Origin of the sequence: Mycobacterium sherrisii (assembly GCF_002102355.1) — a bacterium.
GTDB classification, from domain to species: domain Bacteria; phylum Actinomycetota; class Actinomycetes; order Mycobacteriales; family Mycobacteriaceae; genus Mycobacterium; species Mycobacterium sherrisii.
Window position 1 is genome coordinate 57,672 of sequence record NZ_LQPT01000101.1, and the last position, 57,671, is coordinate 115,342.

Consider the following 57,671-nt stretch of genomic DNA (forward strand, 5'->3'; position numbering starts at 1 on the left):
TCCGGCGCACTCCAGGCCCAAAATCGGTGAGGACCCAGCCGGTACCGGGTAGGCGCCTTTCCGTTGCAGCAGATCTGCGTTGTTGACACCCGCCGCCGCGACGGCGATCACGACCTCGTCGCGGCCCGGCTTCAGCGGGTCGACCTGGGTCCATTCGAGCACGCTCGCAGGCCCCGGTTTGTCGAAAAGTATTGCTCCAGGCATGTTTTCGCCTCTCTAACCGTTCGAACGGTCGCGGTTGGCATATGCCGCGCGGGCGATGCTCTCGGCAAAAAGCGGAGTCTCGATTCGGCAGTGCCGGCCCGATGCTTCTTGCCGGGCGGCCGCGGCGTCGGGGAATGTCTGTCCCTGCTCGGAAATGAAGTTCAGGAAGTCCTCGGTGGGGTGAGAGGTCACCGTGTTGGTGTAGCGAAGACGGTCACCGTCGATCTGCTCCATCGACAGATCCCAGATCACCTGGACGGTCGTCCATCCGTGCGGGGTCAAGGTATCCGAGATCGAGACCATGTGGCAGTGATGGGGTTCGGCGAGTTCATACCGGTATTTCTGGACGACCAGGCCGGATCCGATCATCTCGACGTTGATGGACATCGGGGTGCCGTCGTCGTCAACCGTGTAGCCCGCTGCCTTGTGGTCTCCCGGTGCGCATCGCTGATACTCGTGCGTGGGTAAGGTCTTCAACCACTGCTCGATGTCAACGTGGTCGTAGGGGGCGGCTACGTCGGCGGTCACCGAGAGATGGGACAAGACGAGATCGCCGCGAACGATTCCAGTCATGACTGATCACTCCAATCAACAGTATTGCCAAAGATTTTCGTTAGAGACCAGCTGGTTCGGCAGTACGGTGCGGCGTGCGCCTGCACCGCTGGTCTCCGTCTGCTCACGATCAGCACATCACGGCGGGATCCGGAAGTCCTGAGTCATTCGACTCGAAGGGACGGCAACGCATTGCCCAAGGCTTCCGCGCCGCGATCAGGGTTGCCGACCGGTGGCGGCGATCTCGGACAGGCCGTCGACCCACTGTTGGTGCATCCGCCGCATGGCGGGCAGGATCACCGGCCACAGCAGGCGGGGCACCGCGCCGTGCTGTGTCTCCTGGGTATAGATCTCGGTCCCACCGTCCTCGCACGACGTCAGCAGCCAAACATGATGCGCACGCAGTCCGCGCCCCTGCGCCGACCACGCCAGGCGCCCGAAGGGCTCACAGTCGGTGACCTCCGTCGTGACCGGAACGTTGAAGGTAGTCCAGGAAAACCGCGAGCCCAGTGCCAGCTCGGGCCACGGGCCACCGAGGTGACGGACCCGACGGACGTTGCGATAGTAGGCCTCCCACCGATCCGGTCGCGCCAACCACACCCACACCGCCCGCGGACCGGCCGTACTGCGCGCCGTGTTGACCTGGTTGACAGCGGCACTGGCAGGTTCGTGGCCCGGCGGCCAGTACACGGCGCTCACCGGCCGGGCTCCCCGACACCGTGGCCAGCACGTGGCCGGCCGGATAGATGTGCGACTGCTGTTGGTGCGCAACGCTTCACGAGTCACCGTGCCCCTGTAATTCCTGGCGTACAACGCCGGCGACCTTGTCGCCCAGTAATTCCACCGCTTGGATGACGTCGGCAATCGGCATGTTTCCGCGTCCGAGCTCGAGCAGAATCCGTTGCGGCTGGAAGATCGAGTAGAGATGCAGCAGTTGTTCGATCACCTCGGCGGGGTTGCCGACGATCATCGGACCTCCCCTGAGCAAACCATCGGCGGGCGACGGCTCCGCGTGCGTCGCCCCGTAGCACCGCGCCGCCTGCTTGGTGGCGCGTTCGCTGGAGGCGGCGATGTGGGCCGGGACAAGAAGAGTGACATGGCGGCGTGACTTACCGGCCGGCCGGGCGGCGAACCGCTGTCGGTATCGCTGCACGTACGGCACATACGACTGCCAATGTCCGGTCCGCACAAGGATAGTCAGCGGTACGGCGAATCGGGCGGCAAGGTCGACCGAACCCGGGTTACGGCCCGCCGTGACTCCGATCGGCAGGCCGGGGCTGGGCCTCGGGGTGATCGATGCCTCACGCAGGGCGGCCCTCCATTTTCCGGTCCAAGTGACCTTCGCGGGCCGCTGCAGGAGCAGGATCAAGCGCAGCTTCTCCTCCAGCAGATCGTCGTCGTCGGCGAGCCGGTGTCCGAAGAGGGTGAACGCTTCGGGGAAGGCATCGCGGCCGACATGCAGTTCGGCGCGCCCTCCCGACAGCGCGTCTAGGGTCGCGAACTGTTCGAGGACCCGAACCGGATCATCCGAAGCGAGCACGGTCAACACACTGGCCAACCGGATCCTGGTCGTGTGTTCGGCTAGGGCGGCCAGCAGGACGGGGGGCGCCGAAATGGCGAACTCTTTGCGATGGTGCTCGCCGACACCGAAGACGTCGAGACCCACGGCCTCCGTCGTCTTGGCCAGCTCCTTGAATTCGGCCAGCTTCTGTGCCGAGCTGGCAAAGCCGACCGAGGCATCCGAGTAACTGGTGAGCTCGCCAAATCCGCACATTCCCAGCTGGATTCCCACGCGTGTCTCCACCTCTTGTACATCGGCAGCGCGGCCTGGATCGGCACCCGGTGCCAACTGCTCAACACCAGGTGCCCGGTGTGTTCAGTTGTTTACCTTTTGTCTACCGGTGCACCCCCAACGGCCTCCCGGTAAGCAGAACATTGCAACCCCCACACTTTATTGAGTCATTTGACTCATCCCGCCTACCGAGTTGCCGGCGCGCTGTGCTGCGCCACACCCCCGTCGGGGCAGGGCGTGTTCGGGCGCGCGGAGCGCCGGGGTCAAATGACTCAGGACACGAGCGCGTCGGTCTGATCTGCTGGACACCACGAACGGGCAACAGAGAGACCAGATCCATGAACCATCGCGCGGCGACCCTGCACCCGGTGCACGGGCACAACACATCCGGAACATCGGCAGGGACCGGTTGCCGTAACGGGCCCCGGCGGTCTGGCCACATTTGCCCGGTGTCGCAAAGCAAATAGTTATGGCCTTTCGTCAACTCGAGTACCTCGTCGCGGTGGCACAGGAACGTCATTTCGCCCGCGCCGCCGAGAAGTGCTACGTTTCCCAACCCGCACTTTCGGCAGCAATTGCCAAGCTGGAGCGCGAATTCGACGCCGCGTTGATCAGCCGCGGACGCGCCTACGAGGGATTGACCCCGCAGGGAGAACGCTTGGTGGGTTGGGCACGAAGAATGCTCGCCGAATACGGGGCGCTCAAGGCCGAGATGCGCGCCACCGGAACCGATATCACGGGCACGCTACGGCTTGGTGTCGTACCGATCGCAACAACTGTCACGTCGACGATGGTGTCCGGGTTTTGCACGGAATACCCGTCGGTCAACGTGGAAGTCCGTTCGGCGCTCACCACGGTCGAACTGTACCGTCGGCTGCGCCAGTACGAGATCGACGCGGCAATCGTGTCCGACGACGACACGGATGATCGGGACCTAGAGCTACTACAACTATGTGCCGACCGCTACGTCCTGGTTTCGGCGGGCGACATGCTTTCGGCTGGCGCGTCAGTGGCGCGCTGGCCGGACGCCGCTCGCCTTCCGCTGGCCTTACTGACCACTGACACACGGCCCAGAAGTGCCATCGACGAGGCCTTCGCGAAGCACGGCATCATCGTGACTCCCCGGATCGAAGCAGACTCGGTGGCCTCCTTGCTGGGCCAGGTCGGCACCGGTGAATGGGCCAGCATCATTCCACGCAGTTGGTTGCCGGCGTCGTTGGAACGCAACGACATCCGCGCGATACCCCTCGTCGATCCCACACTGGACATTAACTGTGTGCTGGCAACCAACCGTGCCGGACCGGCATCGCCGCTGGCACGCGCATTCCTTGCATACGCGCGACCTCGCCGGCTGCGCAGTGCTGACCGCGGGCAGCGCCCCGCGCCGCTGCGGGGTATCCCGTTGGCCGGTAACTCCTTTGGAAACGCCGCTTTGCGCATCCCTGGCTGACTCCGCTCTCCGCGACACGACCGGCTGCTGCCGCGGGTAGTGATCGGTTCTCTGTATGACGTAAGTGCTGCTCTATCTTGGACTTTCGATTTGACGGTGCCAACACTGGAATTTGCCATTCAAGGAAACCCGAAGGAGGAGTGATGGCTAAGTGTGTGATGGTGTTGTATCCCGACCCGCTGGGTGGATATCCGCCCAAATATGCGCGCGACAGCATCCCAGTTATCGACAGCTATCCCGATGGCAGTTCGTTGCCTACCCCGTCCAAGATCGACTTCACACCGGGCGAGCTGCTCGGCTGCGTGTCCGGCGCGCTGGGGCTACGGAAATTCTTCGAAGAGAACGGCCACGAGTTGGTCGTGACTTCCGACAAGGACGGCCCGGATTCGGAATTCGAGCGCGAACTGCACGACGCGGACATTGTCATCTCACAGCCATTCTGGCCGGCATACATCACCAAGGAGCGCTTCGCCAAGGCGCCGAACCTGAAGCTGGCATTGACGGCCGGCATCGGATCCGACCATGTCGATCTTGACGAGGCGCGGGCCCGGGGGGTGACGGTCGCCGAGGAGACGTGGAGCAACAGCGTCAGCGTCGCCGAGCACGCGGTGATGCAAATCCTGGCACTGGTGCGCAATTTCGTTCCGTCCCACCAATGGATAACCGATGGCGGATGGAACATTGCGGACTGTGCCGAGCGGGCCTACGACCTGGAAGGCATGGATGTGGGTGTGATCGCGGCCGGCCGGATCGGGCGGGCGGTGCTCGAACGCCTCCAATCCTGGGGGGTTCATCTGCACTACTTCGACATCCACCGATTGTCGCCGGAGTTGGAAAAGCAGCTGGGAGTCACCTACCACCCCGACGTCGAATCTCTGGCGAGGTCCGTCGATGTGGTGTCGATCCATTCGCCATTGATCTCCCAGACGCACGGCATGTTCAACGAAAAGCTGTTGAAGTCGATGCGACGCGGCTCCTACATCGTCAACACCGCGCGCGCCGAAGAGACCGATCAAAAGGCCATTGTCGCGGCGTTGGAAAGCGGTCAATTGGCCGGTTACGCCGGCGATGTCTGGTTCCCGCAGCCACCTCCCAAGGACCACCCGTGGCGGACGATGCCCAACAACGCGATGACGCCGCACGTGTCCGGCACCACGTTGTCGGCTCAGGCCCGGTATGCGGCCGGTACCCGCGAGATTCTCGAGGACTGGTTCGCCGGCAAGCCAATTCGCTCGGAGTACCTGATCGTCCAAGGCGGCAAGTACGCCGGCACCGGAGCGGCGTCCTACGCGCAGTAGACGCCGCCGGAGTCGGCGGCGCGGCTTCCGTATACCGCCCGCCGACTCCGGGTGCCCGGCCCGCCGCCGACAGGCGTCGGCGGCTCATCGCACCGCAGTGAGGAGAGCCCGATATGACTATTCACCACACCACGACTGACGCGGGAGCGCCGGCTCCCAGCGACGAGCATTCACTGACGCTGGGGCCCGACGGCCCACTGCTGATGCAAGACGCCTACCTCATCGAGGTGATGGCGAACTTCAACCGGGAACGTGTTCCGGAACGGCAGCCGCATGCCAAGGGCGCCGGTGCCTACGGCCGTTTCGAGGTGACCAACGACGTCAGCGCCTACACGCGTGCCGCGGTGTTTCGGCCCGGCGCCGTCACCGATGTCTTTGCCCGGCTGGCGGGAAACGTCGGCGAACGGGGCAGCGCCGACACCCTGCGTGACACCCGCGGCTTTTCGGTCAAGTTCTACACCGACGAGGGGAACCTGGACATCGTCGGAAACAACGTCCCCGTCTTCTTCATCCGCGATCCGCTGAAATTTCCCAGCCTGATCCGCGCCGCCAAGCGCCGCGCCGACAACGAACTGCACGACAACAACATGCTGTGGGACTTTTGGACGCTTTCACCCGAGTCGGCCCACCTGGTGGCGCTGGTCATGGGCGACCGTGGCATCCCCCGAACGTTTCGACACATGAACGGCTACGGCCTGCATGCGTTCAGCTGGATCAACAGCGCCGGGGAGATCCACTGGGTCAAGTACCACTTCAAGTCAAACCAAGGCGTCGAATGGTTATCGCAGCAAGAAGGCCAGCACATGGCGGGCACCGACCCGGATTGCTGTCTGCGGGACCTGTACGAATCGATCGCCGCCGGTGACTACCCGAGCTGGTCACTGAAGGTGCAAATCATGCCCTTCGAGGACGCGAAGACCTACCGCTTCAACCCGTTTGACGTCACGAAGGTGTGGCCGCACTCCGACTATCCTCTCATCGACGTCGGTGTTCTGACCTTGAACCGCAACGTGACCGATCACCACAGTGAAGTGGAGCAGGCGGCTTTCGCGCCCAGCAATCTGGTGCCCGGCACGGGGCTCAGTCTGGATCGACTCCTGCTCGGCAGAAGCTTCGCCTACGCCGACGCCCATCGAAACCGTATCGGCGTCAACCACAACCAGTTGCCGGTGAACGCGCCGAGGGTCGCGGTGCATTCGTACTCCAAAGACGGCCGAATGCGGTTCGTGCCTGCCACCGACCCCGTCTACGCACCGAACTCGATGGGTGGTCCCCGCGCCGATGCCTACCGGGCCGCCGAAGTGCGTTGGCGTGCCGACGGGGAGATGGTGCGCGCGGCAATCACGCGCCACGCCGAGGACGATGACTGGGTTCAAGCCCGCACCCTGGTGCGCGACGTGATGGATGCCGGCGCTCGAAACAGGCTGGTAAACAACGTTATTCAGCACGTCAGCCAAGGTGTGCAAGAACCGGTGCTGTCGCGGGTGTTCGACTACTGGAAAGCCATCGACCTCGAGACCGGCCAGCAGATCGAAGCAGGCGTGCTTGCCAACCTCCACCCGTCAGCGACGCCCGCACCGAGAATGGAGAACGCACGATGACCACACCACCGAGGCAGAAGACATCCGTGGTGATCGTCGGTAGTGGCTTCGTGGGTTTCGGGTGTGCCCGCCGCCTAGCGCGACGGCTCCGCAAGCTCAAAGCCGACGTCGAGGTGACCATCGTGTCGCCGGTGGACTACCTGCTTTACACACCACTTCTCCCCGATGTGGCCGGCGGCCTGGCCGACGCGCGCTCAGCCACCATCCCCCTGGCGGGCATGCTTCCCGGGGTGCGCCATGTCCGTGGACATGTCGAAACCGTCGACTTCGAAGACCGCACTTTGACCTACACCGGTCTGGACCAGAGTCGTTCGAAACTGTCTTGGGATCGGCTGGTGCTAGCGCCCGGATCCGTCACCCGGCTCTTCGATATTCCGGGATTATCCACCTACGCCCGGGGTTTCAAGTCCACCGCCGAAGTACTGTACCTGCGCGACCACGTCCTCGAACAGGTGGAACTGGCCAATCTCGAAGACGACCCCGAGGCCGCACAGGCACGCCGCACGATCGTGGTGGTCGGGGCATCGGCCACCGGGACCGTGCTGGCCGGAACGCTGCGCGCGGTGGCCGACGCCGCCGCTGGACAGCTGGGCTTCGATCCGGCCGACATCAAGATCCTGCTGATCGACCTCGCCGCACAGGTCATGGTCGGGTGGCCGGACAAGCTCAGCACCAAAGCGCGCCAATGCCTGGAAGATCGCGGCATCGATATCCGACTAGGCACCAGCCTCAAAGAAGTAGCGGCCGACTCGGTGCAATTGACCGATGGGACGCGTCTCGGCACGCACACCGTGGTGTGGGTCGCCGGGGTGACAGCGGCACCCCTCGTCGACAAGCTGGGCCTACCAACCGAACACGGCCGACTTACGGTGCGCGCCGACTTGACCGTGCCGGGCCTTACACACGTATTCGCCGCCGGCGACGCGGCAGCCGTGCCCGACCTGACCCGGCCCGGCAAGGTGGCGGCACCGACCGCCCAGCACGCGATTCGTCAAGCCAAAGTACTGGCCGACAACGTGCTGGCAAGCCTGGGGCACGGCACGACAAGGAATTACCGGCACCACGACATGGGAATGGTGTCCGACCTGGGCCCGTCGCACGCCGTCGCCAACCCCTTTGGCGTGCAGCTGGCGGGACGCCCGGCCAAGGTGCTGACCCGGCTGCAACGCCTGTGCTCCATCCCCAGGGCATTTAACCGACTGCAAGCGGCGTTCGCCTACACCGTGGGCGCCGCCTCGCCACGAACACTGGTTTCGTTAGGCCTGGCGACCCAGGGGGACGCGAATTTTGCCACGGCCGAAGGCATTCCGCTGCCCACGAGGACCTGAGCACCGCACGACCGAGCCGCTCACGGGGCCCGCGGCACCGGGCCGACACGTGCACGCCCGAGTGGCACAGCACGAACCACAGCACCATCCAATCCTTTTCGCGTCGCAACGTTTGGAGTTTCGGTGACCGACAACGTCCCGCACCAGACCACCGCCACCACGGTGGTACGCCCGCTAGGTGCATTGGAGCGGCTCTTTTACCGCTACAGCGAACGCAATCCGTCGCATTTTGCGATCGTGGCCGAGTTCGACGAAGTGCTAACCGAGGATCGGTTGCGCGCCGGGTTGGCCGCCGCCCAGCGGCGCCACCCGTTGTTATCGGTCCAGGTCGAGGACCGGCCCCGGCTTCGGCTGTGTTTCGTACGGACCACGTCCGCGGCACCCATCCCGCTGACCGTCACCCGGGGCACGGCATGGCGGGCGGCCGCGGCCGACGAACTCACCAGACCGATCGACCGGGCACACGCACCGCTGATACGAGCGCGGCTGCTGCAGGGCGACTCGAGCAGCACCTTGATCCTGACCTTCGACCACACCATCGCCGACGGCATCTCCTCGGTGTTGGTGCTCAACGACGTCGTCACCGCGCTCAATGGCGGCGCGCTGGCGGACCTGTCCACGCCGGCCCCCGCCGGGCAGTTGATCGCTCGCGCGGTGGCCAACGCCGCACCGCCGGACACCGGCGCACCGCCGATTGACCCACGGATGGCGACGCCCGGCCTCATCCGGCCCTTCGACGGCGCCCTGCCCAGGGTAGATACCGCGGACCTCGCGGATCCCGACACCGCCCGCCTGGTCCAACAGTGCCGGTCCGAACACACCACGATGCACGCGGCGGTTGTGGTCGCGATGTGCCGTGTACGTGCCGCGGAGCGCGACACCGACTTTGTGCGAGTGCTGAACCCGATCAGTTTCCGCGCGCTGATCGAAGCCTGGCACGACTGCGCGCTTTACATGGTCACCATCCCGGCGGGGCTCGCGGTGCGGGCCGGGACATCGTTTTGGGACCAGTCGCGCACGGTATCGGCACAACTGCGAGTGGCCCGGTCCGCGGCGGGGATCGGCATGGCATCGGCCGCCATCGAACAAGCAATAACCCTCGACGCCGGAGCCGACGACGCCGAGAACCTCGTCGTTCAAATGTGCCCGGCAGAGATGACCGCAACGAATCTCGGCGTGCAGAACCTCGAGGGCGTCGGCCCGCTACGACCAGCGGCGGTATGGGGACCGGTAGTCCTGAGCCAAACCGACGACGAGTATGTCACCGGCATCACCACTTACGAAGGTCGCTTACGGATGGTTACCTGTGGCTACGGGGTGCCGAGCGCGTTCTCGAGTCGCGTCGCGGAGGTGTTGGTGGCCGCGGGCAGGGGACGTCTGGATGGGTAGTGCACCGGCCCGGCCCGGAGGGGCCGCCTGCCGATCCTCTCCTCGCGCGGGCGACCGACGGTCGCCGGGCGGCGCCGGCCTCACCTGAGCCGCTGCTCTCGAGCGCGCGCCGACGCAACGCGAGGTATATTCGTGCGCATCAGCTGCCACGTCCCGCGGGTAGCGCACCTTCCTTCGCAGGTCAAGAAACAGGACATGGATTCCGTGGCAGAGCATGTCGGCGCGGAGCAGCCCATCATCGGCCGCGAGTCGGAGCTCGCCGCCATCACAGAGTTTCTGGCCGCCTCGTCGGAACGCGGTGGTGCGCAGCTGTTGGTGGGGCCCGCCGGAGTCGGCAAGAGCAGACTGCTGGAGGAGGCCAGTCGCATTGCCGCGGCATCTGGATCGCGGGTGATCGCGACCACGGGCGTGGAGTTTGAGGTCGGTCTGGGCTACGCGGGATTGAACCGTCTGCTCGCCCCGCTGCGAGCGGAGTTTGATTCGCTCGATCCGCCGCACCGGCAGGCACTCGAGGTTGCGCTGGGGTATGCCTCCGGCCCGCCGCCGCTGCCATTGCTGGTATACGGGGCCACTCTGACACTGCTCGAACATATTTCACGCCGGCAACCGGTCGTCGTCATCGTCGACGACCTCGCATGGCTGGACGAGGCCAGCGCGAAAGCGCTCGTCTTCGTGGCACAACGGGTAACGGGAACGCGAATTGCCTTTCTCGGCGCAACGCGTGACATCCTGCAACCGTCGATGCGTAGCCATGCCATTGCCAACCTGATCGTGCAGCCACTGAACGACGACCAGTCCGAACTGCTGATCGACCGCAGCGACCCACGACTCGCTCACGCCGCACGACACCGCATCTTGCAACAGGCGCAAGGCAATCCGCTGGCGATCCTGGAACTCAGCAGGGTGGTGCGCCAGTTGCCCGCGGGCGTCAGCGGGGCGTCACACCACATTCCGTTGAGCGACCGTCTGAAAGAGTCGTTTTCGTTCCGGATGTCGGATTTCGCGGAGGTGACCAAAAGAGACCTTTTACTGCTCGCCCTGGACGGGCGCGAGGACCTGGGAGTCCTCAAGCAACTCCAGGTCGCCTTCGACGAGCTGCTGCCGGCCGAGCGCGCCGGTCTTATCGTCATCAACCAGGAACAGTTGTCGATCAAGTTCTCCCATCCGCTCATCCGAGCGGCGGTGATCGAAGAGTCCAGCGCTGAAGAACGCAGATCCGCCCACCTCGCGATAGCCGAGGTGCTGATCGACGAACCCTTCAGACGTGCTTGGCATCTCGCCGACGCAGCGGTCGATGTCGACGAGACCACGGCCGACCTGCTGGAGCGATCCGCTCACGAGGCGCTGCGACGGGGCGACGCATATGGCTGCGCGCGGGCCTTCGTGCGCGCCGCCGGCCTGAGCCCGAATCTGACCGATCGCCGACGCCGACTCGCCCAGGCCGCCTATCTCGAGGCCGAAGTGATCGGTGAGCCCATCGATGCATCCGACCGTCTCGAAGATTTCCGCAATCTTCCTGGACGCGAGGCTGGTTCGTTGCACGCCGCGGTCGCGACGGCGGTCGTCTACGCCGACAATGGCGGCGACTGCGGCTCGGCACACCGCCTGATCGAGACCGCTATCAACGAGGGCTCGCATGGGTGGAGCGTGGCAGACCCAGAACTGGTCGAGGCGTTCTTCACCTGGTTCATCATCTGTTGGCAGGCCGGGATGCCAGCCTATTGGGACAGCTACTTCGCAGCGCTGGACAGACTCGAACCCAGTTGTCCCCCGGTGCTTTCCGTACTGTCACGCGCCTTCGCCGATCCGGTGCGGCTGGGGCACGGTGTCCGCGACGAACTCCAGGCTTTGATGGGCACAGAGCTTGACGACGCCGACCCGATGACGATCGTACGGTTGACCACCGCGGCCGTATACGTCGATCTGCTCGCCGCCGGCCGCCGACCAACCTGGCGTCTGATCGAAGACGGCCGACACGGGCAAGCGCTGAGAACCTACTTCCGAGCGCTGATGGTGCAGTGTCTGGACGACTTCGCATCGGGACACTGGACGCGCGGACAGGAACTCGCCGATGAAGGCCTGACCGCCAGCAGAAACACGGCCCTGACATCGAGCTGGTATTTCGTCTATGCCGAAGCGCTCTTTGCTGCGGTGCGAGGCGATGTAACCGAGGCAGGCAGGTGGGCGGCGGAGCTCGAGCAAACCACGCTGTCGCGTGAAGCGTTCGGTATTCACCGCCTCGCCCATCACGCACGCACACTCGTGGCGGAGGCGCAGCAAGACTGGGAGAGTGCGTATCGGCACGCGGTGGCGTTGAGTCCACCCGGAACATTCCAGCGCTACTCGGCCGACGCGTTGTGGGTTGCCTATGATCTCGTGGAATCGGCCGTCCGAACCGGACGGCATGCGGAAGCGGCCGCACACGTGCGGGCACTCCAACAGCTCAAGATCGCTGACCTATCTCCCAGGCTGGCCTTACTGGCTCACGGGGCTGCCGCTCTCGTCGACGAAACATCCAGCAGCTTGCCAACTTTCGAGAAGGCGCTGGGCAGTACCGACAGTGCTGCATGGCCTTTCGACTACGCGCGGGTACAACTCGCATACGGCAGCCGCTTGCGTCGGGAACTGCGCCTCAAGCAGGCCCGAGCCGTTCTGCACTCGGCGCTGGCCACCTTTGAGACCATCGGCGCGCGTCCCTGGGCGTTGCGCGCGCGAAACGAGCTGCGCGCCGCCCGCGAAAAGGTCGGAAGTCCTGAGGTTTTGCCGTCCCTTACGCCGCAAGAGTGGGCCATCGCCGAACTCGCGGCCGGCGGGCTGTCGAACAGGGAAATCGGTGCCCAACTGTACCTGTCGCCGCGAACGGTCGGCGGTCACCTCTACCGGATCTACCCCAAGCTCGGCATCACCAGCCGCGCCGCGCTGCGCGACGCGATCTCGGCGCTGCGCGACATGCCCGAACCCAACACACTTGAGTGCTAACACGGGTGGCGCTTTCAGCGCCTACTGGACGTCATTGCCGCTCGATGAGATAGGGCGCGAGGGTGGAGAGCTTCTCGCAGGTTTCCTCGAATTCGCGGTCAGCGCTTGACTCTTCGATGATCCCCGCTCCCGCACGCAGCCACGTCCTGTCGCCCGACTCGTAGGCGGCCCGCAACGTCAGCGCCGCGTCCAGTGCACCGTCGGCCGAAACCGACACCACCGCACCGGAATACAGCCCCCGAGGTGTCTCATCCAGACGCAGGATTGCCTCGACACCGGCGCACTTCGGAATGCCCGACGCGGTGACCGCCGGGAACAGCGCTTCCAGCGCGTCCATCCGGTCGCTGGACGGGCCCAACCGACCGCTCACCGTGGAGCCCAGGTGCTGCACGCTGCCCCGCTCCCGCACGGTCATGAAATCGGTCACTGCGGCCGTTCCGGGTTCGGCGATCTCATTCATCTCCTGCAGCGAGCTGCGGACCGAGATAGCATGCTCGACAATCTCTTTCGAGTTCGACTCCAGGTCGTCTCGGGCCTGGCGGTCATTGGCGGCGCCGCGACCCAGCGGCCTGGTGCCGGCCAGCGGTTCGGTGATCACCTCGCCGTCCCGGCGGACGGCGGTGACGAGTTCGGGGCTGTAACCCAGCGCCCGGATTCCGCCCAGCCGCAACAAGAACGACCGCACCGGCGTGTTGTGCCGACGGCCGAGTCGGTAGGTGGACGGAAAGTCCAGCGTGAAAGGCACTTCCACGGAGCGGGAAAGAATCACTTTTTGGTATTTGCCGGTCGAGATCTCGCTGACGGCGTCGATGACCCGACCGCGGTAGTCGGACCCGTCGGTCGTGATATCGATGTCGCGGGTCTCGCGCAGGCCGGGCACCCCGTCGCGCAGCACCTCGAGCACGACTTCCCGATGGTTCTCGGCAGCATCGCGCAGCGCAATCCCCTGGCGTGTCACCACGATTCGAGAGCGCGGCCACAACAGTCGGGCCAGCGGCGTACCCGGCGTCAGCCGTTGTCCCAATCCGTAGCGGTAGACCCCGAATTCGAAGGCGATCCAACCGTAGAGCTGCTGGGTCTCCAACAACAGACAGTCGATCGCCTCCCCGAGCACCGCGCCCGGCCGGCCGGACCACTGTTGGCGCTTTGTCACCCCGTCGCGGACGACCCGAAGCTCGTCACTGTCCAATTCGATCAACGCGTGCGCACCGCTGGCCAGCACCCATTCACCGGCGTTCTCGTAGAGCAGGTACTCCTCGCCGAGGCGCTCCGGCACAGCGGATGCCAGCGCGGCGGCCAAGTCGGCCGGGTCGACATCCGGCGGAATCGGGATCGAGGGCAACGTAACGCCTACGGGACTTGTCTCGACGCTGGCATCGGTCACAGTAAGTAAATGTAGCCTAACCTATGAAAGTACCCAACTAGCAGGTGCGCGCGTTGGCCTCTTAGCTGGTAGTGCCCGATTCGGGGGTTCGGGCACCCCGCCCGTCGTTGCAGCCCCGCGGGGAAGCACTTAGCCGGGCCGACATTCGGCACTTCTGCACCTGCGCCTCCCCGGCGTTGAGGACTAACATGACCTCAGCTCTTCAGACGTTGCTGTTGGGCAGCCGGCGACTCGGCGGGGCCTGCCCCCCTGTTACACGGTGCAGATAGGCCGGGCACGCGGCGGCACCAGGCCGGCACGGCAGCGACGAGTGGAGGCGCGTCCAGACTTCATCCGACCGGGTTAGGGATCAAACAGCTAACTCCTCCATCGATCGAGAGGAACCATATGTTCGTGATCAGGCTCGCGAACGGCGAAGAAGTCCAGGCATCGGAGGGCGACGAACTCGAAATCAATCAGGAAACCGGCGTACTCACGGTTTCCCGGGTCGACGGGTTCGAGGAAATTACCACGCATTATTCGCCGACGGCATGGCTATCGGTGACACATCGCAAACGGGGCGCGGGCGTGCGGCCCTCCCTGATTTCCGGCTGAATGCCGACACTCCCCACCTCCCAGCACATGCACAGGTAATTCACACCCGATTCACGCTAATCCGGGCGCACCCTGTCCCACCTGCATCGCGGTGACCACGGGTTTTATTGGGCCCGCTTAATTCACCGCCAAGCCGCAAAGCAGGCGATTTGCGGGGCATCAGACGAGTGGCGGAGCGACACCGGCAGCGTTAAATTTTGCACGGCCTTCGGGATTTTCGTGCTCGCCCCCACCGCTCGCGGACGGTGCATTCCCCGGCCGGCGGACGAATGAAGAGAGGCACCAATGCTGCACGAGTTTTGGCAGAACTTCACCCACAACCTGTTCAAACCACTTCTGCTTTTCTTCTACTTCGGATTTCTGATTCCGATCTTGCGGGTGCGTTTCGAGTTTCCCTATGTGATCTATCAGGGCCTCACGATGTATCTGCTGTTGGCCATCGGCTGGCACGGCGGTGAGGAACTCGCCCAGGTCAAGGCGTCCAGCGTCGCGGCGATCGTGGGATTCATGGTGCTGGGCTTCGTGCTCAACTGCGTGATCGGCGGGCTCGCGTATCTGCTGCTCGGCGTGATGACCAACCTGCGCCGCATCGACCGGGCGACGATCGGTGGCTACTACGGATCGGATTCCGCCGGAACGTTCGCCACCTGCGTGGCCGTCCTGGCCGCCACCAACATCGCGTTCAACGCCTACATGCCGGTGATGCTGGCCGTGATGGAGATCCCCGGCTGTCTGGTGGCGTTGTACCTGGTCGCCCGGCTGCGGCACCGGGGTATGGACGCGGCCGGCAACATGGTCGACGAGCCCGGTTACGCGGCCGTGAAGGTCGGCATCGGGCCCGGCACGGCTGCTCGGCCTCCGCACGGCCAGAGCCTGGAGGCCGAGCACACGCGAGGCATCGAGGACGAGCTCGAGCTCTCGCTCGAAAAGTCCGACAATCCGGAGGACTTCGACGAGATCGTCCGCCCGCCCGCCGGCAAGAAGCCGTCGATCTTCTCCCGCGAGCTTTTCCAGGAAGTCTTCCTCAACCCGGGTCTGGTGCTGCTGATCGGCGGCATCGCGATCGGGCTCATCAGTGGGCTGCAGGGTCAGAAGGTCGTCCAGGACGACGACAAGTTCTTCGTTCTGGCTTTCCAGGGCGTGCTGTGCCTGTTCCTGCTCGAGATGGGCATGACGGCGTCGCGCAAGCTGAAGGACTTGCGGAAAGCGGGTCCGGGGTTCATCGTCTTCGCCCTGGTTGCCCCGAATGTCTTTGCGACACTGGGTATTTTCGTGGCGTGTTGCTACGCGAGCCTGACCGGTGCCGACTTCAAGACCGGCACCTACGTGTTGTTCGCGGTGTTGTGTGGAGCGGCGTCCTATATCGCCGTCCCCGCGGTGCAGCGCCTGGCCATTCCCGAAGCGAGTCCGACGCTGCCGTTGGCGGCGTCGCTGGGTCTGACGTTCTCCTACAACGTCACCATCGGCATCCCGCTGTACATCGAGATCGCCCGCCTCATTCAGCACTGGGTCGGCGTCTGACGCCGTCACCCCAACAGGGTTCGCACCACCCCGTCGGCCAGGAGTCGGCCGCGCGGGGTGAGGACCAGCCGGTCGCCGTCGGCCACCAATAGGCCGTCGGCGACAACGGCTTTGGCCCGCTCCCGTTCCTCGGCATTCAGACCAGAAAACGGAAGGCCTTGTCGCAGGCGGGTTTTCAACAAGACATCCTCGGTGTGCCGCGCTTCGGCGTCGAGTTGTTCGAAACCCGCGACCGGCAGCACCGAACCGGCCAGCGCCTCGGCGTAGGCGTTGGGATGCTTGACGTTCCACCACCGCGTCGTGCCGACATACCCGTGCGCTCCGGGACCGGCGCCCCACCACTGGCCACCGTTCCAATAGCCGAGGTTGTGCCGGCACTCCCCGCCGGGCCGTGACCAGTTGGACACCTCGTACCAGGTCATCCCGGATTCGGACAGTCGTGCGTCGACCAGCTCGTAGCGATGCGCCAGCACATCGTCGTCCGGCGCGGGCAGCTCGCCGCTGCGGACCCGGCGCGCCAGCGCCGTCCCCGGCTCGACGAGCAGCGAGTACGCGGACACGTGATCGACCCCCGCCTCGACAGCGGTATCCACCGAGCGCAGCAGATCCTCGTCGGTTTCACCCGGGGTGCCATAAATCAGGTCAAGGCTGACGTGTTGGAAGCCTGCGGCCCGCGCCTCGCCCACCGCCGCGGCCGCCCGCCCCGGGGAGTGCACGCGATCCAGCGTGGCCAGCACGCGCGGCGAAACCGACTGCATGCCCAGCGACAAGCGGGTGAATCCGGCGGCCCGGATCGCGTCGAAGAACTCCGGCCATGTCGACTCGGGATTCGCCTCGGTGGTGATCTCGGCCTCCGGCGCCAGCGAGAAGTGCTCGCGCACCAGATCCAGCAGGGCGGCCAGGCGCGCACCGCCCAGCAATGACGGCGTCCCACCGCCGACGAACACCGTGTTCACCGTCGGCGCGGTCAATCGCGCGGCGGCCAGCGCCAATTCGGTGCCCAGCGCCTGCAGCCACGCGTCCGGATTGACGCCGCCCAGCTCGGCCGGTGTGTAGGTGTTGAAATCGCAGTAACCGCATCGCGTGATGCAGAACGGCACATGCACGTACACCCCGAACGGGTGCCCGGGATCATGCTGGACGTCGGGTAGCTCGACCGGGGCCGTGCGCAAAGCCATGCCAAATGATCCCACGACGTGCCCGGGCCGCTGGCGGTCGCGAGCTGGCGGTGGTGAGCAAACTCACCCGGTGCGCCGCGGGATTGTACGAGCCGACGACCCACCGCGCGCGCCGGACGCGACCGGCGCCACGCGCGCCGCCCGCCGGCCGATTAGCCACGTCAAACGCACCGACCCCGTTCTCTCAGGCGTTTCTCGGTTTTGTATGCCGGATTACCCAGGTTTGCTGGGTAGTTTTCTTCGCCATGAGGAGAAATTCGGGCTGGTGGCGTGACCCGGCTGTATCCATGGCACAATGGGCGCGTGACCGCCGCCCAGCCCAGCTCGCGCATTGCGCTCGTGGCGCGTCGGCACATCGATCTCAAGCGTGTCTGCAGCTGTAGCTGTCCGGCTTGATCTCGTAGACCCGCCCACCTGTTCGTCCAGCTGGCGCCGGATCTGCGCCTGCCAAAGCTAAACCGGTGAGTCGCGCGTCCACGCCTGCACAGCCCCCGAAGGAGACCTTCGAATGACCACAGCCCGTCCCGCTGCCCCCGACAAAAAGACTCGGAGTGAGGGCCAGTGGGCGCTGGGAGATCGTGCGCCGCTTAACCCCAACGAGGAAATGAAGCAGGCAGGCGCTCCGCTGGAAGTGCGCCAACGCATCCTGGACAGCTACGCCAAACAGGGCTTTGACAGCATCGACAAGAGCGATCTTCGTGGCCGTTTTCGCTGGTGGGGCCTCTACACCCAACGCGAGCAGGGCTACGACGGCTCCTTCACCGGCGACGACAACGCCGACCTGTTGGAAGCCAGGTACTTCATGATGCGGGTGCGCTGCGACGGCGGAGCGCTGTCCACCGCCGCCCTACGCACCGTCGGCCAGATCTCCACCGAGTTCGCTCGCGACACCGCCGACATCTCGGACCGGGAAAACATCCAGTACCACTGGATCGTGGTGGAAAACGTCCCCGAAATCTGGCGGCGGCTGGCCGAGGTGGGCCTGCAGACCGCCGAGGCGTGCGGCGACTGCCCCCGCGTGATCCTGGGCTCCCCCCTTGCCGGTGAATCGCTCGACGAGGTGCTCGACCCCACCTGGGCGATCGACGAGATCGTGCGCCGCTACATCGGCCAGCCCGAGTTCGCCGACCTGCCGCGCAAGTACAAGACCGCGATCTCGGGTCTGCAGGACGTCGTGCACGAGGTCAACGACATCGCGTTCATCGGCGTCAACCACCCCGAGCATGGGCCCGGCCTGGATCTGTGGGTCGGCGGCGGGCTGTCGACCAACCCGATGCTGGGCCAGCGGGTCGGCGCCTGGGTGCCGTTGGCAGAGGTGCCGGAGGTGTGGCACGCGGTGACGTCGATCTTCCGCGACTACGGGTACCGGCGGCTGCGGGCCAAGGCGCGGCTGAAGTTCCTGATCAAGGACTGGGGCATTGCGAAATTCCGCGAGGTCCTCGAGACCGAATACCTGAAGCGACCGCTGATCGACGGCCCGGCCCCCGAACCGGTCGCGCACCCGATCGACCACGTCGGCGTGCAGCGCCTCAAAAACGGGCGCAACGCCGTCGGCGCCGCCGCGATCGCCGGCCGGGTGTCGGGCACCATCCTGACCGCGGTGGCCGACCTCGCCGAACGAGCCGGGTCCAACCGGATCCGGTTGACGCCTTACCAGAAGCTGGTCATCCTCGACGTCCCCGACGACAAGGTTGACGAGCTGACCGCCGGGCTGGACGCGCTGGGTTTGCAGACCCAACCGTCGCACTGGCGCCGGAATCTGATGGCGTGCACCGGTATCGAATTCTGCAAGTTGTCGTTCGCCGAAACCCGGGTCAAGGCACAGTCTTTGGTGCCCGAACTGGAGCGACGGCTCGAGGACATCAACTCGGTGCTCGATGTACCGATCACCGTCAACATCAACGGCTGCCCGAACTCGTGTGCGCGAATTCAGGTCGCCGACATCGGCTTCAAGGGCCAAATGGTCGACGCGGGCGACGGGAGCCTGGTCGAGGGCTTCCAGGTGCACCTGGGCGGCAGCCTGGGGCTGGACAGCGGATTCGGCCGAAAACTGCGCCAGCACAAGGTGACCAGCGACGAGTTGGGCGATTACATCGACCGGGTGGTGCGCAATTTCGTCAAGCACCGCAACGAGGGAGAGCGGTTCGCGCAGTGGGCACTTCGCGCCGAGGAGGGCGACCTGCGATGAGCACCACATCGACGACCCGGCGGACCGAAGAGGAACTGCGCGAGATAGCGGCCCGCGGCGCGGCGGAACTCGACGGCGCCAACGCCGAGGAGCTGCTGCGCTGGACCGAGGAGAACTTCGGCGGTGTCAACGGCCCCCGAGGCTGGGCGACGTGCAACTACGTGGTGGCCTCCAACATGCAGGACGCGGTGCTGGTGGACCTGGCGGCCCGGGTGCGCCCCGGCGTGCCGGTGCTGTTCCTGGACACCGGTTACCACTTCGTGGAGACCATCGGCACCCGTGATGCCGTCGAATCCGTTTACGACGTACGGGTTCTCAACGTCACACCGGAACACACGGTGGCCGAGCAGGACGACCTGATGGGCAAGGACCTGTTCGCCCGCGACCCCGGCGAATGCTGCCGGATGCGCAAGGTGCTTCCCTTGGGCAGATCGCTGGCCGGATATTCGGCCTGGGTGACCGGACTGCGCCGCGTCGATGCACCCACGCGCGCCAACGCCCCGCTGATCGGCTTCGACGAGGCGTTCAAGCTGGTGAAGATCAACCCGCTGGCGGCATGGACCGACGAGGACGTGCAGAACTACATCGACGAGCACGATGTGCTGGTCAATCCGCTTGTCTACGAAGGCTATCCGTCGATCGGTTGCGCACCGTGCACGGCCAAGCCCGCGGCGGGTGCCGATCCGCGCAGCGGCCGCTGGCAGGGCCTGGCCAAGACCGAATGCGGGTTGCATGCGTCGTGACGGGCCGCCGGCGATGCCGACCGTAGCGAGACGGGGCCCCGGCCGGCTAGCGGGGACGAGTAATGACACCAAGCCGGCCCTCCTGCTGACCGCACACGGAAGCAAGGATCCGCGCTCGGCGGCCAACGCGCGCGCCGTGGCCGAAGCGGTGTCGTGTCGGCGGCCCGATCTCGACGTGCGGTTGGCCTTCCTGGATCACGACTCGCCCAGCCTGGTCGACGTGCTCGCTGCGCTCGAGGGCCCGGCGGTCGTGACGCCGCTGTTGCTCGCGAACGCCTACCACGCCCGCGTCGACATCCCCGCGCAGATCGCCGATTGCGGTGCGGCGCAACGTGTCCGGCAGGCACCCGTGCTCGGCGAGGACGACCGGCTGGTGTCGGTGCTGCGCCAGCGGGTGACCCAGTTAGGACTGTCGCGTCTGGATGACGGTATTGGTGTGCTCGTGGTGGCGATCGGCACGTCCGACCTGGCGGTGAACGCGCGCACCGGCAGGGTCGCGCCAAAACTGTTGGCGGGCACCGCGTGGGTTGGAGCAACCACCGCATTCGCCAGCCAGCAGGAACGCTCGCTGGCCGAGGGATTGGGCAGGCTGCGCCGGCAAGGCGCCCGGCGCGTGGCCATTGCGCCGTGGTTCCTGGCGCCCGGACGGCTACCGGATCAGGTGCAACGCTTCGCCGACAAGACCGGCATACGCATGGCCGCCCCACTCGGCGCGCACCGATTGGTGGCTGAGACGGTGCTGGATCGCTTCACCGCGGCGGCCGTCGAACGGGCCGCGGCCTGACATGATCGACCCGGCGACGGCGCGTCGCCGCGCGCACTAGCATGACGCAATGGGTGACCGCGGCACGCACGGGCTCGCCGAACACCTCGCCGGCCTGCCTCATTTCCACGTCATCGCCCAGAACCGGAACAACGAGATCGTCTACAGCGACGGGCTGACCTGGCCGGGCGCCGAAGGATTCTCCGCCGACCTGATCGCGCCCGCGCCGGGCGCGCCGGTGCCTGAGGTGGAACTCGAAGCGGTGTGGATCGTCGAGGCCGACCCGCGCTGGTGCCCGCTGGCGCACGGCGACGACACCGCGGCGCCGGACGAGGAGGCGGCCGCGGACTACCTGCAGCGGTCCACCCAACAGCCGCCGTACTGGTCGGCGTTGCCCTGACGGATCAGGCCGACGTCAGCGTGGTCTGGTTCCGGTCGGCAGCGGCGGTGGGCAATGCGTCCGCCACGATCGGGGGCACCCGGGTGGCGCGCACGTAGACGGTGTCGCCGTCCTTGAGGGCCAGCGCCTCGGCGTCGCCGCGGGTGATCTGCGCGGTGAACGCCCCGCCGGTGGCCGCGCTGGTCAACTCGACACGCACCTCGAACCCCAACGCCACCACGCGCTCGACCGTCGCGCGCACTACCCCGATGGAATCGGCGGTCCCGTCGCCGCCGGCGATCGCCATCTCGGGGTTGCGCCCCACCCGAATGTCGTGCGGGCGCACCAGGCTGCCGTTGAGCTCGGAGACCGCCCCCAGGAACGACATCACGAACGCGTTCGCGGGCGCGTCGTAAACCTCGGTCGGCGACCCGACCTGCTCGATGCGGCCCTTGTTGAGCACCGCGATCCGGTCGGCCACATCCAGCGCCTCGGCCTGATCGTGGGTGACCAGCACCGTCGTGACGTGCACCTCGTCGTGCAGACGCCGCAGCCAGGCCCGCAGATCTTCGCGGACCTTGGCGTCCAGCGCGCCGAACGGTTCGTCGAGCAACAGCACCTGGGGATCGACGGCCAGGGCCCGCGCCAGCGCCATGCGCTGGCGCTGACCGCCCGAGAGCTGATTGGGGTAGCGGCCCTGAAAACCACTGAGGCCCACGACCTCCAGCAGGTTGTCGACCTTCTCCTTGATCTCGGCCTTGGGGCGTTTGCGGATCTTCAGCCCGTACGCCACGTTGTCGCGCACCGTCATGTGCTTGAACGCGGCGTAGTGCTGGAACACGAAGCCGATGCCGCGCCGCTGCGGCGGCACCCGCGTCACGTCCCGGCCGTTGATCGTGATGGTCCCGGTGTCGGGCTGGTCGAGGCCGGCGATGGCGCGCAGTAGCGTCGACTTACCCGAACCGCTGGGGCCGAGCAGTGCCGTCAACGACCCCGCGGGCACGACGAAGTCCACGTGATCGAGTGCCACGAAATCGCCGTACCGTTTGTTGGCATCGCGAACGATGATCGCGTGGTCGGTCTTGCTGGCGGTCATATTCGTGTCTCCTTGTCAGGCAGCCTTGTTCGCGCGCGCTCGGCGGATGTCGAGAAGCACCTGGACGATCAGAACGGCCACGGCGACTCCCATCAGCAACGTGGACAGTGCGTAGGCGCCGTACTCGGCCCCGCGGTTATAGCGCTCGGACACCAACAGCGTCAGGGTTTGCGATTTACCGGGCAGGTTCGACGACACGATGGTCACCGCGCCGTATTCGCCCAGCGTACGCGCGATGGTCAGCACGATGCCGTACGTCAGTCCCCACCGGATGGACGGCAAGGTGATCCGCCAAAACGTTTGCCACCAACCCGAACCCAATGTGGCGGCGGCCTGCTCTTGATCGGTGCCCAGCTCGTGCAACACCGGTTCGATTTCGCGGACCACGAAGGGCAGCGTGACGAAGATGCTGGCAAGAACTATGCCCGGCAGGCCGAAGATGATCTTCAGTCCGAGGTTCTGCTCCACGAAACCGAACGCACCGGCCGATCCCCATAACAGAATCAGCGCGACACCCACGATCACCGGCGAGACGGCGAACGGCAGGTCGATGATCGCCTGCAGGACACCCTTGCCCCGGAACCTGCTGCGCGCCAGCACCAATGCCGTCGGGATCCCGAACAAAACATTGAGCGGCACCACGATGGCCACCACCAACAACGACAAGTCCAGCGCGGATTGTGCCGCCGGTGTGCTCACCCAGTCATAGAACTGGCCGAACCCCGGCTCGAACGTGCGCCACAAAATCAGCGCCACCGGGACGATCAGCAGCACGAAGATGTAGGCCAGGCCGACATAGCGGATAAGATAACGCGCCCAGGGCAAGGACCTCACGAGGCCGCCTCCTCCCGCCGCGCCGCACGCGCGGCCACGATGCGCAAGACGAACAGCAAGACGAATGAAATCAACAGCAGCACAATGGAGATCGCTGCGGCACCGGTACGGTCGTCGTTCTCGATCAAGGTGCGTATCCATTGCGACGACACTTCGGTCTTGCCCGGCACCGCCCCGCCGATCAGGACCACCGAACCGAATTCGCCGATCGCCCGCGAAAAGGCCAGGCCCGCACCGGACAACAGGGCCGGCAGCAGCGACGGCAGGATGACGGAGGTGAAGATCTTCGGGCCGCTGGCTCCCAGTGACGCCGCCGCCTCCTCTGTTTCGCGTTCGATTTCCAGCAACACCGGTTGCACCGCGCGCACCACGAACGGCAACGTCACGAAGGCCAGCGCCACCGCGACACCCCACGCGGTGTGCTGCAGGTGCAATCCCACCGGGCTGTTGTTGCCGTACAGCGCCAGCATCACCAAGCTGGCGACGATCGTGGGCAGCGCGAACGGCAGGTCGATGACCGTGTCGACCAGTCGTCGTCCGATGAAGTCGTCGCGCACCAGGATCCAGGCGATCAGCAGCCCGAAGATCGTGTTGACCACGGTGACCCCGACGCTGATGGTCAGCGTCACCCGGAACGAGTCCACCGCGGCGTGCGAGGTGATCGCCAGCCAGAAGGCGTGCCAGCCGCCGCCCGCGGCTTGCCACGCGATCGCCGCCAACGGCAACAGCACGATCACCGACAGCCACACCGTCGCCACCCCGACACGCAGCGACGTGCCGCTACCGCGCCGGAACGGCCGGGGCGCCGGCTGGTCGGGCGCGTCGGGTTCGACCGCCGTCGCGCCGGTACTGGTGCCCACGGAGGGCCCCAAGGAAGGACCCAAGGAAGGACCTAAGGAGGGAGAAGTCATCCGGTGGCCTTCGTATAGATCCGGGTGATGCTGCCGTTGTTCTTGTCGAACAATTGGGGATCCACCGTGGCCCACCCGCCCAGGTCGGCGATGGTCCACAGTTTGGCCGGCACGGGGAAGTCGGCCCGGAACTGGGCGGCGACCGCGGGATCGACCGGCCGGTAACCGGCTTGCGCCCACACCGTCTGCGCCGGGGCGGTGTATTGGAAGTTCTTGAACGCCGTCGCGGCATCTAGGTGCGCGCTGGTGGTCACCACTGCCACCGGGTTCTCGATCTTGAAGGTCTGCTTGGGGATGACGTGTTCGACCGGTTTGCCCGCCCGCTCCGCGGTGATGGCCTCGTTCTCGTAGCTGATCAACACGTCACCGCTGCCCTGGACGAAGACGTCGGTGGCTTCACGTCCCGATCCGGGCCGCAGTTTAATGTGCTCCCGGACCAGTTTGGCGACGAAGTCGATGCCCGCCTGGCTGTTGCTGCCGCCGTCGCTCTTGGCGGCGTACGGGGCGAGCAGATTCCATTTGGCCGAACCCGAACTCAACGGGCTGGGCGTGACGACCTCCACGTCGGGCCGCAACAGGTCGTCCCAGTCCTTGATGTTCTTCGGATTTCCCTTACGCACCACCAGCGCCACCACCGATCCGAACGGAATGCCTTTGGTGGCATCGGTATTCCACTCCTTGGACACCTTGCCCGCCTTGACCAATCGCGTGATGTCCGGCTCGACGGAAAAGTTGACCACGTCCGCGGGCTTGCCGTCGACCACCCCGCGGGACTGGTCACCGGAGGCGCCGTACGACGTGATCACCTGCACGCCCTTGCCCACGTCGGAGGCGTTGAACGCGGGAATCACCTTGCTCCACCCGGGTTCTGGCACCGAATAGGCCACCAGGGTGATGGTGGTGCGCGCGTTGGCCAACCCGCCGCCACCCACGACGTCGCTGGGGCCGGGGCTGCAGGCAACGACGACCGCCGCGATCGCGGCGAGCGCAAACAAGGGCCGCCAGCGCGGTGCGCTGTCGTTGTCGTTACGCATCAACGGCCTTCCGGTGCGGGCTGGTGGGGTATCTGTCCCGATGCTGCGGAAAGGCCTTGGAAGCGTTAGGAGAACTCGCGAATTCCCTACCAAACCGCGCGCGGGTGGTAGTCAGCGACAACAGTGCACGACGACATCACAGTCCGGAACCGCGGCTGTCGTGGGCATGGCGCGAAGCCTAACAGGAATTCGCTGGCCCGCCAGCGGGCCGGCCGCGCCTGGAGCCTCAGTGGATCACTATCCACGCGACGATCACCAACACCACCAGCGTGACGAGAATCAACGTCACATGAGACCGGGGCATGCCGGTTACCTGGGCGTCCCGTCGATCCGACGGCCCCGCCGCATCAGCTCGATGCCCTTGCCGAGCGCGGCGTCCAGCAACATCGCCGTGAGGTAGGCGACGGCCAGCACGACGGGCATCACCACCATGGCCTGCAGCACAAAGGGGAGCCCGGAAATCCACAGCTCGTTGCCGTCCCACCAGTTGAGGAACCCGTTCATCGGGCCCACCCTATTCGCCCTGCCGCCGGAAACACCAATATGTCAGGATCAGCCAATGGCCACCGCCGACGACCCGACGACATGCGTCATCGCCGGCGGCGGTCCGGCCGGCATCGTGCTGGGCCTGCTGCTTGCGCGCGGCGGCGTAAGAGTCACGGTGATGGAAAAGCATGCCGACTTCCTGCGCGATTTCCGGGGCGACACCGTGCACGCGAGCACGCTGCGTCTGCTCGACGAACTGGGTTTGGGATCGCGGTTCGCCGAGGTCCCGCATCGCCTGATCGACTCCATCGAGCTGTCGATTCGGGACCAACCGTTGAACCTGGACCTATCCCGCCTGCCGGGTGCGCATCAGCACATCGCGCTGGTGCCGCAGTGGGACTTTCTGGAGATGGTGGCCGGCGCCGCCCAGGCCGAACCCGGTTTCCGGTTGTGGCGCAGCACCGAGGTGACCGGAGTGCTCCGCGAGGGCGACCGGGTCGTCGGCGTCACCTACCGCGACCCCGCCGGCGCAACCAAGCAGTTGCGTGCCGCGCTGACGGTGGCCTGCGACGGTCGTGCGTCGACGGTGCGCGCGGCGATCGGGGCGACGCCGCGACCGTTCGGCGCCCCGATGGACGTGTGGTGGTTCCGGTTGCCGCGCCGCTCCGACGACCCGCAGGGACTGGCCGGGACGTTTCGGGCCGGGCACGGGATCATTCTGATCGATCGCGGCGACTACTTTCAGATCGCCTACCTCATCCCGAAGGGATCCGACGCCGAACTGCGCGCCCGCGGCATCGGCGCCCTGCACCAGGTGGTGGTGGGCATGGTGCCCTGGCTCGCCGACCGCATCGACACGCTGACGTCCTTCGACGACGTGAAACTCCTTGACGTGCAACTCAACCGGCTGCGCCGGTGGTACGCCGACGGCGTGCTGTGCATCGGCGACGCGGCCCACGCGATGTCGCCGGTCGGCGGCGTGGGCATCAATCTCGCGGTGGCCGACGCCGTGGCCGCCGCTCGCATTCTGGCGGGTCCGTTGCGAACCGGTCGGCTGTCCACGCGGCACCTGGCCCGCGTCCAGCTGCGCCGCTGGATCCCGACCGCGATGATCCAGGCCGTGCAACGCGCCATCCACGCGCAGGTGGTTGCCGACGTGGTGTCCGGACGCGACGCCGCGCCACCGGGCGGCCTCCGGATGGTCGCGCGGGCCCCGGCGCTGCGCCGCTGGATCGCCTACCTGGTGGCGATCGGACCGTTCTCGGAGCACGCGCCGAAGTTTGCCCGGCGACCCGCTTGATCGTCGTGCTGCCACGCGCGACGTGCGCCGAAAGAATGGACGGCGGGCGGGTCGACAGATGATGATGTCGAAATGGTTTTGCACGCCCAGCCCGCTGATCAGCCCGCCAACGGCGCGACCGACAAGGCGTTTGACGCGCCCCAACAGTCGCCCCTGGCTTCCCCGCTCGATTTCAGCGCGCCGGCGCCGTTTGCCTCCAGCGGGGCGCTGCGTAACCCGTTCCCACCGATCGCCGACTACGCGTTCTTGTCCGACTGGGAAACGACCTGCCTGATCTCGCCTGCCGGTTCGGTGGAATGGCTGTGCGTACCCCGTCCGGACTCCCCCAGCGTGTTCGGCGCCATCCTGGACCGCAGCGCCGGCCATTTCCGGATCGGCCCCTACGGCGTCTCGGTGCCGTCCGCCCGCCGCTACCTGCCGGGCAGCCTGATCATGGAGACCACCTGGCAGACCCACACCGGCTGGCTGATCGTGCGGGATGCGCTGGTGATGGGCCCGTGGCATGACATCGAGCGGCGCTCCAAGACACACCGCCGCACGCCGATGGACTGGGATGCCGAGCACATCCTGTTGCGCACGGTGCGCTGCGTCAGCGGCACCGTCGAGTTGATGATGAGCTGCGAACCCGCGTTCGACTACCACCGCCTCGGCGTGAACTGGGAATACTCGGCCAATGCCTATAACGAGGCGGTCGCGCGCGCCAGCAAGCAGCCCGACGACCACCCGCAACTGCGGCTGACCACCAACCTCAACATCGGGCTGGAGGGCAGGGAAGCCCGGGCGCGCACCCGGATGAAGGAGGGCGACGACGTGTTCGTCGCCCTCAGCTGGACCAAACACCCGCCGCCGCAGACGTATGAAGAGGCCGCCGACAGGATGTGGCAGACCACGGAGTGCTGGCGGCAGTGGATCAACATCGGAAATTTCCCGGATCACCCGTGGCGGGCGTATCTGCAACGCAGCGCGCTGACGCTGAAGGGGTTGACCTATTCGCCCACCGGCGCGCTGCTGGCCGCCAGCACCACGTCGCTGCCGGAAACACCGCGCGGCGAGCGCAACTGGGACTACCGCTACGCCTGGATCCGCGACTCGACGTTCGCGTTGTGGGGCCTGTACACGCTGGGCCTGGACCGCGAGGCCGACGACTTCTTCGCATTCATCGCCGACGTGTCCGGCGCCAACAGCAACGAGCGGCACCCGCTGCAGGTGATGTACGGCGTGGGCGGCGAGCGCAGCCTGGTGGAGGAGGAGCTCAACCATCTGTCCGGCTACGACCATGCGCGTCCGGTGCGGATCGGCAACGGCGCCTATGACCAGATCCAGCACGACATCTGGGGTTCGATCCTGGATTCCTTTTATCTGCATGCCAAGTCGCGCGAGCAGGTGCCCGAGACATTGTGGCCGGTGCTCAAGAAACAGGTGGAGGAGGCGATCGCGCACTGGCGCGAACCCGACCGCGGCATCTGGGAGGTGCGCGGCGAGCCGCAGCACTTCACCTCGTCGAAGGTGATGTGCTGGGTGGCGCTGGACCGCGGGTCGAAACTGGCCGAACGCCAGGGTGAGAAGAGCTACGCCCAGCAGTGGCGGGTGATCGCCGAGGAGATCAAGGCCGACATCCTCAAGCACGGCGTCGACTCGCGCGGCGTCTTCACCCAGCGGTACGGCAGCACTGCGTTGGACGCCTCGCTGCTGCTGGTGGTGTTGACCCGGTTCTTGCCGCCCGACGATCCCCGGGTGCGCAACACGGTGCTGGCGATCGCCAACGAACTCACCGAGGAAGGCTTGGTGCTGCGTTACCGGGTGGAGCAGACCGACGACGGACTGTCCGGCGAGGAGGGCACCTTCACCATCTGTTCGTTCTGGCTGGTGTCGGCGCTGGTCGAGATCGGCGAGGTGGCGCGGGCCAAGCGGCTGTGCGAGCGGCTGTTGTCCTACGCCAGCCCGTTGCACCTCTACGCCGAGGAGATCGAGCCGCGCACCGGCCGGCACCTGGGCAACTTCCCGCAGGCGTTCACCCATCTGGCGCTGATCAACGCGGTGGTCCACGTGATTCGCGCCGAAGAGGAATCCGACGGCTCCGGCATGTTCCAGCCCGCCAATGCACCCATGTAGCGTGGGCACCGAAAGCCGTTCTCGGGCAACGGTATTCACCGACACGAGGGTGGGGGCGATGAAGACAGCGGGTAGGACCGTCGTCGTGCTGTGCGCGACGATCGGATGGCTGGCCGGGTGTGGCCACGGCGGTGACTCGACCGCGACGTCGACGTTGACCTCACCGTCGTCGACAGGCGTGCACACCACCTGGACGCGTCCGGACGCACCGCCCGACCCGCACAACCTGATCCACGCCGGATCCGTTGCGCTGGCCGCGGTTCCGGGCGGCAAGCTGACGTCGGTCAAATCGCAGGAGACCGGGTCCTGGCGGGTCCTGGTCGCCACGCCTGACGGGACGAACCAAGCCATGGACGTCTCCTCCGACGGGGCCACCCTGATGGTCGGACCGACACCGGCGAACCAGAGCGACGCCGACAAAGCCGAGACCCGGGCACTGGTGCAGGCGGCCCGGCTGGACTATCGCGCGGCGGCGGAGAAGATCTTGGCCATCATCGCCGGCGCCTCGATCAGTGCGCTCGAACTCGACGACAGCAACGGCGCCACCGTGTGGCAAGCGGTCGCGTGGGACACCTTCATCGTCGAACACCAGGTCACCATCGACGCGGCGACGGGCAACGTGATCGCCAACAAGCAGCTGTGATCCGCTCAGCCCAGCGCGCCGATCCGATCCATCATCGCGTGGGCGATGTCGATACCGCTGGTGTTGACGTCGCCCGTGCCCGGATCCGACGAGCGGCGCCCGCCGAAGAAGACGACCTGCACCTCGACGACGCAGTTCGACCGGACGCCCAGCGCACGCGCCTGCGGCGTCGGCCGCAGCGCAGGCATGTTGGGCAGTATCGAGGTCGCGTTATTCGTCGCGGCCACAACGGTATTGGACGAGTCGATGCGGACGTCGCTGATGACGTTGGTGGTGCTGATCGGCCCGCTGTGTTCGGTCACCGTCCTGCCGTTGCATTGCTGCCACTGCTGGGAGAATTGCCCGAACAGGGCCTGCGCCTGGCCGGCCGAGGCCAGTGCGACCACGCCCTCGATCACGGTGATCACCTGCGCCGGTTGGCCGTTGTTCCACCACGACTCCGATGCGACATCGGTGACCTGGGTGCCCGCGGAGCCGGACTGATAGACGCTGGCCTGCAACATCTCGGCAATGCCCAGGCATCCGGGCGGCGACACCTGTCGGTCAACGCGGTACAGCTTTTCGGGGCCGCCGAACATCACCGGGTTGCGGGCCCCGAACGGCTGGTCGAGCATCCGGGACAGGGTGGCGCTGTCCAGCAGCACCTGCCGGACGGTTTGGCCGTGCAGCGGGCGCGGCTTGAGGTTCGGCGCCGGTTTGGCCACCCCGCCGACGACCGCGCTACAACTGACCGTCACCGCGGCAACCAGCATCAGCGCCGCGGCCGCTCCCCCTATCCGCATGACCAATTCTTACCCTGCGACTCCGGCGCGACGGTGAACGGCATCGCGGTGGGTGCGCCGGCCCGGTCAGCCGAGCGCACTGACCTTGTCCATCAGGGCGTGCGCGACGGTCAGGGCGTCGGCCTTGGCGGCCGGCCGGCCCGACAGGTCCGCGCTGTTGGCGTAGGCGACGTCGACCTCGATCAGACAGTTGCCGCGCACCCCCACGGCGCGGACTTCCGGGACGGCATGCAGCACCGACTGCGCGCCGGGTTGTCGCGAAAGATTAGCCGCGACAACGGAATCCTGAACGGTGACGTCGGTGATGAGGTTCTGGGCGAAGCTGCTGGCCGGCACGCTCAGCGTGGTGCCGTCGCAATGCTTCCACTGTTCGGAGAACTTGGCGAACAACGCGCCGGCGTCGGCCGCCGAGGGCAGGGCCACGACGCCTTCGGCGATATCGGTTGCAGACTCGGAGTATCCCTGCTGCTGCCACAGCGCCGTCGCGACGTTCGTGACCGGCGCGGACCCATAGACGCTGCGCTGCGTCATGTACACCACCCCCGTGCACTCGGATGGCGATGTCGAAAAATAGGCGTCGTCGAGTAACTCGCTGCCGCCGAAGGTCGGCGGGAAATGCGAGACGGGCACGAACGGCCGGTCGAGCAGCTTCGACAACGCGGCCGCATCCAGCAGTATCTGTTTGACTTTCTGGCCAATCACCGGATGTGGCTTGAGATCCGGCGCCGGGACCGCGTGGCCGCCGATGGCTGACGCGCATCCGGCGGCCACCACGGTGACCAAAAGCGGCGCCGCGCTGCGCCACCGGATCCTCATTTCTTGGCTTTGTCCCCCGCGGCGTCGGTGGACAGCGCCGCGACGAACGCCTCCTGCGGAACGTCCACGCGTCCAATGGTTTTCATCCGCTTCTTGCCTTCCTTCTGCTTTTCCAGAAGTTTGCGTTTACGGGTGATGTCACCGCCGTAGCATTTCGAGAGCACGTCCTTGCGGATAGCGCGAATGTTTTCGCGTGCAATGATCTTCGATCCGATAGCCGCCTGCACCGGCACCTCGAACTGCTGGCGCGGGATGAGCTCCTTGAGTTTGGTGGTCATCTTGTTCCCGTAGGCGAACGCCGAATCCTTGTGCACGATCGCGGAAAACGCGTCGACGGCCTCACCCTGCAACAAGATGTCGACCTTGACCAGTTGCGCCTGTTGTTCGCCGGCCTCTTCGTAGTCCAGGCTGGCGTAGCCGCGGGTGCGCGATTTCAGCGAGTCGAAGAAGTCGAAAATGATTTCACCGAGCGGCATCGTGTAGCGCAGCTCCACCCGTTCCGGCGACAGATAGTCCATGCCGCCGAGTTCACCGCGACGCGACTGGCACAGTTCCATGATGGTGCCGATGAATTCGCTGGGCGCGATGACGGTGGTCTTGACGATTGGCTCGTACACCTCACGGACCTTGCCCTCCGGCCAGTCCGACGGGTTGGTCACCCGGATTTCGCTGTCGTCCTCTTTGATCACCCGGTAGACGACGTTGGGCGACGTCGAGATCAGGTCTAGATCGAACTCGCGCTCCAGGCGCTCGCGGGTGATCTCCATGTGCAGCAGTCCCAAAAAGCCGCACCGGAACCCGAACCCCAGCGCCACCGAGGTTTCCGGCTCGTAGGTCAGGGCGGCGTCGTTGAGCTGCAGCTTGTCCAGGGCGTCGCGCAGGTCCGGATAGTCCGAGCCGTCAACGGGATACAGCCCGGAGTAAACCATCGGCTTGGGTTCGCGGTATCCCGTCAGCGCCTCGGTGGCGCCGTGGCGGGCGGTCGTCACCGTGTCACCGACCTTGGACTGCCGGACGTCCTTCACCCCGGTGATCAGGTAACCCACCTCCCCCACCCCGAGGCCCGCGCTGGCCTTCGGCTCGGGCGAGACGATGCCGACCTCGAGCAGTTCGTGGGTGGCGCCGGTGGACATCATCAGGATGCGTTCGCGGGGGATGATCTTGCCGTCCATGACCCGGACGTAGGTCACCACGCCGCGGTAGATGTCGTAGACGGAGTCGAAGATCATGGCGCGGGTGGGCGCGTCGGCGTTGCCGCGGGGATGCGGCACCTGGCGGACCACCTCGTCGAGCAGCGCGGCCACACCCTCGCCGGTCTTGCCCGACACCCGCAGCACGTCGCCTGGTTCACAACCGATGATGTGCGCGATCTCCCCGGCGTAGCGGTCCGGATCCGCGGCCGGCAGATCGATCTTGTTGAGCACCGGGATGATGGTCAGATCACGGTCCAGCGCCAGATACAGGTTTGCCAGGGTCTGCGCCTCGATGCCCTGCGCGGCGTCGACCAGCAGCACGGCGCCCTCGCAGGCCTCCAGCGCGCGGGACACCTCGTAGGTGAAGTCGACGTGGCCCGGGGTGTCGATCAGGTGCAGCACATACTCTTCGTCGCCGACTTTCCAGGGCAGTCGGACGTTCTGGGCCTTGATGGTGATGCCGCGCTCGCGCTCGATATCCATCCGGTCCAGGTACTGCGCGCGCATCGACCGCTCGTCGACGACGCCGGTGAGCTGGAGCATCCGGTCCGCCAGCGTCGACTTGCCGTGGTCGATATGGGCGATGATGCAGAAGTTCCTGATCTGCGCCGGCGCAGTGAAGGTCTTGTCGGCGAAACTGCTGATGGGGATCTCCTGGCGGTGCTGTGGATGCTGCGTGACCGGCGGTTGGCGGGTACGTCCAGGGTATCCATGCGGGCTGGTCGGGACCTACTCGGACACCGTCGGGCCACCTTGCCGACGTCTATGCTGCGACTATGGCGTCTCCCCGGAAATCTCAGTGGAGAACGTTGCAGCGGTTTGCCCAAAATGCGGTCGTTTACGGTGTTCCGCGGCTTATCCAGCACGTGCAGACCGCCCAGGCCGTGGTGCGCGAAATCGAGCAGGTCGTGAAGATCACGGCGAACGTGATGGGTTCCGGCTCCGAGTCGCAGCCGGCGATCACGGCGGGCCGTCCGGTGACCAGCACCAGCTTCCCGACGGCCCAACGCGCCCGCAAAGTCGTCTACGCGCCCGACCTCGACGGCCGGGCGGACCCGGGTGAGATCGTCTGGACCTGGGTGGCCTACGAGGACGATCCCACCCGCGGCAAGGACCGCCCGGTGCTCGTCGTGGGCCGCGACCGCGCCGTCCTGCTCGGGTTGATGCTGTCCAGTCAGGAGCGGCACGGCTCCGAGGCGGATTGGGTTGGGATCGGTACCGGCGCCTGGGATTACGAGGGGCGGGAGAGCTGGGTGCGGCTGGACCGGGTGCTTGACGTGCCCGAAGAGGGTATTCGCCGCGAGGGCGCCATCCTGGAACGCGAGGTCTTCGACGTCGTGGCCGCCCGGCTGCGCGCCAACTACGCCTGGAGTTAGTCGGCCGATCGCCGAACGTGCCCTGCTGGCGACAGCTTGCCCGTTCGGCGAAAAGAGGCTCAGCCTTGGGTGATGTAGGACTGCAGCTGTTGCTGTTCGGCCTCGAGTTCTTCCATCCGCGTCTTGACCACGTCGCCGATGCTGACGATCCCGATCAGCTTCTTCCCGTCCAGCACCGGGACGTGGCGCACCCGGTTCTTGGTCATCAGGACGCTGATGGCGTCGACGGTGTCGGCCTTGGTGCAGGTGGCGACGGTCGCGGTCATGACCGTGGAGATCGGGCGGGAAAGCACCCCGGCGCCGTGCGTGTGCAGCTGGCGCACCACATCGCGCTCGGACACGATGCCGACGACTCCCTGATCGCCGACCACCACCATGGCGCCGATGTTTTGCTCGGCGAGGCCTGCGAGCAGCTCCCGGACCGTCGCCTCGGGATGAATCGTCACCACCGCCGCGCCCTTGTTTCGCAAAACGTCCGCGATCCGCATCAAGCCTCCCGCTGGTTGTGACCTGCTTCACACCAGGCTACGGCTAAGTCGCGCGGCGGGAAAGCCAACACGGCAACCGGCAGCCGATCAGCACCCGGTACCCCGGCCCGACCGGGGTGAAACACGCCGGCGCGAGTTCGCTCGATTGGGCCCCGCCGCCCGCGGTGGTCTTGAAGGATTGACCCATGATCGAGATCACCTTGCTGGGCACCGGAAGTCCCATCCCCGACCCGAACCGCGCTGGCCCGGCGTCGCTGATCCGCGCCGGCGGACAGACATTCCTGGTGGATTGCGGACGCGGCGTGCTGCAGCGCGCGACCGCCGTCGGCGTCGGCGCCGCCGGACTGTCGGCACTGCTGCTCACCCATCTGCACAGCGACCACATCGCCGAACTCGGCGACCTGCTCATCACCCGCTGGATCACCACGTTCACCCCCGACCCCGCGCCGTTTCCGATCATCGGCCCGCCGGGCACCGCGGCGACGGTGACGGCCATGCTCAAGGCCTTCGACCACGACATCAGCTACCGGATCGCCCATCACGACGACCTGAACGCGCCGCCGTCGGTGGAGGTGCACGAACACACCGAGGGCCCGGTGTGGGACCGCGACGGGGTGTCGATCCGGGTGGGACCCACCGATCACCGGCCGGTGACGCCGACCATCGGCTTCCGCATCGAGGCCGGCGGCGCCGCGGTGGTGTGCGCCGGCGACACCGTGCCCTGCGCGGGCTTGGACGCGCTCGCCGCTGGGGCGGATGCCTTGGTGCACACCGTGATTCGTAAGGACATCGTCACGCAGATCCCGCAGCAGCGGATGCAGGACATCTGCGACTATCACTCCTCGGTAGAAGAGGCCGCGGCCACCGCGGCCCGCGCCGGGGTCGGCACCCTGGTCATGACGCACTACGTGCCGGCGCTGGTGCCCGGTCAGGAAGAGCAGTGGCGAACCCTGGCCGCCTCGCAATTCGGCGGCCGGATCGAGCTCGGCGACGACCTGCATCGGGTCGAGATTGCGCCGCGACCTTAGCTAGGCCAGCCGGGTGACTTCGACGACCACGTCGAGGTCGGTGGCGCCCTGTCCCGAATAGATGCCCTTCAGCGGGGACACGTCGGTGTAGTCACGCCCCACACCCACGCCGACGTACTGCTCGGTGATCTCGGTGTCGTTGGTGGGGTCGTAGTTCCACCAACCGCCGGTCCATGCCTGAATCCAGGCGTGGCTCCGTCCGTCCACCGTCTCCCCGATCACCGCGTCCCGGCTGGGGTGCAGGTAGCCCGACACGTACCGCGCCGGAATCCCCATGTCGCGCAACAACATCAAGGTCAGGTGCACGAAGTCCTGGCATACCCCTTTGCCCGCCTTCAGCGCGTCCAGCCCGGACGACTGCACGCCCGTGGTGCCGGGCAGGTAGTCCAGCTCGTTGTGCACCCACTTGGCCGCCGCGATCACGGCGCCTTGCGGCTCCTCGGCTTTGATGATCCTCTTGCCGACAGCGCGCAACCGCTTGGTGACCGGGGTGTAGCTGGTGGGTTGCAGCAATTCGTCGAAGCGATCGATCACCGGCGCGGACTGCAGATCGCTCCATGCGACGTCCTTGGCGGCCGGCTCCGGCTGCTCGGTCTCGACCACCGACGAGGAGGTCACGGTGAGGTCGGTGTGCGGCGCGTGCAAGTCGAACGCCGTGACCGCGGTGCCCCAGTAGTCGATGTAGCGGTACGTGCGGGTCGCGGGAATGGTTTCCACCCGGTTGAGGATGACGTTTTGGCGCGTGTCGGAGCTCGGGGTCAGTCGCGCTTCGTTGTACGAAGCCGTCACCGGCGCTTCGTAGGCGAATCCGGTCGTGTGCACCACCCGCAGCCGCCACATCAGACGTCCCCGTTCCGGGCGACGAGACTGTGACCGGCGCCCGACCACGCCACCCACGGAGTGACGTGAAAGTACTGTAGCGACAACGCATCTCCGACGTCGCGGCAGGTCGTCTGCAGTCCGGCCAGCCGGGTCTCCAGCGTGTCGAGCAGCACTCCGGGCGCCAGGAATTCCAACTCGCTGCGGGCTTGGCCGAGCAGACGCTGCGCTTCGGCGGTGGCGCCCACCCTGCTCTGCGGGTTGCGGACCAACTCTTCGATGCTGTGCTCGGCGAGCTTGAGCGAGTAGAAGACGGACCGCGGGAACAACCGGTCCAGCATCATGAACTCGACCACGCGGCCCGCGTCAAGCACGCCCCGATAGGTGCGCAGATAGGTGTCGTGCGCGCCGGCCGAACGCAACAGCGTCACCCACGCCGGCGAGGACGCGCTGTCGCCCACTCGGGACAGCAACAGCCGCACCGTCATGTCGACGCGTTCGATCGCGCGGCCCAGCACCATGAATCGGTAGCCGTCATCGCGGGAAAGCGTCGAGTCGGCCAGACCGGCGAACATCGCCGCCCTGCCTTCGATGAACGACAAAAACTCATGCGGCCCAAGGCGTTTGGCGGCGCGTTCGCGTTCCGGCAGGGCGTGATAGGTGGTATTGAGGCACTCCCAAATTTCGCTGGACGTGACTTCCCGGGCGGACTTGGCGTTTTCGCGCGCCGCCGTGATCGCGTCGACGATCGAGCTGCCGCCCTTGTTGTCCTTGCGGTAGGCCACCAGGTCGGTCAACGACCAGACATCCAGATCGTGCTTGGGCGGCTCGATCCCCAACACCCGCAGCAGCACCCGCGACGCCTGGTCGGGATCGACGCTGGAGTCCTCGAGCAACTGGTGCAGCGCCACGTCCAGAATCCGCGCGGTGTCGTCGGCGCGTTCCACGTAACGGCCAATCCAGTAGAGCGCCTCGGCGTTTCGAGCCAACATCAGCGGACCGTCCTCTGTTGATGCTGTTTTTGCCTCTTGGGCGACTTGCCGTCGTGTAGCGGTTCGGCCGGCACCGGCTGCTGGTGCGCGGACGCGGCCTCCTCGGCATCGGAATCCGCCATGGAATCCGGCAGCGAGCGCACCAGCTCGGCGGCCCCCAGCTCGCGGTGGGCGGTCGAGGCGCGCGGCGCCAGCACCCAGGTGTCCTTGGAGCCACCGCCCTGGCTGGAGTTGACCACCCGCGAACCCTCGACCAGGGCCACCCGGGTCAGCCCGCCGGGCAGCACCCACACGTCGTCACCGTCGTTGACGGCGAACGGCCGCAGGTCGACGTAGCGCGGCGCCAGGGTGTTGTCGATCTGGGTCGGCACGGTCGATAGTTCCATCATCGGCTGGGCGATCCAGCTCCGCGGATCCTCGCGGATCTTCTTGCTGACCCCGGCAAGTTCCTTCTCGGAGGCCTCGGGGCCGAACACGATGCCGTAGCCGCCCGACCCCTCGACCGGCTTGATGACCAGTTCGCGCAGCCGGTCGAGCACCTCCTCGCGTTCGTCGTCCAGCCAGCACCGGTAGGTGTCCACGTTGGCCAGCAGCGGTTTCTCGCCCAAGTAGTACTCGATCATGGTCGGGACGTAGGTGTAGACGAGCTTGTCGTCGCCGACCCCGTTGCCGATCGCGCTGGAGATCACGACGTTGCCGGCGCGCGCGGCGTTCACCAAACCGGCCACCCCCAGCACCGAGTCGGCGCGGAACTGCAGCGGATCGAGGAAGACGTCGTCGATGCGCCGATAGATGACGTCGACCTGGCGCTCCCCCTCGGTGGTGCGCATGTACACCTGGTTGTCGCGGCAGAACAGGTCGCGGCCCTCGACCAGCTCGACGCCCATCTGACGGGCCAGCAGGGAATGCTCGAAGTACGCCGAGTTGTAGACACCGGGGGTCAGCACCACCACCGTCGGGTCGGCCTCGTTGGTGGCCGCGGAGTTGCGCAGCGCGCGCAGCAGATGCGAGGAGTAGTCGTCGACCGCGCGCACCCGGTGGGTGGCGAACAGGTTGGGGAAGACCCGCGCCATGGTGCGGCGGTTCTCCATCACATACGACACGCCCGAGGGTGAGCGCAGGTTGTCCTCGAGAACCCGCCAGGTGCCCTTTTCGTCGCGAATCAGGTCGATGCCCGCCACGTGAATGCGCACCCCGTTGGGGGGGACGATGCCCACCGCCTGGCGGTGGAAATGCTCGCACGAGGTGACCAGCCGTCGCGGGATGACGCCGTCGGCGAGGATTTCCTGGTCGCCGTAGATGTCGTCGAGGTACATCTCGAGGGCCTTGACGCGTTGCACGATGCCGCGCTCGAGCCGGTTCCACTCCGCGGCGGAGAGCACCCGGGGCACCAGGTCCAGCGGAAACGGACGCTCCTGGCCGGACAGGGAGAACGTGATGCCCTGGTCGATGAACGCACGGGCCAGGGCCTCGGCGCGGGCCCGCAAATCGGCGGCGTCCGACGGCGCGAGCTCGGCGTAGATGCCCTTGTAGGGGCCCCGGACGTTGCCCTGACCGTCGAACATCTCGTCGAATGCCAACGCGTAAACGTCGGAGGTGTTGTAGCCGCCGAAAATGCGCTCGGAGCGCGCCAGCTTGCGGGCAGCGCCGCGCGATCCGCGCCTGGGCTCAACCTGGTTCGCAAGACTCACTTTTAGGATGCTGCCTTAATTGACGTTATGGCAGGCCGGGAGTTCCCGTTTTGGGAGAAAACGTAACCGACTGCTAACCTGAGCAGTCGCAATCGGGTGTGGGGCGCCCCCCGAAACGAACACCGCAAATACCGAACCGACGAAGGAAATTTCCGCGTGGCCAACATCAAGTCGCAGCAAAAGCGCATCAAGACCAACGAGCGCGCCCGGCTGCGCAACAAGTCGGTGAAGTCCTCGCTGCGCACGGCCGTGCGCGCGTTCCGCGAGGCCGCGGCCGCCGGCGACAAGGAGAAGGCCTCGGACTTGCTGCTGTCGACCAGCCGCAAGCTGGACAAGGCGGCCAGCAAGGGCGTCATCCACAAGAATCAGGCCGCCAACAAGAAGTCGGCGCTGGCCCGGTCGCTGAACAAGATCTAACGGCTCGCCCTATCGGCCCCGGTCGGCCACCAGTTCGGCCACGGTCCGCACCGCGGATTCCAACGCGTAGTCGGCGTCGGCCGCGGCCCCTTTCACGTTGGCGTTGAGCTCCGCCACGACTTTCATCGCCGTCGCCACGCTGTCGCGCGACCAGCGCCGGGCCTGTTTCTGGGCCTTTTGTACCCGCCACGGCGGCATCCCCAGTTGGCCGGCCAGGCGGTACGGGTCGCCGGAGAGCGGGCCCACCCGCCCGATGGTGTGAATGGCCTCGGCCAGCGCGTCGGCCAGCACCACCAGCGGCTCGCCGCGCATCATCGCCCATCGCAGCGCCTCGGCGGCTCCGGCAAGGTCACCGGCGACGGCCTTGTCCGCGATGTCGAAGCCCTTCACCTCGGCTTTCCCGCTGTGATAGCGGCGCACCGCGGCCTCGTCGACCAGCCCGCCGGTGTCGGCGACCAGCTGCGAGCAGGCCGACGCGAGCTCGCGCACGTCGGAGCCGACGGCGTCCAGCAGCGCGGTCACGGTGTCCTCGTCCACCTTGGCCCGCAGCGCGCGGAACTCCTTGCGAACGAAATCGGCGCGCTCGCTGGGCTTGGTGATCCGCGCACACGGATGCACCTCGGCGCCCAACGACTTCAACTGGTCGGCCAGCGCCTTGGCTCGCCCGCCCCCCGAGTGCACCACGACCAGCACCGTGGCCGGGGGCAGGTCGGCGGCGGCAGCCGCGATCATCGCGACCGTGTCCTTGCCAGCCTCGGCGGCGGCCTCCAGCACGACGATGCGTTCGTCGGCGAACAGCGACGGGCTCAGCAGTTCGGCCAGCTCGTAGTTGCCGACGTCGCCGGCACGGACCCGGTTCACCGGGATGTCGGGGTTCTCGGAGTTGCCGGCGCGGGTGCGCGCGGCACGCAGTACCGTCGCCACCGCCCGTTCGACCAGCAGATCCTCGTCCCCCAAGACCAAATGCAACGACGAATCCCGGCTCACCCCACGATCGTGTCACGAAGGGCTGACCAATCCGGCCGCGGATCCAGCAGTGCCGCCAGCGACCAGGCCAGCAAGCACACCGCCGCCGTCACCCCGGCCGCGCGGGCCGCCGCACGAAACCAGCCCCGCCGCCGCAGCCGCATGCCGAGCACCAGCAGCAATGCCGTGCCACAGGCCACCAGCAGCACGCCGGCCACCCCGTCGGGTACCGGCACGGTCGCCGCGGGGACCCCGGCCGCGGCGTGCGCCACCCGCAACACCCACCACAGCTCCGGGCCGGTGAACCGGACCAGTAGTTGCGCGACGGGCGGGCAGAACAGGCACAGCGCGGCGGCGGCAGTGCCCAGCACCGTGATCGCCGCGATGACCGGCACCGCGGCCAGGTTGGCCGCCACCGACACCAGGCTGACCCGGCCGGAGATGCCGGCCACCAGCGGAGCGGTCACCAGCTGTGCGGCGACCGCGACGGCCACCGCATCGGCGAGCAGTTTGGGGCAACCCCGGGCGACCAGCCGCCGCGACCAGACGGGCGCGAGGACGACCAGCGCCGCCGTCGCCAGCACCGACAGCGCGAATCCCGCATCGACCGCGAGCTGCGGGGCGAGCGCAACCAAGATCAGCACCGCCGCCGAAAGCGCCGGAATCGCTTGGCGCCGACGAGAAGACAGCATGCCAACCAGCACGATGGCGCCCATGACGGCCGCCCGTAACACGCTCGCGGTCGGCTGCACGACGATCACGAACGCCAGCAGCGCCATCCCGGCGAGCAGCACGGCGGCCCGCGGTCCGACCAGCCGGGCGGACAGCAGCACGGTCCCGCAGACGATGGTGACGTTGGCACCCGAGACCGCCGTCAGGTGGGTCATGCCCGCCGCCCGGAATTCCCGGCCGGTGTCGGCGGTCACCGCAGACGTGTCGCCCAGGACCAGCGCCGGCAGCATCGCAGCCTGGGTGCCGGGCAGCGCCTCGCGTGCGGTCGCGGCGAACCGGGCGCGCACCGCGTGCGCGGCTCGGTGCACCGGTCCCGCCCGCCCGGCGATCGGCCGGCCCGACGCGTTGAGCACCGCGACCGTCAGGTCGTGGCGACCGGGCTTGCCGATGTGCGCGGAAAACCGCAGCGGCCGCCCCACCATGACGTCGAAATCGGCGGCCCGCGCGAAAACGGTTACCCGACCGGATGTCTGGTCGTCGCGCAGGTGCTGCAGGGTCGCCCGGAACATCAGCCGGTCGCGACCCAGCGACAATGCGCTCTCGCTGGGCGTCACCGTCACCGGGGCGGTGGTTCCGAACGCCGCGACAATCGAATGGTGCGCCACCGCCTCGGCGCGCAGCGCGATCGCGAACCCGAAGCCGGCGGCCACCACGCCCACGGCCGCCAGCCCGGCGCCGGCACCCCGCCGGCGCGACCTGCAGCACGACAGCAGTCCGGCCGCCCCGAGCAGCGCCACACCGCAGCAGGCCAGCACCCGCCCGACCGGCCACACGATGCCGGCGGCCGTGACGATCCATCCGGTCACCGCGGCGGGCACCAGGCGCACATCGAGGTAAGCGGGCGGGCCGGTCGCGTCAGACGCGGACCAGGGCACGTAACTTGTCCAGCCGCGCGGGTCCGATCCCGTCGACATCGGCGAGCTGATCGACGCTGGTGAATTTGCCATTCGACTGCCGCCAGGCCACGATCGCGGCGGCGGTGACCGGCCCCACCCCGGGCAGGGCGTCCAGCTGCTCCACGGTGGCGGTGTTCAGGTCGAGCACCCCGGCCGGCTTCGGCCGGGCCGAGCCGGACGCCGGTGCCGGCGCGGCGGGGGCGGGAGCCGAGCCGGCGGCCACGGAACTGCCCAGCGCGGCGGGCTTCCCCGGCACCGGCGCCAGACCGACCACGATCTGCTCACCGTCGGTGAGCGGGCGAGCCATGTTCAACCCGATGGTGTCGGCGCCGTCCAGCGCGCCCCCGGCGGCCTGCAGCGCATCGGCGATGCGCGCGCCCGGAGTCAGCGTGACCAGGCCTGGTTTGTGCACCAGTCCCACCACGCTGACCACGACCGGCCGGTCCGTACCGGCCGGGGAGGTGGGAGCCGCCGAGGAGGCGGGCCCGACCGTGGCTGCCTTCTGCACCGGCGGCAGCTTGGCCGACATCACCGGCGCCGGCTGGTCGCGGATCAGCGTGAAGATGGTGACCAGCACGGCCAGCGCGGCCACCACCGCCAACGCGATCGCCCCGGCGCGACCCGGGTCGGCGCGCAACCGGGCCAGCCAACCACGATCCTGGGTGGCGTCGGGCAGCCAGCGCGGCAGCAACGAGTTCTGATCCTCGTCCGCCGGCTGCACATCGGGATTTTCGTCGGGTGCATCGACATCCGGGGCGACATCGGGGTCGGCACCGAGGCGGCGTTGCAGCCGTTCGGCGGGCAGTTCTGTGCGCATGGGCCGACGGTAGGTGTGCGGACCGCCAGCACCGCCCCGGCGGACCTCCCGCAGCGTCCCGCTGTGGATTAATCGGAGGCTGTGCACGAGCACAGCAACGCATGGGTCAAGATGGACCTCGGAGCGCATGCGCCGACCCGACAACCAGCCAGCAATCGTCGTCATCGGTCGCCGACGCTCATCGCCAGGCATAGGAGGCTGCATGCAACTCGCGCTCACCCCGGAGGAAGCCGCGTTCCGCGACGAACTCCGCACGATTTACACCACCAAGATTCCGCAGGAGATGCGCGATCGGGTGCGTCGGGGCTCGGCGGAAGTCAACCGCGACGACATCGTCGCCAGTCACAAGATCCTGCACGAACACGGCCTGGCGGTGCCGAACTGGCCGGTGGAGTGGGGCGGCAAGGATTGGACGCCCACTCAGCACCAGATCTGGGCGGACGAGATGCAACTCGCGTGCGTCCCCGAGCCGCTCAACTTCAACACCAAGATGGTCGGCCCGGTAATCGCCGAGTTCGGCTCGGAGGAGGTCAAGCAGCGCTTCCTGCCCCCGACGGCCAGCCTGGACATCTGGTGGTGTCAGGGCTTTTCGGAACCGGAAGCCGGTTCGGACCTGGCCTCGCTGCGCACCACCGCGGTGCGCGACGGCGACAGCTACGTCGTCAACGGCCAGAAGACCTGGACCACCCTCGGCCAGTACGCGGACTGGATCTTCTGCCTGGTGCGCACCGATCCGCAGGCGCCCAAACGTCAGGCCGGCATCTCGTTTCTGTTGTTCGACATGAAGTCGCCCGGCGTCACGTTGCGGCCCATCAAGACCATCGACGGCGGCCACGAGGTCAACGAGGTCTTCTTCGAAGACGTCCGGGTGCCCGCCAATCAGCTTGTCGGAGAAGAAAACAAAGGCTGGACGTACGCGAAGTTCCTGTTGGGCAACGAGCGGACCGGCATCGCCGGGGTGGGCCGGACGAAGGTGCGCCTGGCCGAGGTGAAGAAGCACGCCGCGGCGACCGGGGTGCTCAACGACCCGCTGTTCGCGGCGCGGCTGGCCGAGGCCGAAAACGAGCTACTGGCACTGGAACTCACGCAATCACGGGTGGTCACCGACTCGGCGAACGGTCAACCCAACCCGGCCTCGTCGGTGCTCAAGCTGCGCGGCAGTCAGCTGCAGCAGGTGGCCACCGAGCTGCTGGTCGAGGTGGCCGGCCCGGACGCGCTGCCCGCGGATGGGGACGGCATTGCGTCGCCGGAGTGGGCGCAACACAGCGCGCCGCACTACCTCAACTACCGCAAGACGTCGATTTACGGCGGCAGCAGCGAGGTGCAGCGCAACATCATCGCGTCGACGATTCTGGGATTGTGAGGCAGCCATGGACTTTCAGTTGACCGACGAGCAGAACCTGCTGCGCGTCACGACCCGCGACCTGCTGGCGCGCTCCTACGACCCAGAGAGCCGCATCAAGGTCATCGGCTCCGACCTCGGCTGGAGCCGCGAGGTGTGGAGTCAGTTGGCCGACACCGGGATTCTCGGTTTGGGCTTCGAGCCCGACGAGGCGGGCCAGATCGAGATCATGGTGGTGCTCACCGAGGTCGGGCGCCGGCTGGCCCCCGAACCGATCCTGCACGCCGCGCTGGCGCCGGGCGCGTTGATCGCCCAGCTGGGCACCGACGCACAGCAACAACAGCTTGACGAGGTCGCCGCCGGCCAGCGGCTGCTGGCGTTCGCCCATTCCGAACCTGGACACCGCAAGCCGTCGGCGACGGTCACCACAAAGGCTGCGCGCCAAGGTGATTCGTGGACACTTAGCGGAACCAAGAACCCGGTACTGGCCGGTGACTGCGCTGACGCGTTGGTGGTCAGCGCCGCGTTGCCCGACGGTGGGACCGGTCTGTTCCTGGTGGACGCCGACGCGGTGACACGGCATCCGTACCGCACCTTCGACGGGCAGCGGGGCGCGCAGATCGATCTGGCCGACGCGCCCGCCGAACCGTTGGGCGAGGCCCCCAATGCCGCGGACGCCTCGCGGGCCATCGGCGAGACCATCATTCGCATCCAGTCGGGCCTGTGCAGCGAGGCCGTCGGGGCGATGGAGGAGGCGCTGCGGCTGACGACCGACTACCTCAAGACGCGCAAGCAGTTCGGCGTCACGCTCAACAAGTTCCAGACGCTGACGCAGCGCGCCGCCGACATGTACGTGTCGCTGGAACTGGCCCGCAGCATGAACCTTTACGCCGGGATGTCGATCGCCGACGGCAACCTGGATCCGCTGATCGCCTCGCGCGCCAAGCTGCAGATCGGGCGGTCGGGACGTCACATCGCCCAAGAGTCGATCCAGCTGCACGGCGGCATCGGCGTGACCGCGGAATACCCGGTCAGCCATTACGCCGCCCGGCTCACCGCGATCGAACACACCCTGGGGACCTCGGGTGATCATCTGCACAACCTGGTCGATCACCTCGGCGACTACGACCTGGCCCGGCTCTAAGCCGGCGTCGGCCTAACCGCCGGCCGGGTCCGCGTCCGCCTGCCGAGCCGAATCCGGCTCGGCAGGAGCCGAATCCGCGTCCGGCAACTGACTCACCAGGTATTCGGCGAGCCCCCCGATGGTCGGATAGTCGAAGACCGCGGTCGCGTTGATGGTGAACGCGCCGCCGAACTGGCTGTGCAATCGGTTACGGAGCTCGATCGCCATCAGCGAGTCGGTGCCCAGATCCAGGAATCGGCTGCTGGCGGCGGGCGGTTGCGCCAGGCGCAGGAAGTTCTGCACCTCGCGTTGCAGGAATTCGGTCACGAACGCCGCGCGCTGCGGCACCGGGATCTCTTGCAACTGCTTGAGCAACTCGCTGTCGCCGCCGACTTCCCCGGCGGCACTGGGCAACACGAGGTCGAGGACCGGCGGGCGCGAACTGCCCAGCAGTTTCGCCGCCCGCTGCCAGTTGGCCTTGAGCACGGCGGCCTGACCGGTGCCGTTGGCGACGACCTCGGCGAGCGCGCCGAGCGCGGCCGACGGGTCCAGCGGAATCAGGCCCTGCGCACTGATGTTGGCCGTCGCGGCCTCCGACGAGGCCATGCCACCCTGGGCCCAGGGACCGAAGTTGAGGCCCGTGGCGGGCCGACCGCGCGCCCTGCGCCGCGCGACCAGACCGTCCAGGAAGGCGTTGGCCGTGGCGTAGTTGGACTGCCCGGGTGAACCGAACAGGCTGGACACCGAGGACGACACGACGAAGAAGTCCAGCTCGTCCCCCTCGGTCAAGCTGTCCAAATGCTCGGCCCCGAACGCCTTGGGGGCCAACGTGGTTCGAAACCGATCCAGATTCTGCTGCGACAGCAATGCGTCATCGAGGACGCCGGCCAGATGCACCACACCGGCCAGCGGCGGCAACTCCGCGCGAATGCGCCCCAACAGTCCCGCCACGTCGGACTCCGCGGCGACATCGGCGGTGAAGACATGGATGCGGGTTTTGTAGCGCTCGGTGATCTCCTCGATGCAACGTTGCGCCTGCGCGTCCGGTTCGCGGCGACTGGTCAAAACGATGTCGCCCGCCCCGAGTTGGGCCAAATAGGACGCCATATGCAACCCGATGGCACCCAGCCCGCCGGTGATCAGATAACTGCGATCCGGCCGCGGCTGCAACGGGCTCGGGATCTGCACCACGATCTTGCCGATGTGCCGCGCCTGCTGCATCCGGCGGAACGCGGCCCTGGCCTCGGTGAGCGGGTAGATCTCGGCGGGTAGCGGCTGCCAACTGCCGTCGGCCAGGCCTGCCGACACCTCGGTCAGCAACGCCCGAATACGGTCGGGGTCCTGGCAGGTCACCGTGTCCAAAGCCACGATTTCGTAAGCGATATCGGGACGAGCCTCGGCCATCTGCTCCGGGGTCCAGATGTCGCGCTTGGCGATCTCGGCGAAGCGGCCGTTTTGGGCGGTGGCCCGAACCGTCGCTTCCAGGAACCCTTCATTGGTCAAGCTGTTGAGCACCACGTCGACACCGGCGCCGCCAGTGTCCGCCAGGATCTGGTCGGCGAAATCCGTTGTGCGCGAATCATAGACGTGCTCGACACCCAGCTTGCGCAGCGTCGCGCGCTTGAAGGTGCTGGCCGTGGCGTACACCGTGGCACCGCACTGCTGAGCCATCTGCACCGCAGCCAGGCCGACCCCGCCGCTGGCGGCGTGGATGAGCACCCGCTCGCCCGGCTTGAGCTGTGCCCAGTCGAACGCGAGCCGCACCGTCAGCGCTGCGGCCGGGATCGTCGCCGCCTCCACCGCGCTGATCCCGTCGGGAATCGGGGCCAGCAGCTGGGCGGGCACGTTGAACCGGCTGGAGAACGCGCCCTGCATGAACCCGTAGACCCGCTGGCCCACCTCGAGTCCGGTGACGCCGCTTCCCAATTGGGTGACGGTGCCGGCGAAATCCCCGCCGATCGGCCCGGGGTCGCCCGGGTAGAGACCCAGCACGTTGAGCACGTCGCGGAAGTTGAGGCCGGCCGCCTGCACCCGGACCTGCACGTAACCCTCATCCGGAGGCGGCACCTCGGTCTCGGTCAGCCGCAGGTTGTCGATCGCACCTCGCTCGGTGGGTGCCAACACGTAGTCGCCGGAACGCGGCACGGCGAGGTGACCGCTGCGGGCCCACGGCAGCAGTCGGGACGCCAGCAGCTTCCCTTGCCGCACAGCGAGTTCCGGTTCCTCAGGCGGTCCGCTCGGCGTGGCCAGCAGGGCGGCCAGCGCTTGCACGGCTTCCGGGGATCCGTCGCAGTCGACGAGTCTGGCGCGCAGCGCCGGTTCCTCGTTGATCACGGTCCGCCCGAATCCCCACAGCGCGGCCTGCACTGCGTCGACCGGCTCGCCGGATTCGGTGGCCACCGCCCGCTCGGTGACGATCCAGAGTCCGCCGGGCAATTTCACTCCGCCGTTCTGTGCGCCATTTTGCACGGCGTGCACGGCGCTGAGCAGGTGGGTGATCTCGGCCTCGAGGCGCGCGGCGGGACCGCCCGGGGCGTCCGGTCCGCTGCTGCGCCACACCACACCGGCGAACGGCAGGCCGCGTTCGGCGGCTTGTGCCAGCACCTGCCCCAGCGGCTGCGGATTGGTGGCGCGGTCGAACGGGATGCATCCCGGCACCGCCGCGGCCAGCTCGTCGAATCCGCCGATCAGCCAGGTACCGTCCGGGCCCGCGGCGGTGTCGGCAGCTGCGCCCGGCGGCGGCACCTCGTGCCAGCCCAGCGTGTAGAGCAGCCGGGTGGTGTCGCCGCCCAGGCCCCGCAGCAGCGCCTCGCGCGGTGCGCGCTTGACCGTGAACTCGCGGATACCCCCGAGATGACGGCCATCCCGGTCCAGGAAATCGAGATCGAACACCTGGGTTTCGCTGTTCAGTTCGCTGTCGTGCCACCGGGCCCGACAGTAGAACCGCCGGGGCATCTTCTCCCGCAACGTCACCTGCCCGTATCGCAACGGCAGGAACAGGTCGTTGACGCCCTGCTCGGCGGCGAGCAGCGCCGGGAACGCCGGGAACGCGACCCCGGTGCACAGGTCCATCAGGACCGGGTGCATCGGCTCGGCTCCCAGTTGCTCGGCGAGTTCTTCGCCGACCAGCATGTCGCCGATCGCTTCACCCTGCCCCAGCCACAGCGACTTCAGGGAACCGGACCATGTTGGGCCCCAAGCGAGTTCGAGATCGGCGAAGGTCTCGAACAGCTCCTGCGGGCGCATCCGGTCCAGGCGCTCGATCGCTTCGTCGACCGGATCGCCGTCGGGCGCGGGCTCACCCGCCCCCGTCTGCACGGTGCCCTCGGCGTTCAGGGACCATTCGCCGCCGCGCTCGCCGTAGGGGCGACTGTGCACTTGGAACTTCGACTCACCGTCATTGCCCAGCGGATGCAGAGTCAGCTGTACCTCACGAGAACTCTTCTCGGGCAGGATGATCGGCTCGTAGAAGAACACGTCCTTCACCCGGGCCGGGGCACCGACGGCGGCCAGCGCCATCGCCGCGTACGTCGCGCCGGGCACCACGACCGTGCCGTAGATGACGTGGTCGGACAGCCACGGCTGCGACTTGACCGACAACCGGCTGGTGTAGACGCAGTCGCCGGACGCGAGGTCCTTGGCGCTGCCGAGGATCCCGGCGACCGCCGGGCCGTCGATCGCCACACCGGTGGTCTTCGGCCAGAAGCGGCGACGCTGGAACGGATAGGTGGGCAGTTCTACCCGGACCCGCGAATCACGGTGCAGGGTGGCGAAATCAGGACGCAGACCGCCGACGTAGGCGGCGGCGATCGCGTCAGCGATCTGGCGCCGGTCGCTCACACCCTTGCGCAGCGAGACGATCGCCCGCGGCGCGGCCAGGTGCTCCGGCCACACCTGCACCGCCGCACCGGTCAACACCGGCTGCGGTCCTATCTCCATCAGCACCGAGCAGCCCAACGCCGCCACCGTGCGGACACTTTCGGCGAACTGCACCGGCTGCCGGGAATGCCGGCGCCAGTACTGCGCGTCGAGCGGGGTTTGGGCCGTCAGCACGCCGCCCGTGCGGTTGCAGACCAGCGGCATCGTCGGGGTGTGGTACTCGACTTGCGCAGCGTAGGACTCGAATTCGTCGAGAATCGGATCCAGCAACTCCGAGTGGAAGGCGTGGCTGGTATCCAACCAGGTGCAGCGGATGCCCTCGTTCTCGAATCGGGCGACCACTTGTTCGAGGTCTTCGCCGGGACCGGAGAGCACCGTGTTGGGCCCGTTGTAGGCACCGACCGAGACGCGCGGAAATTCACCGGCAATCTCCTCGACGTGCTTGGCGTCGTAGAACACTGCCACCATTCGGCCGCCGTCGGGCAGGCTGCCGAACAGCTGGCCGCGCCGGGCGATCAGTCGCGCCCCGTCCTCGAGACTGAACACGCCCGCCACGCAGGCCGCCGCGTACTGGCCGACGCTGTGCCCCAGCACCACGTCGGGCTGGATACCCCAGGACTGCCACAACCGGGCCAGGCCCATCTCCACCGCGAACAGCGCCGGCTGCGCAAAAGACGTGTGCCGCAATGTTTCTTGGGCGTCCTGCGGCCCGCTGCGATCGGTGGCGAACAGCACGTCCAGCAGCGGGTACGGCAATATGTCGGCGACCACCTCCGCGCACCGGGTCACCGTCTCGGCGAAGACCGGCTCGGTGTCGAACAGCTCGCGCGCCATGCCGGGGTGCTGGCTGCCCTGGCCGGTGAACAGCCACGCCGTCGTCGGATGGTGGGTGTGCTCACCGCGCACGACACCCGGCCGCAGCCGGTTCTCGGCCAGCTCGGCCAGGGCCTCGCGTGCCCCCTCGACCGAATCCACCACCAGCGCGGCCCGGTGTTCGAAGTGTGAGCGACCGGTTCCGGCGGTGCGGCACACCTCGGCGAGGTCCACATCGGGGTGCACGTTCAGCCACACTTCGTAACGCCGCGCCAGCGCCACCAGCGCTTCGGGCGACCGCGCGGACAGCACCAACACCCTCGGCTGGTCCTCCGACTTCGCTTCCGGGGCAGGCTCGGCGGCACCGTCACCGTCGAGGTGTCCGCGTTGCGGCGGCTCCTCCACCAGCACGTGGGCGTTGGTGCCGGTGAAGCCGAACGAGCTCACGCCCGCGCGTCGGGGCCGGCCGTTGGTCTGCCAGGGCGTCGCCTTGTCCACGACGCGCACCGGCAACGATTCCCACGGGATGTGCGGCGACGGCTGCTCGAAGTGCAGGCTGGGCGGCAGCGTCTGGTGCTGCAGCGACAGCACGACCTTGATCAGACCTGCTGCGCCCGAGGCCGATTCGGTGTGGCCGATGTTGGTTTTGACCGAACCGATGAGCAGGGGCCGGTCGGCGTCGCGCGCGGTACCGTAGGCCGCCGCGGCCGCCTGCACCTCGATCGGATCGCCCAGCGGGGTACCCGTTCCGTGCGCCTCGAGGTAATCGACCTCCCCGCCCGACAATCCGGCGCGCGCCAGCGCGGTCCCGATAAGTCGTTGCTGGGCACCACCATTGGGCACGGTCAAGCCGCTGGACGCCCCGTCCTGGTTAACCGCGCTGCTGGGGATCACGGCGCAGATTCGGTCGCCGTCGCGCTCGGCGTCACTGAGCCGTTTGAGTACCAGGATGCCGCAGCCTTCACTGCGCACGTAACCGTCGGCCGAGGCGTCGAACGTCTTGCAGCGGCCGACGGGAGAAAGCATCCGCGCCCGGGACGCGGCGATGACGGTCACCGGGCTGAGCAGGACGTTGACGCCGCCGGCGAGCGCCAGGTCGCAGTCGCCGGCGTGCAGGGCCTGGCAGGCCTGGTGGACGGCCACCAGCGCCGAACTGCAGGCGGTGTCGACGGCCACCGCCGGACCTTCGAATCCCAGCGCGAAGGCGACCCGGCCAGAGATGGCGTTCAGCGCATTGCCGGTGATGAAATGGGGTTCGATCTTGTCGATCGGCTCCGACGAAAGCAGGTGCGCGTACTCGTTGGCGGCCACACCCACGAACACGCCGGTTCGGCTGCCGCGCAGCGCCCCCGGCGAGTACCCGGCGCGTTCCAGACCCTCCCAGACCATCTCGAGCATCAGCCGCTGCTGCGGCTCGATCCACACGGCCTCGCGCGGGGAGATGCCGAAGAACTCGGGATCGAATCCGTCGATTTCGTCCAGAAACCCGCCATACCGGGTGTAGGTCTTGCCCGGGGTGTCCGGATCCGGGTCGTAGAACTCGTCGATGTCGAAACGGTCCTCGGGCACTTCGCGGATCGCGTCGACGCCGCCGGACAGCAGCTCCCAGAACGCTTCCGGGTCGGGCGCACCCGGGAAGCGGCACGAGACCGCGACGATCGCGATCGGTTCGTCGGTGCGCGTCGTCACCGCCGACGCCGGCTCCGGCCGCGCCTTGGTAGCCGCCGGGTCGTCGAGTTCGAGCACCTCGCCCAGCAGATAGTCGGCCACGTCGGAGAGCCTGGGGTGATCCATCGCCAGCGTGGCCGGGATCTGTTTGCCCACCCCTTCTTCGAGGTGGCGGCGTAATTCGATCGCCATCAGCGAATCCATGCCAAGATCGAAAAACCCTGCGTCCGCACGTACTTCGTCGGCATCGACGCGGGTGACCTCCGCGACCGCATCGCGCAGGTAGTCGGTCAGCAGCTTCTTGCGCTGCTGCACCGGTGCGCCGGCGAGCCGCTCGACCAGTGCGGTCTTGCCGGTTGCGGTCACCGCTGGAGCCGGCTCGGGCACCTCGCGTTGCAGCTCCGCCAGAAACGCGCGCCGGCCCGCCTGTTGGTAGAGCGGCAAGAACCGGCCCCAGTCGATGCGGGCCACCACACCTTGGGCGAGCCCCGGCTCGGCGGGCGCCACCGCCTCGGCCAGGCCCGCAAGCGCATCGGCCGCCGCCATGGCCTTGACCCCGCGCTGCTCGAGTCGGGCACGCGACTGCGCGTCCGCCATGCCGGCCGACCACGGCCCGAAATTGACGCTGACCGCCCGGATGCCCTGTTCGCGCAGCCGCCAGGCCAGCCCGTCGAGGAAGGCGTTCGCCGCGCCGTAGGCCGTCTGGCCGTATCCGCCCCACACCGAGGCGATCGAGGACGTGCTGATGAAGAAGTCGAGCTTGCACTCGGTCGCCGCTTCGCTCAAATGCCAAGCACCCCAGACCTTGCCGGCGAAGACGCGATCGACCTCGGCGTCGTCCAGGGCGGCCAGCGGGGTGGTGCCGATCTCGCCCGCGGCGTGGACGATACCGGCCAGCGCCGGCAGCTCGGCCTGCACGCTCGCCAGCAGCCGGTCCACGTCATGCGCATCGGCGACATCGGCGGTGACGACGCGGATTTGGCAACCGTGCTGTTTGCTCAGGGCGGTGATGCGTTGTTGCGCGGCCTGGGTCGGCTCGCGCCTACTGGTCAGCACCAGGTTCCCCGCGCCGTGCCCGGCCAGGTGTCCGGCGATCTCCAACCCGATCGCTCCCAGCCCGCCGGTCACCAAATACGTTGCGTCACTGCGGAGTTGCAGCGCCGCCCCACTCGGCGGCCCGCTGCGTCGCACCAACCGCGGGACGTAGGTCGCCGGGCCGCGCAGCGCGAGCTGATCTTCCCGAGCGGTCGCGCCATCCGGTGTGCCGATGCGGTCGATCAGCGCGGCCCATTCATCGGCGGTGCCGTCACCGAGGTCGACCAGTCCGCCCCACAGCTGCGGCAACTCGAGCGAGGCGGCACGGCCGAATCCCCACAGGCAGCTCTGCTGAGGGGCCACCAGATCCGCATCGAGGACGCGCTGGGCACCGCGGGTGACCAGCCAGATCGGGCTGCGTAGTTCGGCGGCGAGCGCGGCGCGGAAGAGCCGCCGGGTTCCGCCGAGGATTCGGTGTTGCATGCGCAACAGCGACCGCATCGTCGGGGTGGTCCCGGCCTCCAGCGCGGCGACGTGCACGATGCGCGGCGTCGAATCCGCGGTCGCGGCAGCGCGCAACGCGTGGGTGAGCGCCTCTTCGTCGGCATCGGAGGCGGGCAGGCCGATCACGCGATGCGGATGGTTACCGGCGGTCAGCAGGTCGACCAGTGGCGCAACCACGTCCGCCGCATCGCCGACGACGATCCACTCGGACCGCTCGTCGGAACCGGGACCGGATAGTGGCGATGCGGATTTCTCCCAGCGGATCTCGTAGCGGTCATCCCCGATGGCCCGGCTGGTCCGTTGTTGATTGTGCTGTGCCGCAAGCTTGCTGAGCACACTGAGGGTTTGCTGATCGTCGCTGTTCGCGTCGAGCAGGGTGGCAAGTTCTTCGATCCGTCCGTCCTCGAGCAGACGGACGGTTTCGGTGCGCGGTCCGCCGTTGACCGCGGTGGCGTGGTCTCCCTTCTCGGGACGTTCGCGCTCGTCGCGGAACCAGTATTGACGGCGCTCGAACGGATAGGTGGGCAGGTCGAGCTTGCGGGCCTGGGGCCGGCGCAGGGCCGCGAAGTCGGGCAGGTGTCCCAACACGTAGGCATCGGCGACGGCTTCGGTGATCTGCCGGTGGTCGGCGGTGTTCCGGCGCAGCGAGGTGATCACCCGCGGCGCCGTGGCCGGGTCGGGCCACGCCGACAGCGCCGCGGCGGACAACACCGGGCGGGGGCCGATCTCAAGCAGTAGTTTGCAGTTCAGCTCGGCCAGCGTGCGCACGCTCTTGGCGAACTCCACCGGCTGACGGGCGTGGCGGCGCCAGTAAGCCCCGTCCAGCTTCACACTGCGGCCCAGCGCCGCCCCGGTTCGGTTGTCAATCAAGATTCGTTGCGGCGCAGCGGAGTTGAATTTATCCGCACACGACTCGAATTCGTCGAGGATCGGGTCCAGCAGCGCCGAGTGGAACGCGTGGCTGGTGTCCAGCCAGTCACAACGCACACCGTCGGACGTCAATCCGGCGACCACACGCTCCAAATCGATTGCCGGCCCGGATAATACGGTGTTGGCTCCGTTGTAGGCCGCCACGGACAGGCTGGGGAATTCGTCGGTCAGCGCCTCGACCCGCTGCGCGGCGGTGAACACCGCGACCATGCGGCCACCGGCGGGCAGACTGCCGAACAGCCGGCCCCGTTCGGCCATCAGCAACGCGCCGTCCTGCATGCTGAGCACCCCCGCGACGCAGGCGGCCGAATACTGGCCGACGCTGTGGCCCAGCACCACGTCCGGCTGCAGGTCCCAGGACTGCCACAGCCGCGCGAGGCCCAGCTCCACCGCGAACAGCGCGGGCTGTGCGTAGCCGGTCTGCTGCAGCATCGCATCGCAGTCCGGGCTGTCGACGTCGAAAATCACGTCCAGCAACGGCTTTTCGAGAATGCCGGCCACGGCGTCGGCGCAGCGCTGCAGCGTCTCGGCGAACACCGGTTCGGTGTCGAACAGTTCGCGGGCCATGCCGGGGTACTGGCTGCCCTGGCCGGTGAACAGCCAGGCCGTCTTGGGTGTGTCGTGACATTCGCCGCGGAACAATCCCGGGGCGGGGCGGTCGTCAGCCAAAGCGCCGAGCAGGTCGATGACCGATTCTCGCGAGTTGACCACCAACGCGGCGCGCTGCTCCAGGTGCGCGCGAGCCGCCCCGGCGGTGAAGCACACGTCCGCCAGGGTGGCCTCGGGGTGCGCGCGCAGCCAGTCGCGGTACTCATCGGCCAGCCGCGTCAACGCCCCCGGTGTGCGCGCCGAGAGCGGAAGGATGCTGAATCGTCGGTCACCCTCCGGCTCGGCCGGAGCCGGCGCCGCGGCGACCGTCGGCTCGGGGGCCTCCTCGAGGATGATGTGGGCATTCGTCCCGGCGAATCCGAAGGAGCTGACGCCGGCGATGCGGGGGCGGCCGTTGCGTTCCCACGGCGTCGGTTCCGTGACGACCTCTACCGGGAGCCGGTCCCACGGGATGTGCGGCGACGGATTCTGGAAGTGCAGGTGCCGCGGCAGCAGCTCGTTCTCCAGCGCCAGGATGACTTTGATCACTCCGGCGATACCCGCGGCCGCCTCCAGGTGCCCGATGTTCGTCTTCACCGAGCCGATCAGCAGCGGCTGGTCAGGTTGGCGGCCGGCGCCGAGCACCGCACCCGCGGCCTGCGCCTCGATCGGGTCGCCCAGCGACGTCCCGGTGCCGTGTGCCTCCAGGTACCCGACGTGCTGGGGTTCGATGTCGGCACGTTTCAGCGCGTCGGCGATGACCCGTTGTTGGGCAACCCCGTTGGGTACCGTCAATCCACCCGACGCGCCGTCCTGGTTGATCGCGCTGCCGCGGATCACGGCCCGAATCCGGTCACCGTCGCGCAGGGCGTCCTCGAGGCGCTTGATCACGATGACGCCGCAACCCTCGCCGCGGACGTAGCCATCCGCGGCCGCGTCGAAGGTCTTGCATCGGCCGTCGGGCGCCAGCATCTGCGCGCTGGAGAAGGTGATCATCGTCGCCGGGGTGAGCAGAACGTTCGCGCCGCCCGCCAACGCCAGGTCGCACTCGTTTAAGCGAAGTGCTTGACACGCTTGATGGATCGCGACCAGCGACGAGCTGCATGCCGTGTCGACAGCGACCGCGGGACCTTGCAGCCCCAACCGGTAACTGATCCGGCCCGCGGCCGCGGCGTTTGACGTCCCGATGGCCATGTAGGCCTCGATCTCGGGGTAGGTCAGTTCATCGGATGCCATGCCCAGGTAGTCGTGGGTAGCCAGCCCGACGAACACACCGGTGTTGGTGTTCGCCAGGGCCGTTGGTGCGATGCCCGAGTGCTCCACCGCACGCCACGCCGTTTCCAGCAAGATCCGGTGCTGCGGATCCATCAGCCTGACCTCGCGCGCCGACATGCCGAAGAACGGGGCGTCGAATCCGGTCACGTCGTCGACGAACCCGGCGCGGCGGGTGACCACCTTGCCCGGAGTGCCGGGTTCCGGGTCGAAGAATTCGTCCACGTCCCAGCGGTCGCGCGGCACCTCGGATATCGCATCCCGGCCGTCTCGCAACACATCCCAGAACTCGTCGGCGTCGGCAGCTCCAGGGAAGCGCGCCGCGTACCCGATGATTGCGAAAGCCGCTGCCGGACCTCCCAGATCTTCGACGGATGCCATGCGCTTGTCCTCCCTTGGCCGGTCAAGATCGATCCTTTGGGGAGGCCGGCTGTGCTCGGAGAACCATTCCCGAAGGCCAGCACCGCATTTGCAGCGCCCGCACCGCACAGTGGCAACCAATGCGGCTGCCGCCCCCACCTCCCGCGCCGACCGCTCCATCGCAATGAACGGCCCGCCGGATCCGTCAGCGAGTGTAGGCGGTGGCCCGCGCACGGATGCGACGGTGACCGGACGGCGGGTTATCTTGGTGGCGCCGCCAGCGTGGCCGGACGCGAGCCCTGTATGCCGACGGAGAGGGAGAAGTAGTTTTGCGCATCGGGAAAATTACGGTCGGCGCACTCGGTGAATGGGCAGTAACCGCAGGTTCGGTCACCTCTTGGCACCCGACGGCCGGGTCCAGCGAAAAGGTCCGACGGGCGCCGGTTAGTTCCGTGCCGGTCAGTTACATGCAAGGCCAGCATCTGCGTAACTACTGCGAACGGACGGCCGCGGGGCTGAATTTCTCCCGGCAGATCATCGCCACCTGTGAATTACCTGGCAAATGTGATGTGGCGGCCATGGATCGTGCCGTCAATGCGTACCTGCGTCGCCATGACACATTCCGCAGCTGGTTCGAGCAAACCGGTGACGGCGAATTCGTCCGGCACACCCTTGCCGATCCTGCCGACATCGAATTCGCGCCGATCGACCACGGTCACATGACGGTCGAGCAGATCCACGCTCACGTCGTGGCCATCCCGAGTCCGCTGGAGTGGGGCTGCTTCACCTTCGGGATCGTGCAGAGCGAGGACCATTTCACGTTCTTTGCCGCGATGGACCACGTCCACGGGGACGCGACGCTGATCGGCACGACGATGATGGAAGCCAACGGCATGTATTCGGCGCTCAGCGGCGGCGGCGAGGCCTTGACGTTGCCCGACGCCGGGAGCTTCGACGATTTTTGCACCCGTGAACGCGAGTACACCTCGGCGCTGACGCTGGATTCGCCCGGCGTGCGCGCGTGGATCGACTTCGCGGACAACAACGGCGGCGGGTTTCCGGAATTCCCCCTTCCACTGGGCAACCCGACGCAGTCCGACCGCAGTGACATGGCCTCCGAACTTCTGATGGACGCCGCACAGACCGAGCGATTCGAATCGGCCTGCGCCGCGGCGGGCGCACGCTTCGTCGGCGGCTTGTTCGCCTGTTTTGCCCTGCTGGAACACGAGTTCACGGGCGCCCTCACGTATTACGGGCTCACTCCCCGAGACTCCCGCACCGGCGCGGACAACTTCATGACCCAGGGCTGGTTCACCGGCCTGATCCCGATCACCGTGCCGATCGCCGCCGCCTCGTTCAACGATGCGGCGTGGGCGGCGCAGGCG

Annotated in this window: 43 protein-coding genes and 1 pseudogene (2 of these 44 cut by a window edge); 22 read left to right on the top strand and 22 right to left on the bottom strand. The window is 67.3% G+C overall.

All coding sequences use genetic code 11. The features are described from left to right. The 4 genes from AWC25_RS20975 to AWC25_RS20990 form a co-directional block, all read right to left on the bottom strand. A protein-coding gene (locus AWC25_RS20975; protein WP_085167490.1) for an NAD(P)H-quinone oxidoreductase crosses the window boundary here: on the bottom strand, window positions 1-204 show its 5' portion. The gene continues 804 nt to the left of window position 1, outside the view; 204 of the gene's 1,008 nt are visible here — the first part of the coding sequence; the start codon lies at window positions 202-204; its stop codon lies beyond the left edge, outside the window. 12 nt (window positions 205-216) lie between these two features. Then, window positions 217-777 carry a hypothetical protein gene (locus AWC25_RS20980; RefSeq protein WP_069398932.1) on the bottom strand — a complete coding sequence of 187 codons (561 nt, stop codon included), beginning with the start codon at window positions 775-777 and terminating at the stop codon, window positions 217-219. A gap of 195 nt (window positions 778-972) precedes the next feature. Beyond that, window positions 973-1,455, bottom strand: a complete 483-nt coding sequence (locus AWC25_RS20985) for an SRPBCC family protein (RefSeq protein ID WP_198166589.1) — start codon at window positions 1,453-1,455, stop codon at window positions 973-975. A 76-nt stretch (window positions 1,456-1,531) separates the two neighbouring features. Next, window positions 1,532-2,548 carry an LLM class flavin-dependent oxidoreductase gene (locus tag AWC25_RS20990; protein ID WP_142278976.1) on the bottom strand — a complete coding sequence of 339 codons (1,017 nt, stop codon included), beginning with the start codon at window positions 2,546-2,548 and terminating at the stop codon, window positions 1,532-1,534. Between the two features lie 469 nt (window positions 2,549-3,017). On the opposite strand from AWC25_RS20990, the gene AWC25_RS20995 reads away from it, so the two are divergent. From AWC25_RS20995 to AWC25_RS21020, 6 genes are all read left to right on the top strand, one after another. After that, the gene (locus AWC25_RS20995; protein WP_069398933.1) at window positions 3,018-3,998 is read left to right on the top strand and encodes a LysR family transcriptional regulator; all 981 of its coding nucleotides are present in this window, start codon (window positions 3,018-3,020) and stop codon (window positions 3,996-3,998) included. A 143-nt stretch (window positions 3,999-4,141) separates the two neighbouring features. Beyond that, window positions 4,142-5,296 (top strand): NAD-dependent formate dehydrogenase, encoded by a 1,155-nt coding sequence (locus AWC25_RS21000; RefSeq protein ID WP_085167492.1) that lies wholly within the window; start codon window positions 4,142-4,144, stop codon window positions 5,294-5,296. 113 nt (window positions 5,297-5,409) lie between these two features. Beyond that, window positions 5,410-6,897: a catalase gene (locus AWC25_RS21005; RefSeq protein ID WP_069398935.1), complete on the top strand. Its 1,488-nt coding sequence runs from the start codon at window positions 5,410-5,412 to the stop codon at window positions 6,895-6,897. After that, window positions 6,894-8,225, top strand: a complete 1,332-nt coding sequence (locus tag AWC25_RS21010) for an NAD(P)/FAD-dependent oxidoreductase (RefSeq protein ID WP_085167494.1) — start codon at window positions 6,894-6,896, stop codon at window positions 8,223-8,225. Before AWC25_RS21005 ends, AWC25_RS21010 begins: the two co-directional genes overlap by 4 nt. A gap of 123 nt (window positions 8,226-8,348) precedes the next feature. Then, window positions 8,349-9,614 (top strand): hypothetical protein, encoded by a 1,266-nt coding sequence (locus tag AWC25_RS21015; protein ID WP_069398937.1) that lies wholly within the window; start codon window positions 8,349-8,351, stop codon window positions 9,612-9,614. Window positions 9,615-9,809: 195 nt separating this feature from the next. Then, the gene (locus AWC25_RS21020; RefSeq protein WP_085167495.1) at window positions 9,810-12,593 is read left to right on the top strand and encodes a helix-turn-helix transcriptional regulator; all 2,784 of its coding nucleotides are present in this window, start codon (window positions 9,810-9,812) and stop codon (window positions 12,591-12,593) included. Window positions 12,594-12,624: 31 nt separating this feature from the next. Here AWC25_RS21020 and AWC25_RS21025 read toward each other — a convergent pair whose 3' ends face one another. Next, complete coding sequence (locus AWC25_RS21025; protein ID WP_069398939.1) at window positions 12,625-13,977, bottom strand: salicylate synthase; 1,353 nt, start codon at window positions 13,975-13,977, stop codon at window positions 12,625-12,627. Window positions 13,978-14,364: 387 nt separating this feature from the next. Here AWC25_RS21025 and AWC25_RS21030 point away from each other — a divergent pair, with 387 nt between their 5' ends. Then, window positions 14,365-14,571 (top strand): hypothetical protein, encoded by a 207-nt coding sequence (locus AWC25_RS21030; protein WP_044506990.1) that lies wholly within the window; start codon window positions 14,365-14,367, stop codon window positions 14,569-14,571. Between the two features lie 285 nt (window positions 14,572-14,856). Beyond that, window positions 14,857-16,092: a sodium-dependent bicarbonate transport family permease gene (locus tag AWC25_RS21035; protein ID WP_069398940.1), complete on the top strand. Its 1,236-nt coding sequence runs from the start codon at window positions 14,857-14,859 to the stop codon at window positions 16,090-16,092. Window positions 16,093-16,097: 5 nt separating this feature from the next. Here the strand turns inward: AWC25_RS21035 and hemW are convergent, their stop codons facing one another. Beyond that, a complete protein-coding gene (gene hemW / locus AWC25_RS21040; protein ID WP_085167497.1) occupies window positions 16,098-17,270 on the bottom strand; it encodes a radical SAM family heme chaperone HemW in 1,173 nt (390 codons plus the stop codon). 339 nt (window positions 17,271-17,609) lie between these two features. On the opposite strand from hemW, the gene AWC25_RS27895 reads away from it, so the two are divergent. The 5 genes from AWC25_RS27895 (at window position 17,610) to AWC25_RS21065 (ending at window position 21,364) form a co-directional block, all read left to right on the top strand. Continuing rightward, the gene (locus tag AWC25_RS27895) at window positions 17,610-17,666 is read left to right on the top strand and encodes a hypothetical protein (protein WP_368026538.1); all 57 of its coding nucleotides are present in this window, start codon (window positions 17,610-17,612) and stop codon (window positions 17,664-17,666) included. A 112-nt stretch (window positions 17,667-17,778) separates the two neighbouring features. Then, window positions 17,779-19,458 (top strand): nitrite/sulfite reductase, encoded by a 1,680-nt coding sequence (locus tag AWC25_RS21050; protein ID WP_085167501.1) that lies wholly within the window; start codon window positions 17,779-17,781, stop codon window positions 19,456-19,458. Then, the gene (locus AWC25_RS21055; protein ID WP_069398943.1) at window positions 19,455-20,201 is read left to right on the top strand and encodes a phosphoadenylyl-sulfate reductase; all 747 of its coding nucleotides are present in this window, start codon (window positions 19,455-19,457) and stop codon (window positions 20,199-20,201) included. Before AWC25_RS21050 ends, AWC25_RS21055 begins: the two co-directional genes overlap by 4 nt. Then, entirely contained in the window at window positions 20,191-20,985 is a 795-nt protein-coding gene (locus tag AWC25_RS21060) for a sirohydrochlorin chelatase (RefSeq protein WP_085167503.1), read from the top strand. Before AWC25_RS21055 ends, AWC25_RS21060 begins: the two co-directional genes overlap by 11 nt. 49 nt (window positions 20,986-21,034) lie before the next feature. Continuing rightward, window positions 21,035-21,364 carry a hypothetical protein gene (locus tag AWC25_RS21065; RefSeq protein ID WP_069398944.1) on the top strand — a complete coding sequence of 110 codons (330 nt, stop codon included), beginning with the start codon at window positions 21,035-21,037 and terminating at the stop codon, window positions 21,362-21,364. Window positions 21,365-21,368: 4 nt separating this feature from the next. Here the strand turns inward: AWC25_RS21065 and AWC25_RS21070 are convergent, their stop codons facing one another. From AWC25_RS21070 to AWC25_RS21090, 5 genes are all read right to left on the bottom strand, one after another. Next, on the bottom strand, window positions 21,369-22,439 hold the full coding sequence (locus AWC25_RS21070) for a sulfate/molybdate ABC transporter ATP-binding protein (RefSeq protein WP_069398945.1): 1,071 nt from the start codon (window positions 22,437-22,439) through the stop codon (window positions 21,369-21,371). Window positions 22,440-22,454: 15 nt separating this feature from the next. After that, window positions 22,455-23,273 carry a sulfate ABC transporter permease subunit CysW gene (gene cysW / locus AWC25_RS21075; RefSeq protein WP_069398946.1) on the bottom strand — a complete coding sequence of 273 codons (819 nt, stop codon included), beginning with the start codon at window positions 23,271-23,273 and terminating at the stop codon, window positions 22,455-22,457. After that, window positions 23,270-24,133 (bottom strand): sulfate ABC transporter permease subunit CysT, encoded by an 864-nt coding sequence (cysT, locus tag AWC25_RS21080; protein ID WP_069398947.1) that lies wholly within the window; start codon window positions 24,131-24,133, stop codon window positions 23,270-23,272. The genes cysW and cysT overlap by 4 nt, the downstream gene beginning before the upstream one ends. A 47-nt stretch (window positions 24,134-24,180) precedes the next feature. Next, entirely contained in the window at window positions 24,181-25,218 is a 1,038-nt protein-coding gene (locus AWC25_RS21085) for a sulfate ABC transporter substrate-binding protein (RefSeq protein ID WP_069398948.1), read from the bottom strand. 309 nt (window positions 25,219-25,527) lie between these two features. Then, entirely contained in the window at window positions 25,528-25,722 is a 195-nt protein-coding gene (locus AWC25_RS21090; RefSeq protein WP_069398949.1) for a hypothetical protein, read from the bottom strand. A gap of 55 nt (window positions 25,723-25,777) precedes the next feature. On the opposite strand from AWC25_RS21090, the gene AWC25_RS21095 reads away from it, so the two are divergent. From AWC25_RS21095 to AWC25_RS21105, 3 genes and pseudogenes are all read left to right on the top strand, one after another. Further along, window positions 25,778-27,004, top strand: a complete 1,227-nt coding sequence (locus AWC25_RS21095) for an FAD-dependent oxidoreductase (RefSeq protein WP_069398950.1) — start codon at window positions 25,778-25,780, stop codon at window positions 27,002-27,004. A gap of 192 nt (window positions 27,005-27,196) precedes the next feature. Then, window positions 27,197-29,116, top strand: a pseudogene (locus tag AWC25_RS21100) (glycoside hydrolase family 15 protein); the annotation flags it as partial. A 58-nt stretch (window positions 29,117-29,174) separates the two neighbouring features. After that, window positions 29,175-29,759 carry a hypothetical protein gene (locus AWC25_RS21105; protein ID WP_069398952.1) on the top strand — a complete coding sequence of 195 codons (585 nt, stop codon included), beginning with the start codon at window positions 29,175-29,177 and terminating at the stop codon, window positions 29,757-29,759. Window positions 29,760-29,764: 5 nt separating this feature from the next. Here AWC25_RS21105 and AWC25_RS21110 read toward each other — a convergent pair whose 3' ends face one another. From AWC25_RS21110 to lepA, 3 genes are all read right to left on the bottom strand, one after another. Then, entirely contained in the window at window positions 29,765-30,541 is a 777-nt protein-coding gene (locus AWC25_RS21110; protein WP_085167505.1) for a sensor domain-containing protein, read from the bottom strand. Between the two features lie 66 nt (window positions 30,542-30,607). Continuing rightward, the gene (locus AWC25_RS21115) at window positions 30,608-31,357 is read right to left on the bottom strand and encodes a sensor domain-containing protein (RefSeq protein WP_085167507.1); all 750 of its coding nucleotides are present in this window, start codon (window positions 31,355-31,357) and stop codon (window positions 30,608-30,610) included. Further along, window positions 31,354-33,201, bottom strand: coding sequence for a translation elongation factor 4 (lepA, locus tag AWC25_RS21120; RefSeq protein ID WP_085167509.1), 1,848 nt, complete (start codon window positions 33,199-33,201; stop codon window positions 31,354-31,356). The genes AWC25_RS21115 and lepA overlap by 4 nt, the downstream gene beginning before the upstream one ends. A gap of 125 nt (window positions 33,202-33,326) precedes the next feature. Here lepA and AWC25_RS21125 point away from each other — a divergent pair, with 125 nt between their 5' ends. Continuing rightward, window positions 33,327-33,926 (top strand): type II toxin-antitoxin system PemK/MazF family toxin, encoded by a 600-nt coding sequence (locus AWC25_RS21125; RefSeq protein WP_069398956.1) that lies wholly within the window; start codon window positions 33,327-33,329, stop codon window positions 33,924-33,926. 59 nt (window positions 33,927-33,985) lie between these two features. Here the strand turns inward: AWC25_RS21125 and AWC25_RS21130 are convergent, their stop codons facing one another. Next, window positions 33,986-34,414 (bottom strand): CBS domain-containing protein, encoded by a 429-nt coding sequence (locus tag AWC25_RS21130; protein WP_069398957.1) that lies wholly within the window; start codon window positions 34,412-34,414, stop codon window positions 33,986-33,988. A 185-nt stretch (window positions 34,415-34,599) separates the two neighbouring features. On the opposite strand from AWC25_RS21130, the gene AWC25_RS21135 reads away from it, so the two are divergent. Next, window positions 34,600-35,442 (top strand): ribonuclease Z, encoded by an 843-nt coding sequence (locus tag AWC25_RS21135; protein WP_069398958.1) that lies wholly within the window; start codon window positions 34,600-34,602, stop codon window positions 35,440-35,442. Here AWC25_RS21135 and AWC25_RS21140 read toward each other — a convergent pair whose 3' ends face one another. From AWC25_RS21140 to AWC25_RS21150, 3 genes are read right to left on the bottom strand one after another with little or no spacing between them, the layout of a single operon-like run. Further along, window positions 35,443-36,282: a transglutaminase family protein gene (locus AWC25_RS21140; protein WP_069398959.1), complete on the bottom strand. Its 840-nt coding sequence runs from the start codon at window positions 36,280-36,282 to the stop codon at window positions 35,443-35,445. Beyond that, complete coding sequence (locus tag AWC25_RS21145) at window positions 36,282-37,253, bottom strand: alpha-E domain-containing protein (RefSeq protein ID WP_069398960.1); 972 nt, start codon at window positions 37,251-37,253, stop codon at window positions 36,282-36,284. Before AWC25_RS21145 ends, AWC25_RS21140 begins: the two co-directional genes overlap by 1 nt. Continuing rightward, window positions 37,253-38,953, bottom strand: a complete 1,701-nt coding sequence (locus tag AWC25_RS21150) for a circularly permuted type 2 ATP-grasp protein (protein WP_372513447.1) — start codon at window positions 38,951-38,953, stop codon at window positions 37,253-37,255. Before AWC25_RS21150 ends, AWC25_RS21145 begins: the two co-directional genes overlap by 1 nt. 147 nt (window positions 38,954-39,100) lie before the next feature. Here AWC25_RS21150 and rpsT point away from each other — a divergent pair, with 147 nt between their 5' ends. Beyond that, on the top strand, window positions 39,101-39,361 hold the full coding sequence (rpsT, locus tag AWC25_RS21155; RefSeq protein ID WP_069399035.1) for a 30S ribosomal protein S20: 261 nt from the start codon (window positions 39,101-39,103) through the stop codon (window positions 39,359-39,361). Between the two features lie 9 nt (window positions 39,362-39,370). Here the strand turns inward: rpsT and holA are convergent, their stop codons facing one another. Genes holA through AWC25_RS21170 form a run of 3 tightly spaced genes read right to left on the bottom strand, consistent with a single transcriptional unit; the run spans window position 39,371 to window position 42,772 of the window. Further along, entirely contained in the window at window positions 39,371-40,330 is a 960-nt protein-coding gene (holA, locus tag AWC25_RS21160; RefSeq protein WP_142278984.1) for a DNA polymerase III subunit delta, read from the bottom strand. A gap of 14 nt (window positions 40,331-40,344) precedes the next feature. After that, window positions 40,345-41,886, bottom strand: a complete 1,542-nt coding sequence (locus AWC25_RS21165; RefSeq protein WP_069399036.1) for a ComEC/Rec2 family competence protein — start codon at window positions 41,884-41,886, stop codon at window positions 40,345-40,347. A gap of 28 nt (window positions 41,887-41,914) precedes the next feature. Continuing rightward, entirely contained in the window at window positions 41,915-42,772 is an 858-nt protein-coding gene (locus tag AWC25_RS21170) for a ComEA family DNA-binding protein (protein WP_085167515.1), read from the bottom strand. A 202-nt stretch (window positions 42,773-42,974) separates the two neighbouring features. On the opposite strand from AWC25_RS21170, the gene AWC25_RS21175 reads away from it, so the two are divergent. Continuing rightward, a complete protein-coding gene (locus AWC25_RS21175; RefSeq protein WP_069398964.1) occupies window positions 42,975-44,135 on the top strand; it encodes an acyl-CoA dehydrogenase family protein in 1,161 nt (386 codons plus the stop codon). A 7-nt stretch (window positions 44,136-44,142) separates the two neighbouring features. After that, window positions 44,143-45,258 (top strand): acyl-CoA dehydrogenase family protein, encoded by a 1,116-nt coding sequence (locus AWC25_RS21180; protein WP_069398965.1) that lies wholly within the window; start codon window positions 44,143-44,145, stop codon window positions 45,256-45,258. Between the two features lie 12 nt (window positions 45,259-45,270). On the opposite strand, the gene AWC25_RS21185 is transcribed toward AWC25_RS21180, so the two are convergent. Beyond that, window positions 45,271-56,307 (bottom strand): type I polyketide synthase, encoded by an 11,037-nt coding sequence (locus AWC25_RS21185; protein WP_085167517.1) that lies wholly within the window; start codon window positions 56,305-56,307, stop codon window positions 45,271-45,273. Window positions 56,308-56,615: 308 nt separating this feature from the next. Between AWC25_RS21185 and AWC25_RS21195 the strand changes: the two genes are divergently transcribed. After that, on the top strand, window positions 56,616-57,671 hold the 5' portion of the coding sequence (locus tag AWC25_RS21195) for a condensation domain-containing protein (RefSeq protein WP_084229149.1). Its footprint extends 366 nt past the window's final position; 1,056 of the gene's 1,422 nt are visible here — the first part of the coding sequence; it begins with the start codon at window positions 56,616-56,618; the stop codon falls past the right edge of the window.

Bases quoted from the DNA above. Each gene is read 5' to 3' on its own strand.
- AWC25_RS20980 (WP_069398932.1), bottom strand. From the start codon at position 777: ATGACTGGAATCGTTCGCGGCGATCTCGTCTTGTCCCATCTCTCGGTG.
- AWC25_RS20995 (WP_069398933.1), top strand. From the start codon at position 3,018: ATGGCCTTTCGTCAACTCGAGTACCTCGTCGCGGTGGCACAGGAACGT.
- AWC25_RS21000 (WP_085167492.1), top strand. From the start codon at position 4,142: ATGGCTAAGTGTGTGATGGTGTTGTATCCCGACCCGCTGGGTGGATAT.
- AWC25_RS21005 (WP_069398935.1), top strand. From the start codon at position 5,410: ATGACTATTCACCACACCACGACTGACGCGGGAGCGCCGGCTCCCAGC.
- AWC25_RS21010 (WP_085167494.1), top strand. From the start codon at position 6,894: ATGACCACACCACCGAGGCAGAAGACATCCGTGGTGATCGTCGGTAGT.
- AWC25_RS21020 (WP_085167495.1), top strand. From the start codon at position 9,810: ATGGATTCCGTGGCAGAGCATGTCGGCGCGGAGCAGCCCATCATCGGC.
- AWC25_RS21030 (WP_044506990.1), top strand. From the start codon at position 14,365: ATGTTCGTGATCAGGCTCGCGAACGGCGAAGAAGTCCAGGCATCGGAG.
- AWC25_RS21035 (WP_069398940.1), top strand. From the start codon at position 14,857: ATGCTGCACGAGTTTTGGCAGAACTTCACCCACAACCTGTTCAAACCA.
- hemW (WP_085167497.1), bottom strand. From the start codon at position 17,270: ATGGCTTTGCGCACGGCCCCGGTCGAGCTACCCGACGTCCAGCATGAT.
- AWC25_RS21050 (WP_085167501.1), top strand. From the start codon at position 17,779: ATGACCACAGCCCGTCCCGCTGCCCCCGACAAAAAGACTCGGAGTGAG.
- AWC25_RS21055 (WP_069398943.1), top strand. From the start codon at position 19,455: ATGAGCACCACATCGACGACCCGGCGGACCGAAGAGGAACTGCGCGAG.
- AWC25_RS21060 (WP_085167503.1), top strand. From the start codon at position 20,191: ATGCGTCGTGACGGGCCGCCGGCGATGCCGACCGTAGCGAGACGGGGC.
- AWC25_RS21065 (WP_069398944.1), top strand. From the start codon at position 21,035: ATGGGTGACCGCGGCACGCACGGGCTCGCCGAACACCTCGCCGGCCTG.
- AWC25_RS21070 (WP_069398945.1), bottom strand. From the start codon at position 22,439: ATGACCGCCAGCAAGACCGACCACGCGATCATCGTTCGCGATGCCAAC.
- AWC25_RS21085 (WP_069398948.1), bottom strand. From the start codon at position 25,218: ATGCGTAACGACAACGACAGCGCACCGCGCTGGCGGCCCTTGTTTGCG.
- AWC25_RS21090 (WP_069398949.1), bottom strand. From the start codon at position 25,722: ATGAACGGGTTCCTCAACTGGTGGGACGGCAACGAGCTGTGGATTTCC.
- AWC25_RS21095 (WP_069398950.1), top strand. From the start codon at position 25,778: ATGGCCACCGCCGACGACCCGACGACATGCGTCATCGCCGGCGGCGGT.
- AWC25_RS21105 (WP_069398952.1), top strand. From the start codon at position 29,175: ATGAAGACAGCGGGTAGGACCGTCGTCGTGCTGTGCGCGACGATCGGA.
- AWC25_RS21110 (WP_085167505.1), bottom strand. From the start codon at position 30,541: ATGCGGATAGGGGGAGCGGCCGCGGCGCTGATGCTGGTTGCCGCGGTG.
- AWC25_RS21115 (WP_085167507.1), bottom strand. From the start codon at position 31,357: ATGAGGATCCGGTGGCGCAGCGCGGCGCCGCTTTTGGTCACCGTGGTG.
- AWC25_RS21125 (WP_069398956.1), top strand. From the start codon at position 33,327: ATGGCGTCTCCCCGGAAATCTCAGTGGAGAACGTTGCAGCGGTTTGCC.
- AWC25_RS21130 (WP_069398957.1), bottom strand. From the start codon at position 34,414: ATGCGGATCGCGGACGTTTTGCGAAACAAGGGCGCGGCGGTGGTGACG.
- AWC25_RS21135 (WP_069398958.1), top strand. From the start codon at position 34,600: ATGATCGAGATCACCTTGCTGGGCACCGGAAGTCCCATCCCCGACCCG.
- AWC25_RS21140 (WP_069398959.1), bottom strand. From the start codon at position 36,282: ATGTGGCGGCTGCGGGTGGTGCACACGACCGGATTCGCCTACGAAGCG.
- AWC25_RS21145 (WP_069398960.1), bottom strand. From the start codon at position 37,253: ATGTTGGCTCGAAACGCCGAGGCGCTCTACTGGATTGGCCGTTACGTG.
- AWC25_RS21170 (WP_085167515.1), bottom strand. From the start codon at position 42,772: ATGCGCACAGAACTGCCCGCCGAACGGCTGCAACGCCGCCTCGGTGCC.
- AWC25_RS21175 (WP_069398964.1), top strand. From the start codon at position 42,975: ATGCAACTCGCGCTCACCCCGGAGGAAGCCGCGTTCCGCGACGAACTC.
- AWC25_RS21180 (WP_069398965.1), top strand. From the start codon at position 44,143: ATGGACTTTCAGTTGACCGACGAGCAGAACCTGCTGCGCGTCACGACC.
- AWC25_RS21185 (WP_085167517.1), bottom strand. From the start codon at position 56,307: ATGGCATCCGTCGAAGATCTGGGAGGTCCGGCAGCGGCTTTCGCAATC.